Annotated in this window: 50 protein-coding genes and 1 tRNA gene (2 of these 51 cut by a window edge); 30 read left to right on the top strand and 21 right to left on the bottom strand. The window is 70.3% G+C overall.

Going from position 1 to position 57,051, the window contains the following annotated elements; all coding sequences use genetic code 11:
• A protein-coding gene (locus AB0I51_RS00525) for a sodium:solute symporter (RefSeq protein ID WP_362969902.1) crosses the window boundary here: on the bottom strand, positions 1-1,010 show its 5' portion. The gene continues 457 nt to the left of window position 1, outside the view; only the first 1,010 of its 1,467 coding nucleotides appear in the window; it begins with the start codon at positions 1,008-1,010; its stop codon lies off the left edge, out of view.
• Between the two features lie 144 nt (positions 1,011-1,154).
• On the opposite strand from AB0I51_RS00525, the gene AB0I51_RS00520 reads away from it, so the two are divergent.
• Both AB0I51_RS00520 and AB0I51_RS00515 read left to right on the top strand, forming a co-directional pair.
• Entirely contained in the window at positions 1,155-2,639 is a 1,485-nt protein-coding gene (locus tag AB0I51_RS00520) for a PucR family transcriptional regulator (RefSeq protein ID WP_362969900.1), read from the top strand.
• An 80-nt stretch (positions 2,640-2,719) separates the two neighbouring features.
• Positions 2,720-3,508, top strand: a complete 789-nt coding sequence (locus tag AB0I51_RS00515) for a phosphatase (RefSeq protein ID WP_362969898.1) — start codon at positions 2,720-2,722, stop codon at positions 3,506-3,508.
• A gap of 66 nt (positions 3,509-3,574) precedes the next feature.
• On the opposite strand, the gene AB0I51_RS00510 is transcribed toward AB0I51_RS00515, so the two are convergent.
• The 4 genes from AB0I51_RS00510 to AB0I51_RS00495 all read right to left on the bottom strand — a co-directional run bounded on the left by AB0I51_RS00510 (position 3,575) and on the right by AB0I51_RS00495 (position 7,713).
• Positions 3,575-4,546, bottom strand: coding sequence for a cation diffusion facilitator family transporter (locus tag AB0I51_RS00510; RefSeq protein WP_362969896.1), 972 nt, complete (start codon positions 4,544-4,546; stop codon positions 3,575-3,577).
• Positions 4,547-4,551: 5 nt separating this feature from the next.
• Positions 4,552-5,424: an acyl-CoA thioesterase II gene (locus AB0I51_RS00505; RefSeq protein WP_019065758.1), complete on the bottom strand. Its 873-nt coding sequence runs from the start codon at positions 5,422-5,424 to the stop codon at positions 4,552-4,554.
• 35 nt (positions 5,425-5,459) lie between these two features.
• Positions 5,460-6,617 (bottom strand): acyl-CoA dehydrogenase family protein, encoded by a 1,158-nt coding sequence (locus tag AB0I51_RS00500; protein WP_093627016.1) that lies wholly within the window; start codon positions 6,615-6,617, stop codon positions 5,460-5,462.
• Positions 6,618-7,110: 493 nt separating this feature from the next.
• A complete protein-coding gene (locus AB0I51_RS00495; RefSeq protein ID WP_362969894.1) occupies positions 7,111-7,713 on the bottom strand; it encodes a TetR/AcrR family transcriptional regulator in 603 nt (200 codons plus the stop codon).
• 95 nt (positions 7,714-7,808) lie between these two features.
• Between AB0I51_RS00495 and AB0I51_RS00490 the strand changes: the two genes are divergently transcribed.
• From AB0I51_RS00490 to AB0I51_RS00475, 4 genes are read left to right on the top strand one after another with little or no spacing between them, the layout of a single operon-like run.
• A complete protein-coding gene (locus AB0I51_RS00490) occupies positions 7,809-9,425 on the top strand; it encodes a carboxyl transferase domain-containing protein (RefSeq protein WP_362969892.1) in 1,617 nt (538 codons plus the stop codon).
• A gap of 23 nt (positions 9,426-9,448) precedes the next feature.
• Positions 9,449-11,377 carry a biotin carboxylase N-terminal domain-containing protein gene (locus AB0I51_RS00485; protein WP_362971093.1) on the top strand — a complete coding sequence of 643 codons (1,929 nt, stop codon included), beginning with the start codon at positions 9,449-9,451 and terminating at the stop codon, positions 11,375-11,377.
• An 8-nt stretch (positions 11,378-11,385) separates the two neighbouring features.
• The gene (locus AB0I51_RS00480) at positions 11,386-12,309 is read left to right on the top strand and encodes a hydroxymethylglutaryl-CoA lyase (protein WP_362971091.1); all 924 of its coding nucleotides are present in this window, start codon (positions 11,386-11,388) and stop codon (positions 12,307-12,309) included.
• A gap of 5 nt (positions 12,310-12,314) precedes the next feature.
• Complete coding sequence (locus AB0I51_RS00475; RefSeq protein ID WP_362969890.1) at positions 12,315-13,475, top strand: acyl-CoA dehydrogenase family protein; 1,161 nt, start codon at positions 12,315-12,317, stop codon at positions 13,473-13,475.
• Between the two features lie 7 nt (positions 13,476-13,482).
• Here the strand turns inward: AB0I51_RS00475 and AB0I51_RS00470 are convergent, their stop codons facing one another.
• Both AB0I51_RS00470 and AB0I51_RS00465 read right to left on the bottom strand, forming a co-directional pair.
• On the bottom strand, positions 13,483-14,118 hold the full coding sequence (locus AB0I51_RS00470; protein WP_362969888.1) for a biliverdin-producing heme oxygenase: 636 nt from the start codon (positions 14,116-14,118) through the stop codon (positions 13,483-13,485).
• Positions 14,115-15,236 carry a class 1 isoprenoid biosynthesis enzyme gene (locus tag AB0I51_RS00465; RefSeq protein ID WP_362969886.1) on the bottom strand — a complete coding sequence of 374 codons (1,122 nt, stop codon included), beginning with the start codon at positions 15,234-15,236 and terminating at the stop codon, positions 14,115-14,117. The genes AB0I51_RS00470 and AB0I51_RS00465 overlap by 4 nt, the downstream gene beginning before the upstream one ends.
• Before the next feature lie 209 nt (positions 15,237-15,445).
• Here AB0I51_RS00465 and AB0I51_RS00460 point away from each other — a divergent pair, with 209 nt between their 5' ends.
• The 6 genes from AB0I51_RS00460 to AB0I51_RS00435 all read left to right on the top strand — a co-directional run bounded on the left by AB0I51_RS00460 (position 15,446) and on the right by AB0I51_RS00435 (position 22,540).
• The gene (locus AB0I51_RS00460; RefSeq protein WP_362969884.1) at positions 15,446-16,495 is read left to right on the top strand and encodes an ABC transporter substrate-binding protein; all 1,050 of its coding nucleotides are present in this window, start codon (positions 15,446-15,448) and stop codon (positions 16,493-16,495) included.
• Between the two features lie 108 nt (positions 16,496-16,603).
• Entirely contained in the window at positions 16,604-17,425 is an 822-nt protein-coding gene (locus tag AB0I51_RS00455; RefSeq protein ID WP_362969882.1) for a siderophore-interacting protein, read from the top strand.
• Between the two features lie 100 nt (positions 17,426-17,525).
• A complete protein-coding gene (gene desA, locus AB0I51_RS00450) occupies positions 17,526-18,968 on the top strand; it encodes a lysine decarboxylase DesA (RefSeq protein WP_362969880.1) in 1,443 nt (480 codons plus the stop codon).
• Positions 18,952-20,229 carry a SidA/IucD/PvdA family monooxygenase gene (locus AB0I51_RS00445; RefSeq protein WP_362969878.1) on the top strand — a complete coding sequence of 426 codons (1,278 nt, stop codon included), beginning with the start codon at positions 18,952-18,954 and terminating at the stop codon, positions 20,227-20,229. Before desA ends, AB0I51_RS00445 begins: the two co-directional genes overlap by 17 nt.
• The gene (locus AB0I51_RS00440) at positions 20,226-20,765 is read left to right on the top strand and encodes a GNAT family N-acetyltransferase (RefSeq protein WP_362969876.1); all 540 of its coding nucleotides are present in this window, start codon (positions 20,226-20,228) and stop codon (positions 20,763-20,765) included. Before AB0I51_RS00445 ends, AB0I51_RS00440 begins: the two co-directional genes overlap by 4 nt.
• Complete coding sequence (locus AB0I51_RS00435) at positions 20,762-22,540, top strand: IucA/IucC family siderophore biosynthesis protein (RefSeq protein WP_362969874.1); 1,779 nt, start codon at positions 20,762-20,764, stop codon at positions 22,538-22,540. The genes AB0I51_RS00440 and AB0I51_RS00435 overlap by 4 nt, the downstream gene beginning before the upstream one ends.
• 71 nt (positions 22,541-22,611) lie before the next feature.
• Here the strand turns inward: AB0I51_RS00435 and AB0I51_RS00430 are convergent, their stop codons facing one another.
• Complete coding sequence (locus tag AB0I51_RS00430; protein WP_362969872.1) at positions 22,612-24,201, bottom strand: beta-N-acetylhexosaminidase; 1,590 nt, start codon at positions 24,199-24,201, stop codon at positions 22,612-22,614.
• 83 nt (positions 24,202-24,284) lie between these two features.
• Between AB0I51_RS00430 and AB0I51_RS00425 the strand changes: the two genes are divergently transcribed.
• Positions 24,285-25,163 carry a DUF4429 domain-containing protein gene (locus AB0I51_RS00425; RefSeq protein ID WP_362969870.1) on the top strand — a complete coding sequence of 293 codons (879 nt, stop codon included), beginning with the start codon at positions 24,285-24,287 and terminating at the stop codon, positions 25,161-25,163.
• A 60-nt stretch (positions 25,164-25,223) separates the two neighbouring features.
• Here AB0I51_RS00425 and AB0I51_RS00420 read toward each other — a convergent pair whose 3' ends face one another.
• Positions 25,224-26,801, bottom strand: coding sequence for a metallophosphoesterase family protein (locus AB0I51_RS00420; protein ID WP_362969868.1), 1,578 nt, complete (start codon positions 26,799-26,801; stop codon positions 25,224-25,226).
• 165 nt (positions 26,802-26,966) lie between these two features.
• Here AB0I51_RS00420 and AB0I51_RS00415 point away from each other — a divergent pair, with 165 nt between their 5' ends.
• Together AB0I51_RS00415 and glmS are read left to right on the top strand one after the other, a co-directional pair.
• Positions 26,967-27,224 carry a hypothetical protein gene (locus tag AB0I51_RS00415; protein ID WP_317882618.1) on the top strand — a complete coding sequence of 86 codons (258 nt, stop codon included), beginning with the start codon at positions 26,967-26,969 and terminating at the stop codon, positions 27,222-27,224.
• A 12-nt stretch (positions 27,225-27,236) separates the two neighbouring features.
• On the top strand, positions 27,237-29,054 hold the full coding sequence (glmS, locus tag AB0I51_RS00410) for a glutamine--fructose-6-phosphate transaminase (isomerizing) (RefSeq protein WP_362969866.1): 1,818 nt from the start codon (positions 27,237-27,239) through the stop codon (positions 29,052-29,054).
• A gap of 156 nt (positions 29,055-29,210) precedes the next feature.
• Here glmS and AB0I51_RS00405 read toward each other — a convergent pair whose 3' ends face one another.
• Positions 29,211-29,774, bottom strand: a complete 564-nt coding sequence (locus AB0I51_RS00405; RefSeq protein ID WP_362969864.1) for a GPR1/FUN34/YaaH family transporter — start codon at positions 29,772-29,774, stop codon at positions 29,211-29,213.
• A 120-nt stretch (positions 29,775-29,894) separates the two neighbouring features.
• Complete coding sequence (locus AB0I51_RS00400) at positions 29,895-30,422, bottom strand: universal stress protein (RefSeq protein ID WP_019065779.1); 528 nt, start codon at positions 30,420-30,422, stop codon at positions 29,895-29,897.
• 313 nt (positions 30,423-30,735) lie between these two features.
• Between AB0I51_RS00400 and AB0I51_RS00395 the strand changes: the two genes are divergently transcribed.
• From AB0I51_RS00395 to AB0I51_RS00350, 10 genes are all read left to right on the top strand, one after another.
• Complete coding sequence (locus AB0I51_RS00395) at positions 30,736-31,056, top strand: hypothetical protein (RefSeq protein WP_362969862.1); 321 nt, start codon at positions 30,736-30,738, stop codon at positions 31,054-31,056.
• Positions 31,057-31,433: 377 nt separating this feature from the next.
• Positions 31,434-32,705: a helix-turn-helix domain-containing protein gene (locus tag AB0I51_RS00390; protein WP_362969860.1), complete on the top strand. Its 1,272-nt coding sequence runs from the start codon at positions 31,434-31,436 to the stop codon at positions 32,703-32,705.
• Between the two features lie 159 nt (positions 32,706-32,864).
• Positions 32,865-33,467, top strand: a complete 603-nt coding sequence (gene orn, locus AB0I51_RS00385) for an oligoribonuclease (RefSeq protein ID WP_362969858.1) — start codon at positions 32,865-32,867, stop codon at positions 33,465-33,467.
• Positions 33,468-33,549: 82 nt separating this feature from the next.
• Positions 33,550-33,622, top strand: a tRNA-His gene (locus AB0I51_RS00380).
• A 249-nt stretch (positions 33,623-33,871) separates the two neighbouring features.
• Positions 33,872-34,681 carry an alpha/beta fold hydrolase gene (locus tag AB0I51_RS00375; RefSeq protein ID WP_362969856.1) on the top strand — a complete coding sequence of 270 codons (810 nt, stop codon included), beginning with the start codon at positions 33,872-33,874 and terminating at the stop codon, positions 34,679-34,681.
• On the top strand, positions 34,678-35,505 hold the full coding sequence (locus tag AB0I51_RS00370; RefSeq protein WP_362969854.1) for an SDR family NAD(P)-dependent oxidoreductase: 828 nt from the start codon (positions 34,678-34,680) through the stop codon (positions 35,503-35,505). Before AB0I51_RS00375 ends, AB0I51_RS00370 begins: the two co-directional genes overlap by 4 nt.
• A gap of 66 nt (positions 35,506-35,571) precedes the next feature.
• Positions 35,572-36,561 carry an alpha/beta hydrolase gene (locus AB0I51_RS00365; RefSeq protein ID WP_362969852.1) on the top strand — a complete coding sequence of 330 codons (990 nt, stop codon included), beginning with the start codon at positions 35,572-35,574 and terminating at the stop codon, positions 36,559-36,561.
• A gap of 14 nt (positions 36,562-36,575) precedes the next feature.
• Complete coding sequence (locus tag AB0I51_RS00360; protein WP_362969850.1) at positions 36,576-37,055, top strand: cupin domain-containing protein; 480 nt, start codon at positions 36,576-36,578, stop codon at positions 37,053-37,055.
• Between the two features lie 32 nt (positions 37,056-37,087).
• A complete protein-coding gene (locus AB0I51_RS00355) occupies positions 37,088-37,921 on the top strand; it encodes an alpha/beta hydrolase (RefSeq protein WP_362969848.1) in 834 nt (277 codons plus the stop codon).
• 160 nt (positions 37,922-38,081) lie between these two features.
• Positions 38,082-38,981: an alpha/beta hydrolase gene (locus AB0I51_RS00350; protein ID WP_362969846.1), complete on the top strand. Its 900-nt coding sequence runs from the start codon at positions 38,082-38,084 to the stop codon at positions 38,979-38,981.
• A gap of 24 nt (positions 38,982-39,005) precedes the next feature.
• Here AB0I51_RS00350 and AB0I51_RS00345 read toward each other — a convergent pair whose 3' ends face one another.
• The 8 genes from AB0I51_RS00345 to AB0I51_RS00310 all read right to left on the bottom strand — a co-directional run bounded on the left by AB0I51_RS00345 (position 39,006) and on the right by AB0I51_RS00310 (position 51,932).
• Entirely contained in the window at positions 39,006-41,789 is a 2,784-nt protein-coding gene (locus AB0I51_RS00345) for an AAA family ATPase (RefSeq protein WP_362969844.1), read from the bottom strand.
• A gap of 94 nt (positions 41,790-41,883) precedes the next feature.
• Positions 41,884-44,598, bottom strand: a complete 2,715-nt coding sequence (locus tag AB0I51_RS00340; RefSeq protein ID WP_362969842.1) for an AAA family ATPase — start codon at positions 44,596-44,598, stop codon at positions 41,884-41,886.
• A 149-nt stretch (positions 44,599-44,747) separates the two neighbouring features.
• A complete protein-coding gene (locus tag AB0I51_RS00335) occupies positions 44,748-45,521 on the bottom strand; it encodes a serine/threonine protein kinase (protein WP_362969840.1) in 774 nt (257 codons plus the stop codon).
• Between the two features lie 30 nt (positions 45,522-45,551).
• Entirely contained in the window at positions 45,552-46,607 is a 1,056-nt protein-coding gene (locus AB0I51_RS00330) for a LacI family DNA-binding transcriptional regulator (RefSeq protein ID WP_362969838.1), read from the bottom strand.
• Positions 46,608-46,779: 172 nt separating this feature from the next.
• On the bottom strand, positions 46,780-48,234 hold the full coding sequence (locus tag AB0I51_RS00325; protein WP_362969836.1) for a GH1 family beta-glucosidase: 1,455 nt from the start codon (positions 48,232-48,234) through the stop codon (positions 46,780-46,782).
• A 161-nt stretch (positions 48,235-48,395) separates the two neighbouring features.
• A complete protein-coding gene (locus tag AB0I51_RS00320; RefSeq protein WP_362969834.1) occupies positions 48,396-49,316 on the bottom strand; it encodes a carbohydrate ABC transporter permease in 921 nt (306 codons plus the stop codon).
• A 14-nt stretch (positions 49,317-49,330) separates the two neighbouring features.
• Positions 49,331-50,323, bottom strand: a complete 993-nt coding sequence (locus AB0I51_RS00315; protein ID WP_362969832.1) for a sugar ABC transporter permease — start codon at positions 50,321-50,323, stop codon at positions 49,331-49,333.
• Between the two features lie 289 nt (positions 50,324-50,612).
• The gene (locus AB0I51_RS00310; protein ID WP_362969830.1) at positions 50,613-51,932 is read right to left on the bottom strand and encodes an extracellular solute-binding protein; all 1,320 of its coding nucleotides are present in this window, start codon (positions 51,930-51,932) and stop codon (positions 50,613-50,615) included.
• Between the two features lie 493 nt (positions 51,933-52,425).
• Between AB0I51_RS00310 and AB0I51_RS00305 the strand changes: the two genes are divergently transcribed.
• Complete coding sequence (locus AB0I51_RS00305) at positions 52,426-53,469, top strand: LacI family DNA-binding transcriptional regulator (protein ID WP_362969828.1); 1,044 nt, start codon at positions 52,426-52,428, stop codon at positions 53,467-53,469.
• 115 nt (positions 53,470-53,584) lie between these two features.
• On the top strand, positions 53,585-55,009 hold the full coding sequence (locus tag AB0I51_RS00300) for a GH1 family beta-glucosidase (protein ID WP_362969826.1): 1,425 nt from the start codon (positions 53,585-53,587) through the stop codon (positions 55,007-55,009).
• Positions 55,010-55,073: 64 nt separating this feature from the next.
• On the opposite strand, the gene AB0I51_RS00295 is transcribed toward AB0I51_RS00300, so the two are convergent.
• Positions 55,074-55,253 carry a hypothetical protein gene (locus tag AB0I51_RS00295; protein WP_362969824.1) on the bottom strand — a complete coding sequence of 60 codons (180 nt, stop codon included), beginning with the start codon at positions 55,251-55,253 and terminating at the stop codon, positions 55,074-55,076.
• 1 nt (position 55,254) lies between these two features.
• Entirely contained in the window at positions 55,255-55,671 is a 417-nt protein-coding gene (locus tag AB0I51_RS00290) for an ATP-binding protein (RefSeq protein WP_362969822.1), read from the bottom strand.
• 155 nt (positions 55,672-55,826) lie between these two features.
• Between AB0I51_RS00290 and AB0I51_RS00285 the strand changes: the two genes are divergently transcribed.
• The 3 genes in view from AB0I51_RS00285 to AB0I51_RS00275 are tightly spaced (at most 56 nt apart) and all read left to right on the top strand, a layout consistent with a single transcriptional unit that may run on beyond the window.
• A complete protein-coding gene (locus AB0I51_RS00285; RefSeq protein WP_362969820.1) occupies positions 55,827-56,708 on the top strand; it encodes a Scr1 family TA system antitoxin-like transcriptional regulator in 882 nt (293 codons plus the stop codon).
• 11 nt (positions 56,709-56,719) lie between these two features.
• Entirely contained in the window at positions 56,720-56,923 is a 204-nt protein-coding gene (locus AB0I51_RS00280) for a DUF397 domain-containing protein (protein WP_362969818.1), read from the top strand.
• 56 nt (positions 56,924-56,979) lie between these two features.
• Positions 56,980-57,051: the 5' end (the start) of a histidine ammonia-lyase gene (locus tag AB0I51_RS00275; protein ID WP_362969816.1), read on the top strand. The gene runs 1,455 nt beyond the window's last position; only the first 72 of its 1,527 coding nucleotides appear in the window; the start codon lies at positions 56,980-56,982; its stop codon lies off the right edge, out of view.

The following is a 57,051-nucleotide window of genomic DNA, read 5'->3' as shown; positions in this document are numbered from 1 at the left end:
CAGATGTCGTTGTTTGCGACCGTGGCGCAGGCGATCAGCGCGCCGGACGATGTGGACATCACGGCGGCGAGGGCTGCGGCGAGCACCAATCCCCTTACACCGACCGGGAGTTCGTCCTTGACGATGGTCGCGAAGGCGTCGTCCGCGCTGCCGAGGTCGGGGTACAGGACCTTCGCCGCCGTGCCGATGACGGCGCCGGCGAGGGCATAGACGAGACAGTAGGTGCCGGCGACCGTGCCGCCCCACTTGGCGGTCCTGTCGCTGCCGGCCGTGAACACGCGCTGCCAGATGTCCTGGCCGATGAGCATGCCGAACGTGTAGATCAGGGCGTACGTGAAGATCGTCTCGCCGCCGATGCCCAGCGGGTCGAAGTAGCCGGTGGGCAGCTTCGCCTTCATCTCGCTGAAGCCGCCCGCCTTGACGACCGCGATCGGCAGGAGCAGGAGCAGTACGCCGATCGTCTTCACCACGAACTGCACCATGTCGGTGAGGGTGATCGACCACATGCCGCCCAGCGTCGAGTACGCGACGACGATCGAGCCGCCGAGGACGATCGCGACCGTGCGGTTCATGTCGAAGAGGACGTCGAAGATCGTGGCGTAGGCGATGGTCGAGGTGACGGCGAGCATGAGGGTGTAGGCCCACATGACCACGCCGGAGATCACGCCCGCGCGGCCCCCGTACCTGAGATCGAGCATCTCGGAGACGGTGTACACCTTCAGGCGGGCGATGCGGGCGGAGAAGAAGACGGAGAGGGCGAGCAGGCCGAGGCCGATGGTGAAGACCATCCACGCCCCGGACAACCCGTACTGGTAGCCGAGGCCGACGCCGCCGATGGTGGACGCGCCGCCGAGGACGATGGCGGCCATGGTGCCGGAGTACATGACCGGGCCCAGTCGGCGGCCCGCGACCAGGAAGTCGCTCTTGGACCTGGCGCGGCGCATGCCCCACCAGCCCATGGCCAGCATGCCGGCCAGGTAGACGACGATGACGGTGTAGTCGACGGCCATACGGGGGCCTCCTTCGCGCGCTCTCGGGATCTCGGGGTTTCCCGGGGGTGGCTTGCGTCGCGACTGACCCTAGGTGGCCGGAAAGCGGCTGCGAAGTGTACGTTTCATCCATTCGAGCACGAGGCGATGGAGGAAACGTCCACCATGCCGGACCTCACAATTCCCTCTACTCCCCCTACACCTCCGGTACCACTCGCCGCCCTCCTGGCCCGCGAGGACCTGAGGCTGCGGCAGATCGCGGGCCCCGCCGACCCCGACACCGTCATCCACTGGGCGCACACGTCGGAGATGCCGGACCCGTATCCGTATCTGCTGGGCGGTGAGCTGCTGCTGACGGCGGGTGTCCACATCCCGGAGGCGGCGGGCTCCGGCACGTACTTCGCCGACTACGTCTCCCGGATCGTCGAGGCGGGCGGTGTGGCCCTCGGCTTCGGCGTCGCGCCGGTCCACGACACCGTGCCGAGGGCCCTGGTCGCGGCCTGCGACCACTACGACCTGCCGCTCCTGGAGGTCCCGCCCCCCACCCCCTTCTCCCGCGTGGCCCGCGCGGTCTGGCAACTGATGGCACAGGCCCGCCTCGCCGAACTCCGCCGCGTCACCGAGGCCCAGCAGAGCCTGGCGGCAGCGGCCTCCCGCCCCGATCCGGTCCCTTCGGTGCTACGTCAGCTCGCCCAGCGGGTGAGCGGCCGCGCCGTGCTGTACGGGCCCGACGGCACGGAGATCGCGGCGGCGGGGCGGAACGCGACGGGAGCGGACGAGCTGGCGGGGCTGGCACGGGTGGTGCGCCCCGCGGAAACACCCGCCTCCACGTCCCCCGCCTCCGCCACCGACACCGTTCCCGGCGCCCATCTCGCGGCCTACGCCCTGGGTACCGGTCAGGGTTTCGTTCTGGGGGTCGCCGCCCCGCACCGCGTCCCCGGCGATCACACCATCGCCTCCGTCGCCGCCGTACTGCTCTCCCTCCTCACCGGCGAACACCAGAGCCGCACAGGAGCGAACCGTTCGTCGGCGCTCGTACGACTGCTGCTGGGCGCCCCGCCGGAGGACGTGGCGCCGCTGCTCGGCGGGGACCGGTGGACCGTCGTGCACGCGGCGCCCGGACTCGACACCGCCCCCGACCCCGTCGCCGCGTCCGCGCTCGGCGCCGCCCTCGGTTCCGCGCTGATCGACCTGACGCCGGAGGTAGTACGGGTACTGGTCCCAGCGGATCGTGAACCCGCCCCGCAAGCCGGCTGGACCCTCGGGGTCAGTACCTCCGCAGCTCCCCAGGACTGGTCCGCCGCGGACACCCAGGCGGCCCGTGCCCTCGCCCGGGCCCGCGCGACCCGCGCCCCGCTGGTCCGGCACGGCGCCTCCGGCCGCCCCGGCCTCGCCGAACTGGTCCCCCACGGAGAAGCCGAGGCACACGCCCGTACCCTTCTCGCCCCGCTCGCCGCGAGCCCCGCGCTCACCGAGACCCTGCGCACCTGGCTCTCCCTGCACGGGAGTTGGGACCGTACGGCGGTCGCGCTGGCCGTGCACCGCAACACCGTGCGGCAGCGGATCGCCCGGTGCGCGGCGCTGCTGGACACGGACCTGGACGATCCGGACGTACGGATGGAGCTGTGGTTCGGCCTGCGTCACCTGTGAGCGGCCGCCCGTAAGTGATCCACATCCCAGCGTTCGGGACGTCGGGCAGCGGCACAGCCCGCTGCTCCACAATGGGAACCATGCCGATACCCGGGACCCCAAGCCGCGCCGAACTCGTCGATCACCTTGTGAAGACCCGTATCGCGGGCGACGTAGCCACCCCCCGCGAGAACAACCTCTCGCACTACCGCAAGCTGGCCAACGGCGACCGCCACTACTGGTTCGGCCTGGAGCTCGGCGACCGCTGGTCCGACGAGCAGGACGTGCTCGCGGTGATGGCGGAGCGGGTGGGGGTGAACGACGATCCCGAGTACCGCTACGGCCAGGACACCATCGACCCGGAGCTGACGGTCGCGGCGCTCGACCGCCTCGCCGCGCGACTGCGCAAGGCGGCGGACGGTCAGCAGCGGGTGCTCTTCGCCACCGGCCACCCGGGCGGCCTGCTCGAAGTGCACCACTCCACGGCCGCCGCCCTGCGCACGGCCGGCTGCGAGATCGTGGTGATCCCGGAGGGGCTGCAGACGGAGGAGGGGTACGTCATGCAGTTCGCGGACGTGGCCGTCCTGGAGCACGGCGCCACGCTGTGGCACACGCACTCCGGTGAGCCGATGAAGGCGATCCTGACCGCCCTGGAGCGCGAGGGCCGTCCACTGCCCGACCTGGTCGTCGCCGACCACGGCTGGGCGGGCTACGCGGCCCGGCACGGCGTCGACTCCGTCGGCTACGCGGACTGCAACGACCCCGCGCTCTTCCTCGCCGAGTCCGAGGGCACCCTCCAGGTGGCCGTCCCGCTCGACGACCATGTGATCAGCCCCAGGTACTACGACCCGCTGACGGCGTATCTGCTGGCGGAGGCGGGGCTTTCCTGACCGCCGGCCGTCCGGCTCGACGCGGCTCAACTTCCTTGTCACGGGCCGGAGTTCACGGCCAGAGGTTCACGGCCAGGGGTTGAGCCCCTCCGCCCGCCGCTGCGCATAGCCCGGCGTCGGATCCAGGTAGACCCGGTTCACCGACGGGAACGCCTCCCGCAGTCGCTGTTCGGCCTGTTCGCAGGCCCACTCGATCTGCGCGGCACTCGACCGGTCCCGGAAGTCGATCTTCGCGGCGACCAGCGCCTCGCGCGGGCCCTGCACAAGGGTCGTCAACTCCAGTACGGCTTCGATGTGTTCGACCCCCAGCAGCTCCTCCCGGATGCGGTCCCGCATGGGCTTGGGCAGGGGGCGGCCGATGAGGAGTTCCGCGTTGGAGCGGCCGAGCACCCAGGCGACGTAGAGCAGCAGGAGGCCGATGCAGAGGGACGCGAGGCCGTCCCAGACGCCGGAGCCGGTGAGCTGTCCGCCGAGCAGGCCGCCGGCCGCGAGGACCAGGCCGACGAGGGCGGCGGAGTCCTCCAGTACTACGGCCTTCACCGCGGTGTCGGGGGTGTAGCGGAGGTAGCGCTTGAAGGATGCGTCGAAGCGGGCCGCCTCGCCGCGCGCCTGGCGTACGCCCGTCCGCAGGGAGTAGCCCTCCAGGAGGAAGGCGACACCGAGCACGATGTAGGAGATGAGCGGGTCGCCCAACTCCTCGCCGGCGACCAGGGTGTGGATGCCGTCGTAGATCGAGAAGACGGCGCCGCCGACGAAGGTGGCGACGGCGGCGAGCATCGCCCAGATGTAGCGCTCGGGGCCGTAGCCGAGGGGGTGTTCCTCGTCGGCGGGTTTCTCGCTGCGCTTCAGGGCGGTGAGAAGGAGGAGTTCGGTGACCGTGTCGGCGACGGAGTGCGCGGCCTCGGAGAGCATCGCGCTGGAGCCGCTGATGACGCCCGCGACCGCCTTGGCCAGCGCGATCCCCAGGTTGGCGACGGCCGCGACGATCACCGTGAGGGTGGACTCGCCGCCGCCCTCGGTTTCCTCTGCTTCTGCCATGCCCCTCAGTGTTCCCGAGGAACCCGGACGACACCCTCCTGGATGACGGAAACGGCCAGCCGACCGTCCTGGGTGTAGATCCGGGCCTGCCCGAGCCCGCGCCCGCCGTACGCCGAAGGCGACTCCTGGTCGTAGAGCAGCCACTCGTCCGCACGGAACGGCCGGTGGAACCACATCGCGTGGTCGAGCGACGCTCCTACGACATCCCCCACGGCCCAGCCGCCGCGGCCGTGCGCGAGGAGGATCGAGTCGAGGAGCGTCATGTCGGAGACGTAGGTCGCGAGGACCACGTGGAGCAGGGGGTCGTCCACCAGCTTGCCGTTGGTGCGGAACCAGACCTGGGAGTGCGGTTCGCGCGGCTCGCCGAACCTTCCGTACGGCGGGTCGTCGACGTACCGGAGGTCGATCGCCTCACGGGCCTCCAGGAATCGTTCAACGATCCTCTGGTCAAGGTGGTCGTAGCCGAGCAGCCGCTCGCGGCCCGTGGGGACCGTCTCCGGGTCGGGCGCGGGCGGCATGGGGGCCTGGTGGTCGAGACCTTCCTCGTACGCCTGGAAGGACGCCGACAGCGCGAAGATCGGCCGGCCGTGCTGGACGGCGAGCACGCGGCGGGTGGTGAAGGAACGGCCGTCGCGGATCCGCTCGACGGTGTAGACGATGGGCGCGCCCGGGTCGCCCGTGCGCAGGAAGTACGCGTGCAGGGAGTGCGCGTACCGGTCGGCGGGGACCGTCCGTCCGGCGGCGACCAGGGCCTGGGCCGCCACCTGGCCCCCGAAGACGCGGGGGACGACGGCGGAACGGGACTCGCCGCGGAAGATGTTCTCCTCGATCTGCTCGAGGTCGAGCAGATCGAGGAGATCCTGTAGTGCCTGGTTCATGGGGTTAGTTGTACCGGGCAGTAATTGCCGGGACCTTACAGGCCCATGTCCTTGGCGATGATCGTCTTCATGATCTCGCTGGTGCCGCCGTAGATGCGGTTCACGCGGTTGTCCGCGTACAGGCGGGCGATCGGGTACTCGTTCATGAAGCCGTAGCCGCCGTGCAGCTGGAGGCAGCGGTCGATCACGCGGTGCGCGACCTCGGTGGTGAACAGCTTGGCGCTGGCCGCCTCGGCGGGGGTCAGCTCACCGGCGTCCAGGGCCTCGGTCGCGCGGTCGACGACGGCCTCGGCGGCGTCCACCTCGGCCTGGCAGGCGGCCAGTTCGAACTTGGTGTTCTGGAACGCGGCGACCGGCTGGCCGAAGACCACACGGTCCTGGACGTACTGCTTGGCGAACCGGACGGCGGCCTTGGCCTGCGCGTAGGCGCCGAAGGCGATGCCCCAGCGCTCGGAGGCGAGGTTGTGGCCGAGGTAGTAGAAGCCCTTGTTCTCCTCGCCGAGGAGGTCCTCGACGGGCACCTTGACGTCGACGAACGCCAGCTCGGCGGTGTCGGAGGTCTTCAGGCCGAGCTTGTCGAGCTTGCGGCCGACCGAGTAGCCCTCGGCCTTGGTGTCCACCACGAAGAGGGAGATGCCGTGGCGGCGGTCCTCCTTGGTGGACGGGGAGGTACGGGCACAGACGATCATGCGGTCGGCGTGCACGCCGCCGGTGATGAAGGTCTTGGCGCCGTTGAGGACGTAGTGCGTGCCGTCCTCGGAGAGCTTGGCGGTGGTCTTCATGCCCGCGAGGTCGGAACCGGTGCCCGGCTCCGTCATCGCGATGGCCCACATCTCCTCGCCGGAGACGAACTTCGGGAGGTACTTCTTCTTCTGCTCCTCGTTGGCGAGCAGCTTGATGTAGGGCAGGCCGAGCAGCACGTGCACACCGGAGCCGCCGAAGGAGACACCCGCGCGCGCGGTCTCCTCGTAGAGGACGGCCTCGAACTTGTACGAGTCGATGCCCGCGCCGCCGTACTCCTCGTCCACGCGGATGCCGAAGACGCCGAGCTCGGCGAGCTTGTAGTAGAACTCGCGCGGCGCCTGGCCGGCGGCGAACCACTCGTCGTAGACGGGGACGACCTCGGCCTCGATGAAGGCCCGCAGGGTCTCCCGGAACGCCTCGTGGTCCTCGTTGAACACAGTACGGCGCACCGCCGCCACCTCCGCATGGATACCTGACGCATGTCTAAGCGCTTGCTCAGAACATCACGGTACCGGCGAGTAAGGGGAGCGTCCAGCGGAAGGAGCACGTAACGCTCGTCACGCCCTTTGCCCACCCACCCGCCCGACTCGGTAGGCCGAGAGGCCCCGACACGGGGCTCCGCCCGGACCCCGGGGGGCGACTCGACCGCGCCCGCGTCGTCAGCCTCGCCCCCGTCGGCAGCCGCGCCCGCGTCCGCCGACCGCACCCGGTCCGCGGCTTGGCCGCCTTTGCCCGAAGGGCTTCCGGTCTCCGGCCCTTGGCCCTTGGCTTCCGGTCTCCGGCCTTTGGCTTCCGGTTGTCGGCCCTTGGCTTCCGGCTGGCGGCCCTTGGCTTCCGGTTGTCGGCTTCGCGCCTCCAGCCTTCGGCTCCGGCTCCGGCTCCGGCTTCCCTCTCTCGTCCGGCGGCCTTCTGTTCGCAACTCCCGGCCCGGATCCGCCCCCGTCACCCCGCCGAGGCCGCCGCCCCCAGTGCCCCTCTCGCCATCCGATGCAGCAGCTCCGCCGTAGCCCCCCGCCCGGGCAGCGACCCCGGTCGGCCCAGATGCGGAGTCGAGTTGAGCAGGCCGAACACCGAGTGGACCGCCGACCGCGCGCTGGGTTCGGCCAGGTCCGGGTACACGTCCCGGACGACCTCCACCCACAGTTCGACGTACTGGCGCTGGAGCTGGCGGACCAGCTTGCGGTCGGTGTCGCGGAGGCGGTCCAGCTCGCGGTCATGGAGGGTGATCAGGGGGCGGTCGTCGAGGGCGAAGTCGATGTGGCCCTCGATGAGGGAGTCGAGGAGTGCCTCCGCCGAGGTCACTCCCTCCGCCTCCGCCAGTCGGCGCTTCGCGCCCGTCAGCAGCTGGCCGCTGATGCCGACCAGGAGCTCCGCGAGCATCGCGTCCTTGCCCGGGAAGTGGCGGTAGAGGCCGGGGCCGCTGATGCCGACCGCGGCGCCTATCTCGTCCACGCCGACGCCGTGGAATCCCCGCTCGGCGAAGAGCCGCGCGGCCTCCTTGAGGATCTGCTCGCGGCGGGTGGGGGCGTCGGTTCTCGTGGTCATGAAAGCAATTCTAGACAGGGAGGTTAGCGGTCGTTAACCTGAAGGAAATGGTTAACGCTCATTAACAGTCGATCGCTGTGCGAGGGGACCGCAGAATGCAAGAGGCACCGGAGCTGACGAGCGCGGCCGATCCCGCGTCGGAGGCGTGGCGGGCCAACGAGGCGGCGCACCGTGCGCTGGGCGAGGAGCTGCGGCAGAAGCTGGCCGCGGCCCGGCTCGGCGGCGGTGAGCGGGCCCGGGACCGGCACACCGCGCGCGGCAAGCTGCTCCCCCGCGACCGCGTGGACACCCTGCTCGACCCGGGCTCACCCTTCCTGGAGCTCGCTCCCCTCGCGGCCGACGGGATGTACGACGGGGCCGCCCCCGCCGCCGGTGTGATCGCCGGGATCGGGCGGGTGAGCGGGCGCGAGTGCGTGATCGTCGCGAACGACGCCACGGTCAAGGGCGGGACGTACTACCCGATGACCGTGAAGAAGCATCTGCGCGCCCAGGAGATCGCCCTGGAGAACCGGCTTCCGTGCATCTATCTCGTCGACTCCGGGGGCGCGTTCCTGCCCATGCAGGACGAGGTGTTCCCGGACCGCGAGCACTTCGGGCGGATCTTCTACAACCAGGCCCGGATGTCGGGGGCGGGGATTCCGCAGATCGCGGCCGTGCTCGGGTCGTGCACGGCCGGTGGGGCGTATGTCCCGGCAATGAGCGACGAGGCCGTCATCGTCCGGAATCAGGGGACGATCTTCCTGGGCGGGCCTCCCCTGGTGAAGGCCGCCACCGGTGAGGTCGTCACCGCCGAGGAGCTGGGCGGCGGTGAGGTGCACGCACGCGTGTCGGGTGTCACCGACCACCTCGCGGAGGACGACGCGCACGCCCTGCGGATCGTGCGGAACATCGCCGCCACACTCCCCGCGCGCGGGCCGCTGCCCTGGGAGGTCACGGAGGCGGTCGAGCCGAAGGTCGACCCCTACGGGATCTACGGCGCGGTCCCGGTCGACTCCCGTACCCCCTACGACGTACGGGAGATCATCGCGCGCGTGGTGGACGGCTCGCGGTTCGCCGAGTTCAAGGCCGAGTTCGGGCAGACCCTGGTCGCCGGCTTCGCCCGCATCCACGGCCACCCGGTCGGCATCGTCGCAAACAACGGCATCCTGTTCTCCGAGTCCGCCCAGAAGGGCGCCCACTTCATCGAGCTGTGCGACCAGCGCGGCATCCCGCTCGTGTTCCTCCAGAACATCTCCGGCTTCATGGTGGGACGGGACTACGAGGCGGGCGGCATCGCCAAGCACGGCGCCAAGATGGTCACCGCCGTCGCCTGCGCGCGCGTGCCCAAGCTGACCGTGGTGGTCGGCGGCTCGTACGGCGCGGGCAACTACTCGATGTGCGGCCGGGCGTACTCGCCCCGCTTCCTGTGGATGTGGCCCGGCGCCAAGATCTCCGTCATGGGCGGCGAGCAGGCCGCGTCGGTCCTCGCGACCGTGAAGCGCGACCAGCTGGAGGCGCGCGGGGAGTCCTGGCCCGCCGAGGACGAAGAGATCTTCAAGGACCCGATCCGGCAGCAGTACGAGCGCCAGGGCAACGCCTACTACGCGACTGCCCGCCTCTGGGACGACGGGGTCATCGACCCTCTGGAGACCCGCCAGGTCCTCGGCCTCGCTTTGACCGCCTGTGCCAACGCGCCCCTGGGAGACCCCCAGTTCGGCGTCTTCCGGATGTGATGAGGGTGCCCGAGATGGTCGACATGTTCGAGACGGTCCTGGTGGCCAACCGGGGCGAGATCGCGGTCCGCGTGATCCGCACCCTCCGCTTGCTCGGTGTGCGCTCGGTGGCCGTCTTCTCCGACGCCGACGCGGACGCCCGGCACGTCCGGGAGGCCGACACGGCGGTACGGATCGGTCCCTCCCCGGCCGCCGAGAGCTATCTGTCGGTCGAACGGCTCCTGGAGGCGGCGGCCCGCACCGGCGCGCAGGCCGTGCACCCGGGCTACGGCTTCCTCGCCGAGAACGCGGCCTTCGCGCGCGCGTGCGCCGACGCCGGGCTGGTCTTCATCGGTCCTCCGGCGGACGCGATCGCCCTCATGGGCGACAAGATCCGCGCCAAGGAGACGGTGGAGGCGGCCGGTGTCCCGGTCGTCCCCGGCGGCCGTGACCCCGAACTCGCCGAGGCGGCCCACAAGTTGGGGGCCCCGGTCCTCCTCAAGCCGTCGGCCGGCGGTGGCGGCAAGGGCATGCGCCTGGTCCGCGATCTCACCCTCCTGGACGACGAGATCGCCGCCGCCCGCCGCGAGGCCCGCGCCTCCTTCGGCGACGACACCCTCCTGGTGGAGCGCTGGGTCGACCGCCCCCGGCACATCGAGATCCAGGTCCTGGCCGACGGCCACGGCAATGTCGTCCACCTCGGCGAGCGCGAGTGCTCCCTGCAGCGCCGGCACCAGAAGGTCGTCGAGGAGGCGCCGAGCGTGCTCCTCGACGAGGCCACGCGCGCGGCGATGGGTGCGGCGGCGGTCCAGGCGGCCCGCTCGTGCGGGTACGCGGGCGCGGGCACGGTGGAGTTCATCGTGCCGGGCAACGACCCGTCGTCGTACTACTTCATGGAGATGAACACCCGCCTCCAGGTGGAGCACCCCGTAACGGAGTTGGTCACCGGGCTCGACCTGGTGGAGTGGCAGCTGCGGGTAGCGGCCGGAGAGCGGCTGCCCTTCGCGCAGGAGGACATCACGCTCACCGGACACGCGGTGGAGGCGCGGATCTGCGCGGAAGACCCCGCGCGCGGGTTCCTCCCCTCCGGTGGCACCGTCCTGAAGCTGAACGAACCCTCCGGCGACGGCGTCCGCACCGACTCCGGGCTCTCCGAGGGGACCGAGGTCGGCAGCCTCTACGACCCGATGCTCTCCAAGGTCATCGCCTACGGCCCCGACCGCGCGACCGCGCTCCGGAAACTCCGGGCCGCCCTCGCGGACACGGTCACCCTGGGCGTGCCGACCAACGCCGGGTTCCTACGACGGCTCCTTGCCCATCCGGCCGTCGTGGCGGGCGAGTTGGACACCGGGCTCGTCGAGCGCGAGGCGGACTCCCTCATCGCGGACGAGGTGCCCGAGGAGGTCTACGAGGCGGCAGCCGCCGTACGGCTGGATGCGCTGCGGCCGAAGGGCGAGGGCTGGACCGACCCGTTCTCGGTGCCGAGTGGCTGGCGGCTGGGCGGTACTCCGAAGCCGGTCGGGTTCCACCTGAAGGTGACCGAGCCCGTGGAGTACGTCCCGCGCGACAGCCACACCGTCACCGTGGACCAGGTCGCCGTCACCCTCGACGGAGTCCGGCACACCTTCCGTCGCGCCGGTGACTGGCTGGGCCGGGACGGGGACGCCTGGCAGGTGCGGGACCACGACCCGGTGGCCGCCTCGCTCAGCGGGGCCGACCGGTCCGGAGCTGGTTCACTGACCGCGCCGATGCCCGGGACGGTGACCGTGGTGAAGGTCGCCGTGGGGGACCAAGTGGCCGCCGGGCAGAGCCTGTTGGTGGTCGAGGCGATGAAGATGGAGCACGTCGTCTCCGCGCCGCACGCCGGCACCGTCGCCGAACTCGACGTGACCCCCGGCGCGACGGTCGCCATGGACCAAGTCCTGGCGGTCGTCACACCCATGGTCGTCACACCTGCGGAGGAGGACCAGTGACACTCCCGATGGTCGTACCGGCCCCCGACCTGCCCGCCCGGGTGCGCATCCACGAGGTCGGGGCCCGTGACGGACTCCAGAACGAGAAGTCGACCGTGTCCACCGAGGTCAAGGCCGAGTTCATCCGGCGGCTGGCCGACGCGGGCCTGACCACCGTCGAGGCCACCAGCTTCGTCCACCCCAGATGGGTCCCCCAACTGGCCGACGCCGAGCAGCTGTTCCCGCTCGTGCGGGACCTGCCGGGGGTGCACCTCCCCGTCCTCGTGCCGAACGGCCGCGGCCTGGACCGGGCCCTGGCCCTGGACGCGACCCGCGTCGCCGTCTTCGCCAGCGCCACCGAGTCCTTCGCCAAGGCCAACCTCAACCGCACGGTGGACGAGTCGCTGGCCGTGTTCGCCCCGGTCGTGGCCCGCGCCAAGGACGAGGGCGCCCATGTGCGCGGCTACCTCTCCATGTGCTTCGGCGACCCCTGGGAAGGCGAGGTCCCCCTCCACCAGGTCGTCCGGGTCTGCCGAGCACTCATGGACATGGGCTGCGACGAACTGAGCCTCGGCGACACCATCGGCGTCGCCACCCCGGGCCATGTGCTCGAACTGCTCTCGCTGCTCAACGAGGAAGGCGTGCGCACCGACGTCATCGGCGTGCACTTCCACGACACCTACGGCCAGGCCCTCGCCAACACCCTGGCCGCCCTCCAGCACGGCGTCACCACCGTGGACGCCTCCGCGGGCGGCCTCGGCGGCTGCCCGTTCGCCAAGTCCGCCACCGGCAACCTCGCCACCGAGGACCTGGTGTGGATGCTCCAGGGTCTCGGCATCGACTCCGGAGTCGACCTCGGCTCTCTCACCGCCACCAGCGTGTGGATGGCCGAACAACTGGGCCGACCCAGCCCGTCCCGCACCGTCCGCGCCCTCTCCCACAAGGACCAGTGACCGCCATGGACCACCGTCTCTCCCCCGAGCTGGAAGAACTCCGCCGTACGGTCGAGGAGTTCGCGCACGACGTGGTGGCGCCGAAGATCGGCGACTTCTACGAGCGGCACGAGTTCCCGTACGAGATCGTCCGCGAGATGGGCCGCATGGGCCTGTTCGGGCTGCCGTTCCCCGAGGAGCACGGCGGGATGGGCGGCGATTATCTGGCGCTCGGTCTCGTCCTGGAGGAGCTGGCCCGCGTCGACTCGTCGGTCGCGATCACCCTGGAGGCCGGCGTCTCGCTCGGCGCGATGCCGATCCATCTCTTCGGCACCGACGCCCAGAAGGCCGAGTGGCTGCCCCGGCTGTGCTCCGGCGAGATCCTCGGAGCCTTCGGGCTGACCGAGCCGGACGGCGGCTCCGACGCGGGCGCGACCCGGACGACGGCCCGCCTGGACCCGGACACCGACGAGTGGGTGATCAACGGTTCCAAGTGCTTCATCACCAACTCCGGTACGGACATCACGGGTCTGGTGACGGTCACCGCGGTCACCGGCCGCAAGCCCGACGGCAAGCCGCTGATCTCGGCGATCATCGTGCCGTCCGGGACGCCCGGCTTCACGGTCGCGGCGCCGTACTCGAAGGTCGGCTGGAACGCCTCGGACACCCGCGAGCTGTCCTTCGCGGACGTCCGGGTCCCGGCGGCGAACCTTCTCGGTGAACAGGGCCGCGGCTACGCCCAGTTCCTGCGCATCCTCGACGAGGGCCGGATCGCCATCGCGGCCCTCGCCACCGGCCTCGCGCAGGGCTGTGTGGACGAGTCGGTGAAGTACGCCAGGGAGCGGCACGCGTTCGGGCGGCCGATCGGCGCCAACCAGGCCATCCAGTTCAAGATCGCCGACATGGAGATGAAGGCCCACACCGCCCGCCTCGCCTGGCGCGACGCGGCCTCCCGCCTGGTGGCGGGCGAGCCCTTCAAGAAGGAGGCGGCGCTCGCCAAGCTGTACTCCTCCACGATCGCCGTCGACAACGCCCGTGACGCGACGCAGGTGCACGGCGGCTACGGCTTCATGAACGAGTACCCGGTGGCCCGGATGTGGCGCGACTCCAAGATCCTGGAGATCGGCGAGGGCACCAGCGAGGTCCAGCGGATGCTGATCGCCCGCGAGTTGGGCCTCACGGGCTGACGGGCGGCTACACCGGTTCGGGGGCCGGGCTGCCCAGCCCCACCGACAACTCCGCGGACATCAGGGCGACATGCCGGTAGGCACGCTCGGCGGCGGCCAACACCCTTTCCTGTACGGCGGGTTCGCCGAGCGCGCGGTCGAGGCGCTCGGTGAGGGCCGTCCAGCGGGCGCGGTCGCCGCTGCCGTAGTACGACGCGCCGTTCCCGTCCGTGAGCCCGTACGCCTCGGTGACGTACCGGAGCAGGAAGCGGGCGCCGAGGGTGGAGCCCTCCAACACGTAGAGGAAGCCGAGGAGTTCCGGGGGATCAGTGGCGGCGGTGCGCCGGATCTCGTCGGCGAACTCCATGGCGGCCGGGCAGGGTCCGGGGGTCGCGCCCAGGCTGGCGAAGTGGCGGAGGTCGCGTTCGAGGAGCGGGACCTTGCTCAGGTCCGGCGACCAGACCGCGCCGACGGACGAGCAGGTGGCCCCGCCGAGTTCGGCCTCCAGCGCCCGCAACACCAGGCCGTAGGCGGCCAGTTGGCGGACGTAGCGGTCGAGGGGAAGGGTGCCGGCGAGCATCGCGGTGGCGAATCCGGTGCGCTCCAGGGCTTCGTGCCGGGTACGGGTGCCGTTCCTCAGCCGTTGGGTCGCACTGTCCGTCATAAGCCGCTCCGCTGCCGGACCGTCGCGCGCAGGCGGTCGATGAGGTGGCCCTTGCGTTCGATCGTCACGTCGAAGTAGGCGGCGCTGCGCTCGGAGCGGCACACCCCGTGGACGGTGTCCTTCGCGGCCCGCTTCAGGGCCACGGCCTCCTCGGCGAGCGCGAGAAGCGTCCGCTCCAGTCGCGGGTGACCGAGAACGTACGGTTTGAATTCCGCTTCCGGCGGTGCGCCGTCGAGGAGTTCCAGGAGGACCCGGTTGCCGAGGCCGTCGAAGTCCTCGTGGGTGTTGGCGCCGCCGAGTTCCGGCACGAAGTCGGTCAGGTCGTTGAACAGCTGGCTGGCGAGACCGAGTTGGCGCATCGCGCCGTCCAGGGCGAGCCGGTCGTCCTCGACCACCCGCAGTCCCGCGACCGCCGCGTCGAGCGGCATCCGGAACAGGGTGCCGGTCTTGAGTGCGGCCGTCTCCTCCCAGAAGCCGACCCGGACGGCACGCGGCGCGGCCAGCAGTTCGGCGCGGGTGAGCGCCGTACGCGAGGACATGTCGACGGCCTGCCCGGTGAAGCCGTCGCCGACCGAGCGCACCAGGCTGTCCACGACGGCCGGGTCGGCCGCGTGCCGCAGCGCGGACATGATCAGCCAGGCGCCGGCGTTGAGGGCGAGCGGTATGCCGTGGACGGTGTGGAGGGCGGGTTCGCCGTAGCGGACGTCGCTGCCGTCCTGGATGTCGTCGAGGGCGACGGCGGCCTTCAGCAGAATCCTTACGGCAACTGCCGTGCGGCGGACGACGGCCAGTTCGGCGGCTGTTTCGTCTCCTGCGGTCAACTCACCGGGAAAACCCCGGTAGTTGCGGTAGGCCCAGTAGACCATCGAGGGGCGCAGCGGAGCCCGGCCGCCGGGTGTCGCGGCGGTGGGGGGCAGTGCCTGCTGGCCGATCCTGGAGCCGACGGCGTCGGCGACCGGTTCGTACAGGGAGCGCCGCAGTGCCGTGTCGTAGACGGAGGCCGCCGCCCGCGCCGGGGCGGTCAGTGAGCCGAGGAACTCGGCGAGGTCGTCCTCCAGCAGTGCCGCGTCGCCGCGCACCACCGCGTCCACATCCGTCGCTTCCACCGTGGTAGCCACTCCACCTCCGCGGGTCGCCGAGCGCCGGTGCACAGAGCTCGCTACGGACGAGCATGATCACAACGGACGTACAGGACAAGGTGGTTGAAAGCCAATGTACGCGGGGCGTGGGCGGCGGCCACCCCACCCACTGGACATTCAGTGAGGTTAGGCTAACCTACCTTCGAATTGTCCGGCGGGTGCTCCGCCCTGTTCGAAAGCAGCCACACATGTCCAACGCCCGTGCCACTCACCTCTCCCGCCGCGGCATCCTCGCCGCGGGCGGCGCCCTCGGCCTCGGCGCCGTGCTCGCAGCCTGCGGCGACGACGACGCGAAAAGCGGTGGCTCGGACAAGGAGACGACGGCCGCGAAGTCCGGGCCGTGGAGCTTCAAGGACGACCGCGGCCAGACCGCGAAGACCGACAGGACCCCGGCGAACATCGTCTCCTTCATCGGTGTCGCCGCCGCGCTGCACGACTACGGCATCGAGTCCAAGGGCGTCTTCGGGCCGACCAGACTGAAGGACGGCAAGGCCGACGTGCAGGCCGGTGACCTCGACATCGGCAAGGTCACGATCATCGGCAACGAGTGGGGCCAGTTCAACATCGAGAAGTACGCGGCCCTCTCCCCCGACGTCCTCATCACCACGATGTTCGACGCGACCGGCACGCTCTGGTACGTCCCGGAGGAGTCGAAGAAGAAGATCCTCGCCGTGGGCGCGCCGACCGTCGGCATCTCGGTGTACGACGTCCAGCTGCCGACGCCGCTCGCGCGCATGCTGGAGCTCGCCAGGTCCCTCGGCGCGGACACCACTTCTTCCACGATCACCGCGGCCAAGAAGCGGTTCGAGGAGGCCGCCGCACGGCTGCGCGCCGCCGCCAAGGCCAAGCCGGACATCAAGGTCCTCGCGGGGTCCGCGAGCCAGGACATCTTCTACGTCTCCGGGTCGGACCTCTCCGTCGACCTGGAGTACTACAAGGCTCTCGGCGTGAACTTCGTCGAGCCCTCGGCTGCCGCACTGAAGGCGAGCGGTGGCTGGTACGAGAACCTGAGCTGGGAGAACGTCGACAAGTACGGGGCGGACATCATCATGATGGACAACCGGACGTCGGCGATCCAGCCCGCGGACATCACTGAGGGCACGTGGAAGAAGCTGCCCGCGGTGAAGGCGAACCAGGTGATCGCCCGCAATCCCGAGCCGATTCTGTCGTACGCCAAGTGTGCGCCGTTGCTCGAGGATCTGGCGAAGGCGATCGAGAACGCGAAGAAGGTCAGCTGAATCTGGGGTGGTCTCGCTTTCGTGGGGAGCTGCGGGCCGGTTGCGGCCGGTCGCGCAGTTCCCCGCGCCCCTTTGGGGCGCCCCCTCCCGCTTCTTTGAAGGAACCCCATGACCGGTCCGTTCCGCTTCTTCTCACTCCACGTCTTGCGGGCGGAGCGGCTCGGGCCGTCTCTCGTCCGCGTCACCTTTGCCGGGGACGACCTGGCGCACTTCTTCTCCGACGGGTGCGATCAGTCCCTGTCGCTCTTCCTGCCGCAACCGGGTCAGCCGAAGCCCGCCGTGCCCTACGAGCTCGGTGACGGGTGGTGGCAGGCCTGGCGCGAACTGCCCGATGACGTACGGGCCGTGATGCGCTCGTACACACTCCGCGCGCTGCGCCGCGATCCCGACGAGATCGACATCGACTTCGTGCTGCACGAACCTGCCGGACCCGCCTCCCGGTGGGCGTCTCGCGCCTCCGCCGGGGACCGGGTCGTGGTGCTCGGTCCGGCCGTCGCGGACAACCGGGCGATTCGGTTCCGGCCGCCGGAGGACGCCGATCTCGTGGTCGTCTGGGGCGACTGGACCGCCGTGCCGGCCGTGTCCGCCATCCTCGAAGCGTTGCCCGCGGGCATGCGTGCCCGGGTGTGGCTGGAGGTCCAACATGCGGGTGACATCCAGGACTTGGTGACCGGGGCCGACGCCGAAGTCACCTGGCTGGTGCACGAGAACCAGGGCGCCGAGGGGTCCCCCATGGCCCTCGGCGCCCTGCGCGCGACCCAACTCCCCTACGCCGAGCGGCCGTACGTCTGGATCGCGGGCGAGTCCGGTCAAGTGAAGTCGTTGCGGCGGCACTTCGTGGGTGAGCGCGGGTTCGACCGGCGGCGGGTGACCTTCGTGGGGTACTGGCGGCAGGGGCTCAGCGAGGAGCAGTTGCGCGAAGCCGGGTGAGGCGCGAGTGACGGCAGTCACGGGAGGGGCAGGTTCCGAAAGATCTAAATTAGGTTAGCCTTACCTAAGTTCAAGCCCGTCCCCACCGGAGGACCCCCACATGCGCTCGCACCTGCTCAATGACACGACTGCGGAGCACTACCGCCGCTCCGTGACTCAAGGCGTGGAGCGGGTGGCGGCCAAACTCGCCACCACCGAACGACCGTTCACCGGCGTCACGGCCGACGCCCTCTCCCCCCTCATCGACCGGATCGACCTCGACCGACCGCTCCACGACACCGGCGCCGTGCTCGACGAGCTGGACGAGGTCTACCTGCGGGACGCGATCTACTTCCACCACCCCCGCTACCTCGCCCACCTCAACTGCCCGGTCGTCATCCCCGCGGTGCTCGGCGAGGCGGTGCTCTCCGCCGTCAACTCCTCCCTGGACACCTGGGACCAGTCGGCCGGCGGCACCCTCATCGAGCGCAAGCTGATCGACTGGACGAACGAACGGATCGGCCTCGGGCCGCACGCCGACGGGGTGTTCACCTCCGGCGGCAGCCAGTCCAACCTCCAGGCGCTGCTGCTGGCCCGCGAGGAGTCGAAGACCGACAGCCTGGCCAAACTGCGTGTCTTCGCCTCCGAGGTCAGCCACTTCAGCGTGAAGAAGTCCGCGAAACTGCTGGGACTCGGGCAGGACGCCGTCGTGTCGATACCCGTCGGCGCCGACAAGCGGATGCAGACGGTCGCGCTCGCCCGGGAGTTGGAGCGCTGCAAGAACGCCGGTCTTGTCCCCATGGCCGTCGTCGCCACCGCAGGCACCACCGACTTCGGCTCCATCGACCCGCTGCCCGAAGTCGCCGAGCTGTGCGAGCAGTTCGGGGTGTGGATGCACATCGACGCGGCCTACGGCTGCGGGCTGCTCGCCTCCCTCAAGCACCGGAGCCGCATCGACGGCATCGAACGCGCCGACTCGGTCACCGTGGACTACCACAAGTCCTTCTTCCAGCCGGTGAGTTCGTCCGCCCTGCTGGTCCGCGACGCCGACACCCTGCGCCACGCGACCTACCACGCGGACTACCTCAACCCGCGCCGCATGGTGCAGGAGCGCATCCCCAACCAGGTCGACAAGTCCCTGCAGACCACCCGCCGCTTCGACGCGCTCAAGCTGTGGATGACGCTGCGCGTGATGGGCGCCGACGGTATCGGCCAACTCTTCGACGAGGTCTGCGACCTGGCCGAGGAGGGGTGGCGACTCCTTGCCGCCGATCCGCGGTTCGACGTGGTCGTCGAGCCCTCGCTCTCCACCCTCGTCTACCGCTACATCCCGGCCGCCGTCACCGACCCGGCCGAGATCGACCGCGCCAACCTGTACGCACGCAAGGCCCTGTTCGCCTCCGGTGACGCGGTGGTCGCGGGCACAAAGGTCGCCGGCCGCCACTACCTGAAGTTCACCCTGCTCAACCCCGAGACGACGGCCGACGACATCGCCGCCGTCCTCGACCTGATCGCCGGCCACGCCGAGCAGTACCTGGGAGAGTCCCTTGACCGCGCTTCCTGAACCCGCCGGCAGGACCTACGACTTCGTGGGGATCGGGCTCGGGCCCTTCAACCTCGGCCTCGCCTGCCTCACCGAGCCGATCGCCGAACTCGACGGGATCTTCCTGGACTCGAAGCCCGACTTCGAGTGGCACGCCGGCATGTTCCTCGACGGCGCCCACCTCCAGACCCCGTTCATGTCGGACCTGGTCACCCTCGCCGACCCGACCTCGCCGTACTCCTTCCTCAACTACCTGAAGGAGAAGGGGCGTCTGTACCCCTTCTACATCCGCGAGAACTTCTATCCGCTGCGGGTCGAGTACGACGACTACTGCCGGTGGGCCGCCAACAGGCTCACCAACGTGCGCTTCGGCACGACTGTCACCGAGGTGACGTACGAGGACGAGGTCTACGTCGTCCGGACCGAGGCCGGTGACCTCTACCGCGCCCGGCACCTGGTCCTGGGCACCGGCACCCCTCCCTACCTCCCCGAGGCCGTCGCCGGTCTGGGCGGCGACTTCATCCACAACTCCCGCTATGTGCAGCACAGAGCGGAGTTGCAGGCCAAGGAGTCGATCACGCTGGTGGGCAGCGGGCAGTCCGCCGCCGAGATCTACTACGACCTGCTCAGTGAGATCGACGTCCACGGCTACGAGTTGAACTGGGTCACACGCTCGCCGCGCTTCTTCCCACTGGAGTACACGAAGCTCACGCTGGAGATGACCTCCCCTGAGTACATCGACTACTTCCACGCGCTGCCCGAGCAGACCCGCTACCGCCTCACGGCCGAGCAGAAGGGCCTCTTCAAGGGCATCGACGGCGACCTCGTCAACGAGATCTTCGACCTGCTGTACCAGAAGAAGGTCGGCGGACCCGTTCCCACCCGGCTGCTCACCAACTCCTCGCTGAACGACGTCACCTACCGCGACGGCGTCTACGAACTCGGGCTGCGCCAGGAGGAGCAGGGGAAGGACTACACCCTGCGCTCGCAGGGACTGATCCTCGCCACCGGCTACAAGTACGCCGAGCCGGAGTTCCTCAAGCCCGTGCACGAGCGGCTGCGCTACGACTCGCGTGGCAACTTCGACATCGCGCGCAACTACTCGATCGACACCACGGGCCGGGGCGTCTTCCTGCAGAACGCGGGCGTCCACGCGCACAGCATCACCTCCCCTGACCTGGGCATGGGCGCGTACCGCAACTCGTACATCATCCGTGAGCTGCTCGGCACCGAGTACTACCCGGTCGAACAGACCATCGCGTTCCAGGAGTTCGCCGTATGACCTTCACCTTCCGCCCCCTGGACCCGCTGCGGGACGCCGAGTTGCTGCACCGGTGGGTCACCCATCCCAAGTCCGCGTACTGGATGATGCAGGACGCGAGACTGGAGGACGTCGAGCGCGCCTACGTGGAGATCGCGGCCGACGAGCACCAGCACGCGCTGCTCGGGCTCCAGGACGGGGTGCCCGTCTTCCTGATGGAGCACTACGACCCGGGGTATCGCGAACTGGTCGGGCTGTACGAGCCGTTGGCCGGTGATGTCGGCATGCACTTCCTGACGCCGGCCACCGGGACGCCCGTCCACGGCTTCACCCGTGCGGTGATCACCGCGGTGATGGCCCGGCTCTTCGAGGACCCGGCCGTCGCACGGGTCGTCGTGGAACCGGACGTGTCCAACACCGCCGTGCACGCCCTGAACGAGGCGGTCGGGTTCGTGCCCGAGCGCGAGATCCAGAAGCCGGAGAAGAAGGCCTTGTTGAGCTTCTGCACACGGGAACAGTTCCTGACCGCAACGGCCGCCGCGGCGGTGACCGCATGACTCTCGCCGACGCCGTGGCCCATCTCTCCCCCGAACGCTGGGAGAAGGCCAACCGCCAGCTGATCCGCAAGGCCCTCGCCGAGTTCGCGCACGAGCGGCTGATCACTCCCGAACCGGCCGCGCAGGACCGCGACTTGTACGTCGTCCGCAGCGACGACGGCCTGACCCGCTACCGGTTCACCGCCACCCGGCACGCCCTCGACCACTGGCAGATCGACGCCGACTCCATCACCCGGCACCGTGACGGCACCGAACTCCCACTCGCCGCCCTGGAGTTCTTCATCGAGCTGCAGGAGTCGCTCGGACTGAGCGAGGCGATCCTGCCGGTCTATCTGGAGGAGATCTCCTCCACCCTCTCCGGCACCTGCTACAAGCTCACCAAGCCGCAGATCCCGGTCGCCGAGCTGGTGACGAGCGACTTCCAGGCCATAGAGACGGGGATGACCGAGGGCCACCCCTGCTTCGTCGCCAACAACGGGCGGCTCGGCTTCGGCATCCACGACTACCTCTCGTACGCCCCCGAGACCGCGAGCCCGGTCCGGCTGCTCTGGCTGGCCGCGCACCGCTCACGGGCGGCGTTCACGGCGGGCGTGGGCATCGAGTACGAGTCGTTCGTCAAGGGCGAGTTGGGCAGCGCCACACTCGACCGCTTCGGCGCCACCCTCACGGACCGGGGTCTCCACCCCGACGACTACCTCCTCATCCCCGTCCACCCCTGGCAGTGGTGGAACAAGCTCACAGTCACCTTCGCCGCCGAGGTCGCCCGCGGCCACCTCGTCTGCCTCGGCGAGGGCGACGACGAGTACCTCGCCCAGCAGTCCATCCGGACCTTCTTCAACAGGTCGAACCCCGAGAAGCACTACGTGAAGACGGCCCTGTCCGTCATCAACATGGGCTTCATGCGCGGACTCTCGGCCGCCTACATGGAGGCGACCCCGGCGATCAACGACTGGCTCGCCCAACTCATCGAGAACGACCCGGTGTTGAAGTCCACCGGCCTGACGATCATCCGCGAGCGGGCCGCCGTCGGCTACCGGCACCTGGAGTACGAGGCGGCGACCGACCGCTACTCGCCGTACCGCAAGATGCTCGCCGCCCTGTGGCGCGAGAGCCCGGTGCCGTCGCTCCGGGACGGCGAGTCCCTGGCGACGATGGCCTCGCTGGTGCACCTGGACCACGAGGGCGCGTCCTTCGCCGGCGCGCTGGTCGAGCGCTCGGGGCTGGCCCCGGTGGAGTGGCTGCGGCGCTATCTGCGGGCGTACTTCACCCCGCTGCTGCACAGCTTCTACGCCTACGACCTGGTGTTCATGCCGCACGGCGAGAACGTGATCCTCGTCCTGAAGGACGGTGTCGTCCAGCGCGCGATCTACAAGGACATCGCCGAGGAGATCGCTGTCATGGACCCGGACGCGGTGCTGCCGCCGACGGTGGAGCGGCTGCGGGTCGAGGTCCCCGAGGACAAGAAGCTCCTGTCCATCTTCACCGACGTCTTCGACTGCTTCTTCCGCTTCCTCGCCGCCAACCTGGCCGCCGAAGGCGTCCTGGAGGAGGCCGACTTCTGGCGAACGGTCGCGGAGGTCACCCGCGAGTACCAGGACTCGGCGCCCGAACTCGCCGACAAGTTCCGGCAGTACGACATGTTCGCCCCCGAGTTCTCGCTGTCCTGCCTCAACCGGCTCCAGCTGCGCAACAACGAGCAGATGGTGGACCTGGCTGACCCGTCCGGCGCGCTCCAGCTCGTCGGCACCCTGAAGAACCCGATCGCCGGGTTCTGACCCCACAAACAGGCGGGCACCCCGGAGTACGGTCCTCCGGGGTGCCCGCCTCATGCCCGAATGCAGCTCGACTAACTTGCGGGCCAGGGCACTTGGGGCGACCGGTAGTAGTCGATCCCGAGGGCGTCCCAGCGCGGGGCCTGCGCCGCGAGCCGCACCTTGTAGGTGTCCCAGTCGTGCGTCGAGGCCGGCGACCAGCCCAGCTCGGCCACGCCCGGCAGCCGCGGGAAGGCCATGTAGTCGATGTTCGCGCCGGTCACGATGGTCTCCGACCACAGCGGTGCCTCGACGCCCCGGATCGCCGAACTCGGCACCCCGGCAAGGTAGTTGCCCGGGTCCCAGTCGTAGGACCGCTTCACCTCGACCAGACCCGCCCAGTCCTGGCCGAGCGGGGTGTCCTCGGTGTACTTCATGTCGAGGTAGACCCGGTCGGCGGGCGAGAGGATCAGCCCGGTGCCGTTCTTCGCGGCCTCGGCGACCTGGGCCTTCTCGGCTGCGTCGGTGTCGTCGAGTCCCCAGTACTGGGCGAGGGCACCCTTGATCGGATGCGCTCCGGTGATCTGGTGCCAGGCGATCACCGTCTTGCCGTACTTGGCGACGATCGGCTGGACCCGGTCCATGAACTTGACGTAGTCCTCATGGCTGGTGGAGTGCGCCTCGTCGCCGCCGATGTGCAGATAGCGGCCCGGGGTGAGCGCGGCGAGCTCGCGGATCACGTCGTCCACGAAGCTGTAGGTGACGTCCTTGCCGACGCACAGCGAGCTGAAGCCGACGTCCGTGCCCGTGTAGAGCGGGGGCGCCACGCCGTCGCAGTTCAGGTCGGCGTAGGAGGCGAGGGCCGCGTTGGTGTGCCCGGGCATGTCGATCTCCGGGACGACCTCCAGGAAACGCGAAGCGGCGTAGCGGACGATCTCCTTGTAGTCGTCCTTGGTGTAGTAGCCGCCCGCGCCGCCGCCGACCTCGGTCGAGCCGCCGTAGGTCGCCAGGCGCGGCCAGGAGTTGACGGCGATGCGCCAGCCCTGGTCGTCACTGAGGTGCAGATGCAGTTCGTTGATCTTGTAGAGGGCCAACTCGTCGATGTAGCGCTTGACTTGGTCGACGGTGAAGAAGTGCCGGGAGACGTCGAGCATCGCGCCGCGGTAGGCGTAGCGCGGGGAGTCCTCGATGGTGCCGCCCGCGATCTGCCAGGGGCCGCGCTGCACGGAGTTCTTCTCGACGGCGGCGGGCAGGAGTTGGCGCAGGGTCTGGACGCCGTGGAAGAGTCCGGCGGGCCTGCCCGCGGTGATGGTGACACCGGAGGTCCCGCTGACCAGCCGGTAGCCCTCGGCGCCGAACGTGCCCTTGGACAGTCGGAGTTGGATGCCGCCCTTGCCCCGCGAGGTGACGGGCAGGCGGTAGCCGGTGGAGGGGCGCAGGATGCCCGCGAGGTACTCGCCGATCCGGCGCGACTCACGTGTGTCGTCGACGCGGATCCGGGTGCCGCTCGTGATCCGGTACGGGTGTCCCGCCGGGGTGACCTTGGCGGGCGCCGGGACCACCCGGCCCAGCGGGGTGACGGCGGCGGGCCCGGCGGAGGGCGCGGCGCCGACGACGGACACGCTCGCGGCGGCGACGAGCAGCAGCGAACCGAGGAGGCGGGTCGTTCTGTGGCGCTGTCTCACAAGGTGTCTCACAAGCGGTCCCTTCCATGCAGCCGGACAGGTACAGACCATTCTGTCGCCAAGGCGATGGAACAATCCCCCCTATGGCGGAAATCATCCAGAAGGACGGCACCTGGATCTTCGACGGCGACGCCCTGCGGCTTACTCCCGGACGGGACAGGAACGTCGGTCTGTTCCGCAGGACGCTGGGCGAACTCGTCGTCCCCCTGGGCGCGTTGGCGGGCGTCTCGTTCGAGCAGGGCCGGAAGTCGGGGCGGCTGCGACTGCGGCTGCGCGACGGCGCCGACCCGCTGCTGCACGCCACCGGCGGCAGGCTCGCCGAGGGCGACGACCCCTATCAGCTCGCCGTCGAGTCGGACCGTTACGGCGTCGCCGAGTACTTCGTGGACGAGGTGCGGGGCGCCCTGCTGCTCGACGAGGTCCCGGCGGACCCGGTGGCCGAATACCTGCTGCCGGGCCCGGCCGTGCCGCTCTCCGTGTCGGCCGGGGACGGCACCGCGAGCTTCGACGGCGAGCATGTACGGCTGGAGTGGAACTGGAAGACCGAGGACGCCAAGTCCGCCGCCGGTGCCCGCGCCCTCGCCGTCACGGACCTCGTCGGCGTGGAGTGGCGCCCGTCGGCCGGGCTGGAGAACGGCTACATCCGCTTCGCGGTGCGCCACGCGCCGACCAAGGCGCCGCCCAAGTACGACCCCAACTCCGTGGAGCTGTGGGGCTTCAAGAAGGACCCGTTGATGGCCCTGATCGCCGCGGCCGTACAGGCCCGGCTCCCGCACCCCGCCGCCGAACCGGACGTACGGACCGAACGGCCCGAACCTGCCCGGCAGTTGACGGCCGCGACGGAGGACGGCCACGACGCGCTGCTGCGGCGGCTGCGGGAACTCGGCGAGCTGCACCGGGACGGGGTGCTCACGGACGAGGAGTTCTCGATGGCCAAACAGGCGGTCCTCAAACGCATGTGAGGACCGCCCGATCGCTGAACTGCGCCCTGCCTTCCGGGCGTAACTCTGTTGTTTCCGTGCTTACTTGGCCTTGCGGGCGACCGTGAAGCGGTCGATCTCGGCGCCGGTCTCGGCGATGCCGCGGACCGTCAGGGTGGCCGTACGGCCCTTGTGCGCGGGCTGGACGTCCACGCGCAGGAACGAGTAGTTGAGGTAGCGCACGCGCGACCAGGCGACCGTCTCGTTGACCTTGCCGTCCTTCGTGTTGATGAAGGCGGCGACCGAGTCGAGGTCGTTGACGTGACCCTCGTAGGAGTCGGGGGCGGAGAACGCGTACAGACTGCGGCCGGCCGCACCCGCCGTCACGTAGACGACACCCTCGGTCTCCGGGTACGCCGTGCCGCCGATCGGCAGCTTCTTGACGACGGCGTTCTTCTTGATGACGTCGGTGCGCTCGTACTGGTGGTTGTGGCCGTTGATGACCAGATCCACCGTGTACTTCTCGAACAGCGGCACCCACTCGTTGCGCACTCCCCCCTCCGAGGAGTGCGCGGTGGAGGTGCAGTACGCGCAGTGGTGGAAGAAGATCACCACGAAGTCGATGTCCTTGGACGCGCGGAACTTCTTGAGCTGCGCCTCCAGCCACGTGGTCTGGGTGCCGCCGGAGATGCCGAGGTTGGCCGGGATCTCGAAGGACACGTCGTTGGCGTCCAGCGAGATGACCGCCGTGTTGCCGTAGACGAAGGAGTAGACGCCCGGGAGGTGCTCCTTGTCCGGGCCGTTGTCCGGCAGGGTCCAGCGGGCGTCCTCGCCGCCGTAGCCGTTGGGCGAGTACCAGGCCTCCATGTCGTGGTTGCCGTAGGCGGGCATCCACGGCACGGACTTGGCGACCGACTCGGTCTGGGCGAGGAACTGGTCCCAGATCCGCGAGTCGAAGCCGGTGTCGGCGGTCTTGCCCTGGCCGGCCGGGTCGGCGTAGGCGATGTCGCCGGCGTGCAGGTGGAAGGCCGGGTTCTGGGCGAGCAGCAGGCTGTCGTTGGCGAGCCCGTGGTAGCCGACGCCCTCGTCGCCGAAGGCCGTGAAGGTGAACGGCTTCTTGTGGTCGGGGGCGGTGGTGAAGGTGCCCAGCGTGCCGAGCAGATGGGGCTCGGCCGGGTCGAAGCCCGCGTGGCCCACGCCGTAGTAGTAGGTCCGGCCCGGACGCAGGTGGGTCAGCTTGGCGTGCAGGTAGTACTGGGTGTGGTCACCGCTCGCGCCGACGCCCGCCGGGGTGTAGAGGGTGCGCACCTCGGCCTCGATCTTGCGGGAGAGGTCCCAGGGGTGCGCGCCGATCCGGACGAACGGCTTCTTGACGTCGGCCGGGACCTGCCAGGAGACCGTGACCTCGCTGCTCGGGTCGTTGCCGAACGCGAGGTGCCGGCCGAACGGGGAGACGAGGGCCCCGTCGATCGACTCGCCGGAGATGGAGGCATAGGTGGCGGAGGCCTGGCTGGGGACGGCCGCCTGGGCGACCGCGCCCGGCACGAACACGCCACCGGCGACGGCGCCGAGGGTCACGGCGCCGCCTCTGATCATGGTGCGCCGGGAGAATTTCGAGCGTAGGTACTCGTGCTGCTCGGCCATGCTCATGCGCTCGGCGAGCTCCGCGGGTACTCCCATACGAGGAATGTCCATGGCGACTGAAACTCGTCCATATGAGCAACGAGGCGCAAGACACAGGATGGACAGCTTACGAACAGAGCCCCATAAGAATTTCAACAGCCGATTGCCCGATATCGGGCAGGATTCTTGCAAACCCTCCTTCGGTACTCCAGGATCAACCGGGTGCACGACGAACTCGTTGATCATCTGACGCGCTCCACGCCCCTCAACCGGGGCGAGGCACTGCGGGTGATCCAGGACGTGCTCGCCTACTTCGACGAGACGACCGAGGACTACGTCCGTCGCCGCCACCGCGAGCTCCAGGCCCAGGGCCTGGTGAACGCGACGATCTTCGACCGGATCGAGGCGGACCTGAAATACCGGGCGGTCGCACCGCCGGAGCTCACGCTCCGGCAGCTGCGCCGCATCGTCTACGGCTAGGAACACGTATATATGTGCGGAATCGTCGGTTACATCGGCAAGCGTGACGTTGCTCCGCTTCTGCTGGAGGGCCTGCAGCGGCTGGAGTACCGCGGCTACGACTCGGCGGGCATCGCCGTCACGACCCCGAAGACGGCCGGCCTGAAGATGGTCAAGGCCAAGGGCCGGGTCCGTGACCTGGAGGCCAAGGTCCCGGCGCGCTTCAAGGGAACCACCGGCATCGCCCACACCCGCTGGGCCACGCACGGCGCCCCGTCCGATGTGAACGCCCACCCGCACCTGTCGGCCGACAGCAAGGTCGCCGTCGTCCACAACGGCATCATCGACAACGCCTCCGACCTCCGGAAGAAGCTGGAGGCCGACGGCGTCGAGTTCCTCTCCGAGACCGACACCGAGGTCCTCACCCACCTCATCGCCCGCTCCCAGGCGGAGACCCTGGAGGAGAAGGTCCGCCAGGCACTCCGGGTGATCGAGGGGACGTACGGCATCGCCGTCCTGCACGCCGACTTCCCCGACCGCATCGTGGTGGCCCGAAACGGCTCCCCGGTGGTCCTCGGCATCGGCGAGAAGGAGATGTTCGTCGCCTCGGACATCGCCGCACTCGTCACCCACACGCGCCAGATAGTGACCCTCGACGACGGCGAGATGGCGACCCTCAAGGCCGACGACTTCCGGACATACACCACCGAGGGCACCCGCACCACGTCCGAGCCCACCACCGTCGAGTGGGAGGCCGCCTCCTACGACATGGGCGGCCACGAGACCTACATGCACAAGGAGATCTTCGAGCAGGCCGAGGCCGTGGACCGCGTGCTGCGCGGCCGTATCGACGACCGCTTCTCCACCGTGCACCTCGGCGGCCTCAACCTGGACGCCCGCGAGGCCCGGCAGATCCGCCGCGTGAAGATCCTCGGCTGCGGCACCTCGTACCACGCGGGCATGATCGGCGCCCAGATGATCGAGGAGCTGGCCCGCATCCCCGCGGACGCCGAGCCCGCCTCCGAGTTCCGCTACCGCAACGCGGTCGTCGACCCGGACACGCTCTACATCGCGGTCTCCCAGTCCGGCGAGACGTACGACGTCCTCGCCGCGGTCCAGGAGCTGAAGCGCAAGGGCGCCCGGGTGCTGGGCGTGGTGAACGTCGTCGGCTCGGCGATCGCCCGCGAGGCGGACGGCGGCATGTACGTGCACGCCGGCCCCGAGGTCTGTGTCGTCTCGACCAAGTGCTTCACCAACACCACAGTGGCGTTCGCCCTGTTGGCGCTCCACCTCGGCCGCACCCGTGACCTCTCGGTCCGCGACGGCAAGCGCATCATCGAGGGCCTGCGCAGGCTGCCGGCCCAGATCTCCGAGATCCTGGAGCGGGAGGAGGAGATCAAGAAGCTGGCCGCCGAGTACGCCGAGGCCCGCTCGATGCTCTTCATCGGCCGCGTCCGCGGCTACCCGGTGGCACGCGAGGCCTCCCTGAAGCTCAAGGAGGTCTCGTACATCCACGCCGAGGCCTACCCCGCCTCGGAGTTGAAGCACGGCCCCCTCGCCCTGATCGAGCCCGCCCTCCCCACGGTCGCGATCGTCCCCGACGACGATCTCCTGGAGAAGAACCGCGCCGCCCTGGAGGAGATCAAGGCCCGCAGCGGCCGCATTCTCGCGGTGGCCCACCAGCACCAGGAGAAGGCCGACCAGACGATCGTCGTCCCGAAGAACGAGGACGAGCTGGACCCGATCCTGATGGGCATTCCGCTCCAACTCCTCGCCTATCACACGGCGTTGGTGCTCGGGCGGGACATCGACAAGCCGAGGAACCTCGCGAAGTCGGTGACGGTGGAGTAGGGCTTTCGTCTTTTGTTTTTTTGGGGGCGCGGGGCTGCATCGATCTGCGGCTCCGCCGCGTGGGCGCGAGCAACCCCCACCGGCCGGTAGCGGCCGACGAACGGAAAAGCCCCCCACGTGTGCCTCATACACGTGGGGGGCCTTTCCAACTGCCGGTCAACTGGTAGCCGTCACGCCCCGACCCGCAGTCCGACGAGGAAGAACCGTCGGCCAGTGCGCAAGAGCCGCCGTCGCCGAATACCAGGCAACAGCCCCCGCAGCGACACCGAACCACCCCCCGACCTTGCTCAGCCCGTCGTTGCCGGCGAACTGCGCGATGGCGAGAAGCACGAGGGAGACGAAGAACAACCCGTATGCCCCCTGGGTGAGTTGATCCCCACCCGCGAGGGTCACCGAGAGAGCGACCAGGGCGAACAGGACCAGGAACAGCCCCGCCGCGTTGTCCGAGGCGGAGCCACCCGCGCTGACGGCCCAGGTGAACCAGAGCGCGCCGAACGCCGAGAAGGCCGTACCAGTGGTGGTGTCGCCGTCGCGGAACGCGAACAGTCCGGCGACGAAGAGGGCAACTCCGCCCACATAGTGGGCCAGTGACACGGCGTCAGCGGCCGAGACCCCGTTGATGACATCCGTGTACCCGAGCCCGAAGGCCAACAGGGTGATTCCCAGGGCGAGTCGGCCGACGATCGAGGTGGTGCTTCCCGCGGAGACGTCATTGTCCACGGCGGGCTCCCTTCATGCATGTGCGGTTGTGCGGTGTGACCGATATATGCCCTTCACAAGGGCACAAACACCTCTGCACAGCAGTGAATTCGGAGCCGACCGACGAGTTGGACCTACGAGTTACGGGATGACGACGACGGGCCGCTGCGCCCGCTTCGCGAGCCGCCCCGCGACGGAGCCGAAGATGCGTCCGACGATGCCGTGGGTCGAGCCCACGACGATCGCGTCCGCCTCGTACTCCCGCCCCACCTCTTCGAGTTCGTGGCAGATGTCGCCACCGCGCTCGACCAGGATCCAGGGGACTTCGGCGAGGTATTCCGCACACGCCAGCTCAAGACCCAGCACCTCGGTGCGGTGATCCGGCACATCGACGAAGACCGGTGGTTCGCAGCCCGCCCACACCGTGGTGGGCAGCCGGTTGGCGACATGCACGATGACCAGGCCCGAGCCCGAGCGGTGTGCCATGCCGATGGCGTACGCGAGGGCACGCTCACTGGACGTGGAGCCGTCGAAACCGACGACGACGCCGTGCTTGAAGGCGGGATCGCAGGAATGGCGTGGCTGTTCCGCCGCCAGGGGCTCGGCCGCCGTGGGATCGGCGACGGGCCGCTTGCGGTCCGCGGGTTCAAAAGATTCGTGACCGGCCATGGGTGTCTCGGCTTTTTGATCCTCTTGGGAGGGGACAACAGTGTGCGGCGGAGCTGTGTCCGGGAATCATCTTCCCAACCCCATACCCCCAAGGGTACGGCGCCAGTCCTCCTTAGCCCATATCCCGCACATGCTCCGGCGGAGTTCCCCGGAGCATGCACGAGGGGGCGCCCGTAACGCAATGGTTGCTGCCCCGTACAGGCGGTTTGCACAGGATTCACTTATCCCCGCGTCCACCCATGAGCTGCCCTACAGTGACCGACGCATCGAACAAGCGTTGAACCCGGCGAACCACCGCCCCAGGGAGCACGCCATGTCCGGACACCGCACGACCTCCGAGGCACACACCGGCCCGGACACCGCCACCGATGTGGTCCGCTGGGCGGTCTTCAGCTGCGTCCTCGTCTCCCTGGTCCTCCTCTGGTACGGCGCCTCGCTCGCCGGCGCCACCGGCACGGCCCTCGGTCTCGCGGCCGTCACCGCCGCCTGCCGGGTGCTGCTGCGCCGCTCGGAGCGGGGCGCGGCCCGGCTGCTGGACGAGGAGGAGTCCCCGCACCGCGGCCACCGGCACCGGGCGGCGGCGGGGGCGCACCGGGGCGGCCGGCACGCCGGAGGAAGTACACCGGTCGACTGACCGGTTTCCGCGCACGCGCCCGACGCTTTTCAGCCAACTTCCGGCCACCGCGCATCTGTTGTCCGAACCACCCCCCAACCCCCGTTCCACCTGCACCGAAAGGGCCTGGGAGGCCCTGCGCACCCTACGGGGATTGGCCACTACGGGGAGGCGCACTTCCCTGCACGGCCCACGAGTGCAACGCTTCGTGATCGAATGCTTCACGCCAAGTTGCCATGTCGACAATGTGCCGGTTGCCGAACTGGTCACCCCGGCACCACTGGACACAGTAGATTCGATCTTGACGTCTTACGGCGGGGGACTCGTGCAGGACCGAGGGGAAACGTGCAGGAGCGACACAACCGAGGAGCCGCGACCACCGAGGGGGGCTTAGCAGTATGAGCCACGACTCCACTGCCGCGCCGGAAGCCGCGGCCCGGAAGCTTTCCGGGCGACGCCGCAAGGAGATCGTCGCGGTGCTGCTGTTCAGCGGCGGCCCCATCTTCGAGAGTTCCATACCGCTGTCGGTGTTCGGCATCGACCGGCAGGACGCCGGAGTTCCGCGCTACCGCCTTCTTGTGTGCGGCGGCGAGGACGGTCCGCTGCGCACCACCGGCGGGCTGGAACTCACCACACCGCACGGCCTGGAGGCGATCTCGCGGGCGGGCACCGTCGTCGTGCCTGCCTGGCGGTCGATCACCGCGCCGCCGCCGGAGGAGGCGCTCGACGCACTGCGCCGGGCGCACGAAGAAGGGGCCCGCATAGTGGGCCTGTGCACCGGCGCCTTCGTGCTGGCTGCGGCGGGCCTGCTGGACGGCCGTCCCGCGACCACCCACTGGATGTACGCGCCGACGCTGGCCAAGCGCTATCCGTCGGTGCACGTGGATCCACGGGAACTCTTCGTCGACGACGGAGACGTACTGACGTCCGCCGGTACGGCGGCCGGAATCGATCTCTGTCTCCACATCGTGCGGACGGACCACGGCAACGAGGCGGCCGGCGCGCTCGCCCGGCGCCTGGTGGTCCCCCCGCGCCGAAGCGGCGGTCAGGAGCGCTATCTCGATCGGTCTTTACCAGAGGAGATCGGCGCCGACCCGCTCGCGGAGGTCGTCGCCTGGGCGCTGGAGCACCTCCACGAACAGTTCGACGTGGAGACGCTGGCGGCACGCGCGTACATGAGCAGGCGTACGTTCGACCGCCGCTTCCGCTCGCTCACCGGGAGCGCTCCCCTGCAGCGGCTGATCACGCAGCGGGTGCTCCAGGCGCAGCGCCTGCTGGAGACGTCGGACTACTCGGTGGACGAGGTCGCGGGCCGCTGCGGCTTCCGCTCGCCGGTGGCGCTGCGCGGTCACTTCCGCCGCCAGCTGGGCTCGTCGCCCGCCGCCTACCGGGCCGCGTACCGCGCCCGCAGGCCCCAGGGCGACAAGCAGGTGGACGGCGACGGCGCCCCGGGCCAGCCCGGCGGTCCGTCGTCCCTGGGCCCGGCGGGTCCGCCGCCCTCGCTCCACCCGGAGGGCCCGGTCCCGATGCAGACCCGTCGTACAGCGGCGAGCGCGCTGTCGGCGGCGACCGCGGCGGCCTCCTCCGCTTCGGCGGCGGAGAACGGCCGTGAGGCCTACGCCACGAGCCGCGCGGCGGCGAGCCTGCCCGGCCAGCGCAGCGCGACGTAGCGACAGCATTGCCCCCGGGGGTCTCCGACTGGAGATCTCCGGGGGCTTTCGCGCGCTCCGGGGCTTTTCGAGAGCTCCAGGGGTTTTCGCGAGCCCCCGCACCACAAGGTCACCGCACAGTCGGTCCAGCCGGGCGGCACGCACCTTAGGGTTAGACACATGAACGATCGCATGGTGTGGATCGACTGCGAGATGACCGGCCTCTCGCTGTCAGACGACGCTCTCATCGAGGTGGCCGCCCTCGTCACGGACTCCGAGCTGAACGTGCTCGGGGAAGGGGTGGACATCGTCGTCCGCCCGCCGGACCAGGCGCTGGAGACGATGCCGGACGTAGTACGCCAGATGCACACCGCGTCCGGCCTGCTCGACGAGCTGGCCGGCGGCACCACCCTGGCCGACGCCGAGGAGCTGGTCCTCGCGTACATCCGGGAGCACGTCAAGGAGCCGGGCAAGGCCCCGCTGTGCGGGAACTCGGTCGGCACCGACCGCGGTTTCCTCCTGCGTGACATGCCGACCCTGGAGGAGTACCTGCACTACCGCATCGTGGACGTCTCCTCGGTGAAGGAGCTGGCCCGCCGCTGGTACCCGCGGGCGTACTTCAACAGCCCCGAGAAGAAGGGCAACCACCGCGCCCTCGCCGACATCCGCGAGTCCATCGCGGAGCTGCGCTACTACCGCGAGGCGATCTTCGTCCCGCAGCCCGGCCCCGACTCCGACACCGCCCGCACGATCGCCGCGAAGCACGTCCTGCCCACCCCGTAAAAGCCGGGCGCGAGCACCCCTTCGGACCCTGTACACTTTTTCTCGGCCGGTCGGAAACTCGCAGAGTGAACGACCGGGCATGGTGGGTGTAGCTCAGCTGGTAGAGCACCTGGTTGTGGTCCAGGAAGTCGCGGGTTCAAGTCCCGTCACTCACCCTCGAATAAAGGCCCCTGGCCCGCGGAAACGCGGGCCAGGGGCCTTTTTCGGTTGTCTGCGGAGTGACAGGAGTGTCTCAACTCCCGCCCGCACCATGCGAGTACATGGCCGACTGGATCAAGGCCTGGATCAAGGCCCAGCGCATCGTCCCTGAACCACTGGGGTGCATCCCCAGTGCGATGACACCGGGATTCCCGGTTTCGTGTGCACATGCCGGGTCAGGACACCCGCAGAAAAGAGGCCCAGCCATGACCGTCCCCCTTCCCGTGGTCTTCATCCACGGGCTCTGGCTGCACAGCACCTCCTGGCAGCCGTGGATCGATCTGTTCCGCGCGGAGGGCTACGACCCCTCCGCGCCCGGATGGCCCGGCGACCCCGCCACCGTCGAGGAGGCGCGCCAGAACCCCGAGAGCATCGCCGGCTACGGCATCGACGACGTCGTCGAGCACTACGCGACCCTGATCGAGGCGCTGCCCGCGCGGCCCCTCCTGATCGGCCACTCGTTCGGCGGGATGATCGCGCAGAAGCTGCTCGGCCAGGACCGCGCGGCCGCGGCGGTCGCGATCGACGCGGCGCAGATCAAGGGCGTTCTGCCTCTTCCGCTGTCCGCGCTGAAGGCGACGCTCCCGGTCTTCAAGAACCCGGCCAACAAGCGCCGGGCGGTCTCCCTGACCGCGGAGCAGTTCCGGTTCGCGTTCGGCAACGCCGTCGCGGAGGAGGAATCGGCGGCCCTGTACGAGCGCTGGACCATCCCCGCACCGGGCAAGCCGCTGTACGAGGCCGCCTCCGCCAACTTCAACCCCCACTCGCCGGCGAAGGTCGACACGGACAACAGCGGACGCGGCCCGCTGCTGCTCGTCTCCGGCGGCAAGGACCACACGGTGCCCGAGGTCGTCACCCGGGCCACCCTCAAGCAGTACCGGCACTCCGAGGCGGTCACCGACATCATCAACTTCCCCGACCGCGGGCACTCGTTGACGATCGACGGCGGCTGGCGCGAGGTCGCGGACACCGTACTCACCTGGCTGCGGCAACAGGGTCAGGAGACCGGGCGATGACCTCCCCTGCGTCCCGGACCGCGACGTCCGATGCCGACGCGGGCCTGGCCGGGCGGACCGTCGTGGTCACCGGCGCCGGGCGGGGCATCGGGCTGGCCGTCGTCGAGGCCTTCCTCGCGGCCGGTTCCCGCGTCGTCGCGGGTTCGAGGGAACGCACCGACGCCCTCGACCGGCATGTGAAGCAGGGGGCCGAGCTCACCGTCGTGGAACTCGACCTCGCGACACCGGACGGTCCGGCCGCGCTGGTCGCCGAGGCCGTGGCGCTCCATGGCGGTGTCGACGTCCTGGTGAACAACGTCGGGGCGGTACGGCCGCGGGTCGACGGCTTCCTCGGCGTGACGGACGAGGACTGGGAGTGGACCTTCACGGTCAACTTCATGGCCGCCGTCCGCGCCACCCGGGCCGCGCTGCCGCACCTGCTCGCCACCGGCGCGGGCCGTATCGTCACCGTCTCCTCGGTCAACGCCCGGCTGCCCGACCCGCTGGTCATCGACTACGGCGCGGCGAAGGCGGCGCTGACCAACTTCTGCAAGGCCCTGTCCAAGGAGGTGGGGCCGCGCGGTGTGCGGGTGAACACCATCGGTCCCGGACCGGTGGAGACGGCGCTGTGGCAGGGCGCCGACGGGGTCGCCGCCACGGTCGGCCAGTCGCGGGGCGTCGACCCCGGGGAGGTGGCCCGCGGCGCGGCGGACCAGTCGGTGACCGGCCGCTTCACCCGGCCGTCGGAGGTGGCCGATCTCGTGCTCTACCTCGCCGGTCCCCGGGCGGCGAACATCACCGGCGCCGACTTCGTCATCGACGGCGGCCTCGTCGAATCCCTCTGAGCGGCCGTCACGGAACGGCGGGCGCCGAGCCCGCCTCGCCTTCCCTCTCATCCCCTGGAGAGACCAGTGAGATTCCGCCTGCCCAGATCCCGCCGCCTGGTGGCCGCGGTCTTCGCCCTGGCCGTCGGCCTCGGGTCGACCACCCTCACGGCCGCGGCCTCCGCCGGACCCGCGGCCCCGGCCGGCGAGCAGGTACCCGCCGGCTTCAGCGAACACAGGACCCGGGTCGCCGGGACCGGCATCGACTACGTGATCGGCGGCCACGGCCCGACCCTGGTCCTGATCCACGGCTACCCCCAGACCTGGTACGAGTGGCACGCGATCATGCCCGCGCTCGCCGAGCACTACACCGTCGTCGCACCGGACCTGCCCGGCGCGGGCCGGAGCGACGCCCCGGCGTCCGGCTACGACAAGAAGACCATGGCCGCCACGCTGCACGCGCTCCTGGTCTCGCTCGGCAGGGACCAGGACGTGAACGTCGTCGGCCACGACATCGGCACGATGGTCGCCTACGCCTACGCGGCGCAGTACCCGCACAGCGTCAGGAAGCTCGTACTCAGCGAGGCCCCCATCCCCGACCCGGGCATCTACGAGTTCCCCTCCCTGACGGCCCAGGGTCCCGGAGCGTGGCACTTCGGCTTCTTCTCCCTGCGGACCGGCCTCCCGGAGAGTCTGATCCGGGGCCGCGAGCTGACCTGGACGACCGGCTTCATGCGGGGCATCGCCGTACACAAGGACGCCCTGACCCCGGAGGACCTGCGGGTCTTCGCCTCCTACCTGCGCGACTACGCGCACCTGGAAGCGAGCTTCGAGTGGTTCAGGACGTTCCCGCAGGACATCGCCGACAACGCGCGGTTCCAGAAGACACCCCTGACCATGCCGGTGCTCGCGATCGGCGCCTCCGGCAGCCTCGGTTCGTCGGTCGCGGAGCAGGTGCGCCACTACGCCACCCATGTCACTCCGGCGGTCGTGGCCGACTCCGGCCACTGGATCTACGAAGAGCAGCCGAAAGAGACGACCGACATGCTGCTGCGTTTCCTGAGCAGCCACCGATGACGTCAGGAGCGGACATGACCAGGTTCTTCCCCACCTTCGGCCCGACGGCCGAGCGCGAACCCTTCTGGTTCCTCGGCGGCCAGGCCAGGATCCTGCTGCCCGGCACCGCGACCGACAACCGGCTCAGCCTGATGGAGTTCGCCGACCCGGCCGGCCACGCGCCCCCGCACCACGTCCACGAGGACGAGGAGGAGGTCTGGTTCGTCCTCGACGGCGAGGTGACGTTCTTCGTCGGCGACCAGCGCCACGACCTGGTGCCCGGACAGGTCGCGTACGGGCCGCGCGGGGTTCCGCACAGCTATCTGGTGCGCTCGCCCGAGGGGGCGCGGATGGCGGTGCTGTTCAGCCCGGCCTGCATAGAGGAGTACTTCCGGGCCAACGGCACCCCGGTGGCCGAGACCGGGGACCTGCCGCCGGAGTTCGACCTCGCGGCGGTCGTGGCCTCCGCCGAGGCCTTCCACCTGCGCGTCACCGGACCGCCGCCGTCCTTGTGAGCCGGTCCACCAGAGTCACGAAGGGAACCGACATGCCGTACATCACCGTCGGCCGGGAGAACTCCGCCGACATCGAGCTGTACTACGAGGACCACGGGAGCGGGCAGCCCGTCGTGCTGATCCACGGCTACCCGCTGGATGGCCACTCCTGGGAGAAGCAGCTCCCGGCCCTGCTCGACGCGGGCCACCGGGTCATCACCTACGACCGGCGCGGTTTCGGCCGGTCCTCGCAGCCGACCACGGGCTACGACTACGACACCTTCGCCGCCGATCTCGACGCGGTGCTGACCGGGCTGGACCTCACCGACGTGGTACTCGTCGGGTTCTCCATGGGGACCGGGGAAGTCGGCCGCTATCTGGGCACCTACGGCTCGCAGCGGATCGCCAAGGCGGCCTTCCTCGCCTCCCTCGAACCCTTCCTGGTCAGGACCGACGACAACCCGGACGGCGTCGACCAGTCCGTCTTCGACGGCATCCTGGAGGCGGTCACGAAGGACCGCTACGCCTACTTCACCGGCTTCTACGAGGCGTTCTACAACCTCGACGAGACGCTCGGCAGCCGGATCAGCGAAGAGGCCGTGCGGGCGAGCTGGAACGTGGCGGCGGGCGCGTCGGCGTACGCGTCGGTGGCCTGCGTGCCGACCTGGATCACCGACTTCCGCGCCGACGTCGCCAGGATCGACGTACCGACGCTGATCCTGCACGGCACAGCCGACCGGATTCTGCCGGTCGACTCCACCGGGCGGCCCTTCCACGCGCTGCTGCCCTCGGCCCAGTACATCGAGATCGAGGGTGCCCCGCACGGCCTGCTGTGGACGCATGCCGAAGAGGTCAACGCCGCGCTGCTGGCCTTCCTGGCCAAGTAGTCGCGCGGGGCGGCCGGGCGGTGTACGCGTCGGCGCAACCCCTTGCGTCACTTCACGGTCACCGCCACCGTCATCACGCCGGCCGCCCGGCGTCCGTGGCCGGTGTGGAACACGACCGGTCGGCGGCCCCGCCGCCGGGACGGATGACGAGGAGACGGTGATGACGAGGTCCGGAGCACCGGGGCTGACGGATCACGCCGGCGTCCCGCTCACCCACGGCCGGCCACGGGTCAACGGGGTCGATCTGCACTGTGCGACGGGCGGCAGCGGTGATCCGGTGGTCCTGATCCACGGCGTGCCGAAGACCATGTTCTTCTGGCGCCACGTCGTCCCACTGCTCACACCGCACTACTCGGTCGTCGTTGTGGACCTGCGCGGGTTCGGCGGCTCGGGACGTCCGAGCACCGGGTACGACACCCGGACCCTGGCCGCCGACATCGCCGCGCTCATGGCAACGCTGGGACACGACCGCTACCGCGTGGTGGGCGAGGACTGGGGTGCGGCCGTCGCCTACGCCGTGGCGGCCTTCCACCGCCCGGAGGTCGTCCAGCTCGTCTTCCAGGAGACCAGGCTGCCCGGCCTCCCGGTTCCGGGCCCCGGGCCGCTCGACGCCGAGGATCCCCGCACCGGTTGGCATCGCTCGTTCTTCGGCCTGCCGCACTACCCCGAACTGCTGATCACCGGCCGGGAGCGCGCCTTCTGGACGTACTTCATGCGGCGGATCATGTGGGACCCGAGCGCGTACACGGACGCCGACGAGGACGAGTACACCCGAGGGCTCGAAGAGCCGGGCGGCAACCACGCGGTGTTCGAGCTGTACCGGGCGACCGAGACCGACGCCGCCCAGAACCGGCCGCAGTTCGCCGTCCCGCTGGAATGCCCGGTGCTGGCCGTCGGGGGACGGGCCTACCTCGCCGCGGAGCCCGGGGAGCAGATGGCCCGCGTCGCGGTGGACGTCACGCCTGTGGTGATCGAGCGGGCGGGGCACAACATCCCGTTGGAGGCACCTGCCGAACTCGGGCGCCACTACCTCGACTTCTTCGCGACGGCGCGGGAATGACGGTCCGACGAGGGCGGCCGGTGCTCAGTCCCCGGCCACCGGTTCCGGTTCGCCGATCGCGCGGGGGATCTGCTTCCGGGAGGTTATGCCGAGCTTGCGGAACACCTTGTTCAGATGGAACTCGACGGTCGAGGCGGTGACGAACAACCGCGTCGCGATCTCTCCGTTGGTCAGCCCCGAGGCGGCCATGGAGGCCACCTGCCGTTCCCGCGGTGTGAGGTCGAACCGGGTGTCGACCGTGCGCCTGCGTGCCGTCTCCCCGGTGGCCAGCAGCTCGATCCGGGCCCGCTCCGCGTACGGCACCGCGCCGAAGGCGTCGAAGCTCTCGTAGGCGGCGCGCAACTGTTTCCTGGCATCGGAACGCCGCTTGCGGCGGCGCAGCCACTCGCCGAACAGCAGCCGGGCCCGGGCCTGTTCCAGGGCCAGCGGTGCCTGCCCCAGCAGGTCGACCGACTCCTGGTAGAGCTTCTCGGCCTCGTCGCCGTCCGCCGTCAGTGCCCGGCCGAGGGCCAGCGCGCCCAGGGCCCAGGGCGTACCGGCGAGCGGGGCGCGTTCCTCCAGCCGGGACAGTGCCGCGAGGGTGACGGCCCGGTCGCCGGTGCGCACTCCGGCCTCGATGAGCAACGGGAGAACGAGGTTGCCACAGGCTGGGGGGTCGCCTTCGAAGACGGCCCACGCGTGCCGCAGCGCCTGCCGGTAGCGGCCCTGTCCCAGTTCGAACAGGGACAGCGCGTGCTGTGCCAGCAGCTGGAGCACGCCGTGGCCCATGATCTTCATCTCCGCGGTCTGCCGCACCGCTTCCCGCAGCTCGGGCTCCCGGCCGGCCAGGGCGAACAGGTGGAGCCGGTTGATGGCTCCGCCGCCGCGGAAGCCGGTGTCGGCCGCGATGTCGTCGAACTCGGCGTAGCGGACCTCCGCCTCCGTGAACCGTCCGTCCCAGAGGTCGCAGCGGGCCGCGACGAGCAGCGTCATGCTCAGCGCGTACAGTGCGCCGGCGTCGCGGTCCGCCGCCGCGAGACGGTCGGTGAGTTCACGCTCGGCCCGGACGTCCCAGAGATCGTCGCAGGCCATGGAGAGCACCACCGCGAAGGGGCTGTTCGCGTCCCCGATCTCCGCACCGTCCCGCAGCCGGTCCAGGGCGGTACGCAACACGGACGCGCCGTGCTCGTAGCCCTCGGCCACGCGCCGGGCCAGACCCTCCATCAGTACGTCACGGCCGTACGCGGCGGTGTCCGGGGCGTGCCGGGCGGCGACGACCGCCACCGCGACCTCGGTCAACGACGTGCCCTGCGGACAGCCGTCGGCGACCAGCGCCGCGTGCAGCGCCTCCCGGAGCAGTTCCCAGGTCAGCCGGGGGTCTCGCGGGCCGAGCCTGCTCACGGCGTCCATCAGCATCGCCGGGACGTCGGCGACGGCGATCTGGAACATCTGCGCGGTCGCCCGCATCCGCAGCTCGCGCGTGCGCATCACCGGGCCGCGGATGCCGGCGCCGGCCAGGTCCAGCGCGATCCGCGCCGCTGCCGCGTCGCCGGACGCCAGATGGGCCTGCGCGGCGTCGAGCAGCCGCTCGGCCCGCTTGTCCGGGTCGCCGGTGAAATCGGCGGCGCGCGACAGGAAGCGGGCCTGCTGGGAGTAGCCGCCGCGGGAGCGGGCCCGCTCGGAGGCGGCCGCCAGGTCGTCGGCGACGTCGTCGTCCACGCCCTCGGCGGCCTCGGCCCGGTGCCAGGCGCGGCGGTCGGCGTCCCGTACGGGGTCGCAGGCTGCGGCCAGGGCCGCGTGCGCCCGGCGGCGCTCTCCGGGTTCGGCCGCGGCGTAGACCGTCGAGCGGATCAGGGGGTGCCGGAAGGCCGCCGGCATGTCCCGGCCGAGGATTCCCGCGGCGACCGCCGGCTGGGCGGCCCGGGCGGACAGTCCGAGCCGCCCGGCGGCCCGCCACATCAGTCCCGTGTCGTCCGAGGGGGCCGCCGCGAGCAGCAGCAACAGGGTCCCGGTCTCGGGCGGCAGGGTTCGGACCAGGTGCTGGAAGTGGCTCTCCAGGAGCCGGCCCACCGGCAGCGGATCGGGCAGTGGGGCGATACCGGACAGTTGCTCGGCGGTCAGGGCGTCGGCCAGTTCCAGCAGCGCGAGCGGATTGCCGCCGGTTCCGGCGACGATGCGGTCGGCCACACCCGCGTCCACCCGCCGGGGCACGGAGAGGAGCAGGTTCCTGGCCTCCGGCTCCGGCAGACCGGTCACGGAGTGCACGCTCAGCGCGTCGAACAGGCCGTCGTCCGCGAGCCCGTCGCGGACGGCGATGATCAGGCCCAGGGAGTCGGCGTGCAGCCGGCGGGCGACGAACGCGAGTGTCTCGGCCGACTCCCGGTCCAGCCACTGCGCATCGTCCAGCAGGAACAGGAGCGGCTGGTCGGCGGCGGCCTCGGACAGCAGTGTCAGCGTCGCGAGGCCGACCAGACAGCGGTCGGCCGGCGGCCCCGGCACCAGGCCCAGGGCCGCGTCCAGCGCGGCCCGCTGAGGCCCGGGCAACCGGTCCGTCCGGTTCAGGAAGGGCCGCAGCAACCGGTGCAGCGCGCCGAAGCCGAGACCCGTCTCGGGCTCGGCCGCGGTCAGCCGGACCACGCGGAGTTCGAAGGCCCGGGCCGCGGCGTACTCAAGGAGCCGGGTCTTGCCTATCCCCGGTTCGCCGGTGAGGACCAGGACTCCGCTGAGGCCGTCGCGCACCGCGTCGAGCAGCCGCCCGACGGCTTCGCGTTCGGCGTGGCGTCCGACCATCCGCGGCCCGGACGCGTGCCGGCCGCCGTTCCACACCATGGGACCGCTCCCCCGCTTGTCGATGCTCTGACATGGGGAACGGTAGGAACGCCGTGCCGGCGGAAGCGAGCGTCATGTGACGGTGGTGTGCCGGTCAACGCAGTGCGCTGACCACCGTCCGCAGCTCGGCACGCGAGGCCACGCCCAGCTTGGGGAAGATCCGGTGGAGATGCGAGCTGACGGTACGGTGCGACAAATAGAGCCGCTGGCCTATCTCGCGGTTGGTCAGCCCGTCGGCGGCGAGCTGGACGATCTGCAGCTCGTGGGCGGTCAGCTGGTCCCGGGCGTCCGGGGCCCGGCGTCGGCTGGTCTCGCCCGCGGCGCGCAGTTCCCGGCGGGCCCGCTCCCCCCAGGGAATCACGCCGAGCGCGTCGAACATGTCGCGGGCGGCACGGAGGTGGTCGCGGGACTCGACGCTGCGCCGCCTGCGCCGCAGCCATTCGCCGTAGGCCAGATGGGTGCGGGCCCTGATCAGCGGCCAGGCGCCGAGGTCGGCACGCAGCGCGTCCGCGAAGAGCGGGTCGGCGTCCTCGTCGGCGGCCAGCAGCGCCCGGACCAGCCGCAGATCGGCGTGCAGCACCGGCGCGGAGGTCACCGTGGCGATCTCCTCCAGCTCCGCCACGACGGGGAGCACGAGCTCCAGCCGCCCGCAGTGCACCGCCGCGTCGACCAGGTCGACCACGGTCGTCAGTCGCAGGGCGACCTGGAACGCGGGATCCGCCGGATCGTGCAGTCGGCGGAAATGCCCGAAGGCCTCCTCGAACCGCCCCGTGCCCAGCGCGGCCAGCCCGCGGGCCATCGACGCGGTGGCCAGCACCGGACGTGCCCCGGCGGGCAGCCCGATCTCCTCCGCCTCCTCGGCCAGCCCCAGGGCGGAATCCACCTCACCGCGCAGCGCGGCCAGCTTGGCCGCGGTGGCGGTCATCAACGCGTACATCATCGTCTGGCTGGTTTCGCGCGCCAGTCTTCGCGACTCCTCGGTCGTGGCGATCGCCGCGCCGAGATCGCCGACCACGAGCGCGCTCCACGCGTCCGCGCCGACCGTGCGCGCCAACAGCCCCAGGCGCCCCTGGGCACGCAGCGGCTCGGCGCCGGCCGCCGAGAACGCCCGCGCCAGGTCGAAGCCGCCGACGAGGAGCGAGGCGGTGCTGAGCATGCGGTAGGCGCGGCCGTCGTCGCCCTCTTTCAGGGCGACGCGCCGGGCCCGCTCCAGGACGAAGGTGCCGCGGTCGACCGGCGCGGCGTAGGCGCAGATGGCCAGCCGCCACGGATCGAGTTCGTCGAGTTCCAGCCGCTCCACGGCTGCCAGGACCGTACGGCGGCCCTCCGGGCCCGGGTCGGACCAGAAGCACAACTGCGCGGCGCTCCACAGGATCCGCAGCGCCAGCGCGCGGTCCTCCGCTGCGATCTCCTCGGCGAGGGCGGTCAGGGAGTTGGCGCCCGAGGCATGGCTGTGCAGTCCTTCGTCGAAGCTGCCGCGGAGCCAGACGACCGTCGCGTGCTGCCGTCTCGACAGCGGGCCGGTGAGGGCCTGGTCCAGCAGCCGGGTCACGGTCTCGGGCCGGCCGAGCTCTACGGCGAAGTCGGCGGCGCGCAGCAGCCGTTCGACTCGGCGATCGGCGTCCTCGCTGAGCGCGGCGGCCTGTTCGAGGGCCGTGACGGCCGCCGCGATGCCACCACGGCGGGCGGCCCGGTGCGCGGCTTCCTCCAACGCGGCGGCGACCGTCTCCTCCGGTTCGTCGGCCGCGGCGGCCCGGTGCCGCAGCTGCCGGTCCGGGTGTTCCCAGAGCACGGCGGCGAGCGCCGCGTGCGCGGCGTGACGGACGCCGGTGGGCGTGGTCTGGTGGATCGCCGACCGCATCAGCGGATGCCCGAACCGCAGTTCGCCGCCGACGACATGGACGAGGCGGGCGCGCACGGCCGGGTCGAGTTCCGGGGCTCCGGCCGTCGCGCCGGTGAACAGCCGGGTCGCGCGGTAGATCTCGGGGAGCGACGGGCTGTCGTTGAGGGCCGCGATCCGCAGCAGGCTCCGGGTGATGTCGGGCAGGGTCTCCAAGCGGTCGGTGAAGGCCTGTTCGAGCCGCTCGGTGAGCGGCAGTTGGGACATGTACGGATCGGCCGACGCTCCGAGGGAACGGGAGAGCTCGGTCAGGGCCAGGGGGTTGCCGGCGGCCTCGGCCAGCAGCCGGCGGTGCGCGGTCGGCCGCAGGTCAGGGGCCTGGTCCGCCAGGATCTCCGCGGCCTGGCCGTCCGTGAGCGGGCCCAGGGTCACGGAGGTGAGTTCGTCGGAGCTCAGGCGCGAGCGGTAGCCGTCGCGTGCGGCCCCCACGATGACCACCGGCTCCGTGCCCACTCGGCGTGCAACGAAGGCCAGGACGCTGGCGGTGGCGTCGTCGAGCCACTGGACGTCGTCGACCAGGACCAGTACCGGCGCGACGGCGGCCGCGTCGGCCAGGAGGTTGAGGACCGCCAGACCGACCAGGAAGACGTCGGGGACACCGGCCCCGGCGAGTCCGAGAGCGGTGTCGAGGGCCTGCCGGTGCGGGGTGGCGAGCTCGGCGGCTCCCGCGGCCAGGGGGCGCAGGACGAGTTGCAGACCGGCATAGGGGATGTCGCTCTCGGCCTCCACACCGCTGGTGCGCAGGACCCGGTGGCCGAGCCTCTCGGCGAGGGCGGCGGTCTCGGCGAGCAACGCCGTCTTCCCGATGCCGGGGGCCCCGCGGACCAGCACCGCGCTCCCGTGGCTCCGCGGCTCGGCCAGCAGCCGGCGCAACAGATCCAGCTGATCGTCCCGACCGATGAGCTCCACATTCCCCCCATCAGCCGGGTCTCCGGACTCGGTCTGCCTGGAAGGTCAGGGTACTGTGCCACGGCCGACGACCTGTAGCGGAAGACCGGGGTGCGACGGACTCCCGCTTCGCCTCGGCACCGCGCCGGGACCGGGCGTTGCCCGCGAGATCAGGTGGCAGCGCGCCAAGCGTCCGTGAACTCCCGTACGCCCGCGAACCGTTCGGCGGGATCGGCACGGGTCGCGCTTTCCAGTACGGCGAGTTGACCCGCCGTACCGCGCCAGGCCCGCCGTTCACCGCCGTCGAGGAGGACATGCGCACTACGGCCGAGGGCGTAGACCGTCGTACGGATGTCGATGACGGAACCCCGGTCCCACTCCTCGGGGGCCATGAAGCGGGCCGAACCCGGGAGGCGGTCCTCGTCGAGGGCGAAGGGGCCGGGGCGGTACTCGTCGAGGTCGACGAGGTGGAGCGTGTCGCCGCCGAAGTCGTACAGGAACGCGCCGTCGTAGAGATCGACCGCCACCATGCCCGCCGCCTCCACCGCGAGATGCGCGTCCAGGACCCGGTCGACCGCGCGCAGGACCGAGGCGAGGGGCAGGGCGCGGAAACGGGCACGGGCGGGGCCGTACAGGGACTCCCCGTGGCGCCAGGGCATGACCGCCGCCGTACGCCCGCCCGCCATGGTGATCCGGTGCAGTTGCGGGACGATCGCCGGGTGCCGCACGGCCTGGTGGAATGCCCAGGCGCGGTCGAGTGAGGTCTGGGCGGGGTCTGTTGTCGCTTCCTTCACGAACCAGCGCTCGCCGTCGGGGAGTTGGACGCCGTACGAGACGCAGCCGGAGTCCTGGTCCCGGAAGGCGCGGAACACGTCGCCCACCGTTCGGAGGAAGGGCTCGGTCGCGGGGATCTCGTCGACGGCCAGCAGCGGATGCGGAGTCATGGGGATCATCCTGGCCGAGCGACCACCGCCTCATGAAGACGCGCGCGTCACCAACTCCGTTGCCAGTACCGCGTGTTGCCGCTCCAGGTCGCGGGGCGCCGTTGGACGGCGGTCCGCGATCTCGGCGAGCAGCAGGTCGATCATCGCACGGCCCATCTCCTCGATGGGCTGACGGACGCTGGTCAGGGGCGGGTCCATGTGGCGGGCGATGGCCGAGTCGTCGTAACCGACGAGGGCCACGTCCTCCGGAATGCGCAGGCCCTCCTCGCGGAGCACCTGGCGGGCACCGGCCGCCATGACGTCCGAGCCGGCGAAGACCGCGTCGACGTCGGGACGGCGGGCCAGCAATTCCTTCATCGCGCGTCGGCCGCCCTCCTCGGTGAAGTCGCCCGGCTGGATGAGGTGTTCGTCCACCTCGTGGCCCGCGTCGAGCAGCGCCTCGCGGTAGCCGTCGACGCGACGCTGGGCGCCGTAGACGTCGAGGCGGCCGGTGATGTGCGCGATGCGGGTGCGGCCGCGGGACAGCAGGTGCTCCACGGCCGAGCGCCCGCCACCGTAGTTGTCGGAGTCGACCGAGGTCAGGGGCTCGCCGGCCGACCGGGGGCCGCTGATCACCGCCGGGATCTCCAGCTCGGCCAGCAGGTCAGGCAGCGGGTCGTCCGCGTGGACCGAGACGAGCAGGACGCCGTCCACGCGGTGCGCGGCCAGGTACTGGGCGAGGCGCTGCCGCTCCCGGTCACTGCCTGCGAAGATGAGCAGGAGCTGCATCTCCGTGTCCGACAGCTGGGTGCCGACGCCCTTGAGCATGTCGGAGAAGTACGGTTCCGCGAAGAAGCGGGTCTCCGGCTCGGGGACGACGAGGGCGATCGCGTCCGTGCGGTTGGCGGCCAGCGCCCGGGCCGCCGTGTTCGGGACGTAGTCGAGTTCCGCGACCGCCGCCTCGACGGCGGCGCGGGTCGCGTCGCTGACCCTGGGCGAGCCGTTGATCACCCGGGAGACCGTGCCGCGGCCCACACCGGCACGGGCGGCGACCTCCTCCAGGGTCGGCCGTCTGCCGCCCCGGTTCCGCCCACCGCTGACCGCCATGGTCGCCGCCTTCCGTTCGCAGCTTTCAGGCCAGGAATGTAACAGCCCAGGCCCGGACGCCCCGCCTCCATCGTCCCTCGTCTGCCGGGGGCCTCGCCCGCCGAGCCGCGGAACGGTGGGGCGGAACACGGCCGTCGTCCGGGCGGCGCCCCTCAGACCGGGTGGCCGGGCCTCACCCGTCCTCCCCGACGGTCGGCAGCGCGTTCCCCCGGATCACCTCGGCGTACCAGTGGGCGCTCGCCTTGGGGATGCGGCGCTGCGTGGAGTAGTCGACGTAGACGGCGCCGAAACGCTTCGAATAGCCGTAGGACCATTCGAAGTTGTCGAGGAGGGACCAGAGGAAGTAGCCGCGGACATCCGCTCCGTCGGCGACCGCCCGGCGAACAGCGCCCAGGTGGGCGTGGAGGTAGGCGATCCGCTGCGGGTCGTTCACCAGGCCCTCGGGGGAGACGTAGTCGTCGAACGCCGCGCCGTTCTCCGTGACCATCAGCGGCAGCCCGGGGTGCGACGCGGCCAGGTCGGTCAGGAGGGTGTGCAGGCCGCTCGGGTCGATCGCCCAGTTCATCGCCGTCAGCTGGTCGTTGGCGAGGTGGAAGTCCACGTTCTCGGAGCCGGTCCACGGAGAGTGGTCGCTCGCGCCGTGGCCGTCGTTCTTGGTGACACCGGAGCCGTCGCCCGCCGAGACGACGGTCGGCGCGTAGTAGTTGACGCCGAGCACATCGATGGGCCGGGAGATCTCGGCGAGGTCGCCGTCCCGCACCAGCTCCGTCCAGTCGACGAGGTGCGCGGTGTCGGCGAGCAGGTCCTCGGGGTAGGCGCCGTCCAGGACCGGCCCGGTGAAGATCCTGTTGCCGACCGCGTCGATCCGGCGGGCGGCCTCCGTGTCCTCGGCGCTGCCGGTGAGCGGGCGCACCTGGTGCAGGTTGAGGGTGAGGGAGGTCTGCGCGGACGTCGGCAGGACCTCGCGCAGCGCCCCGACCGCCTGGCCGTGGCCCAGGTTGAGGTGGTGGGCGGCGCGCAGGGTGGCCGCCGGGTCGGTGCGACCGGGAGCGTGCACACCGGAGCCGTAGCCCAGGAAGGCGCTGCACCAGGGTTCGTTGAGGGTGGTCCACAGGCCGACGCGGTCCCCGAGGGCCCGGCCCATGATCTCGGCGTAGTCGGCGAAGCGGTGCGCGGTGTCGCGCTGCGGCCAGCCTCCCGCGTCCTCCAACTCCTGTGGCAGGTCCCAGTGGTAGAGGGTGGCGACGGGGGTGATGCCCGCCGCGAGCAGTTCGTCGGTGAGTTTGCGGTAGAAGTCGAGACCCCGCTCCACGGCCGGTCCGCGGCCGGTGGGCTGCACCCGGGACCAGGAGATCGAGAACCGGTACGCCTTCAGGCCGAGGTCCTTCATCAGCGCCACGTCGTCGCGGTACCGGTGGTAGTGGTCGGCGGCGATGTCGCCGGTGTCGCCGTTGCGCACCTTCCCTGGCGTGTGACTGAAGGTGTCCCAGATGGAGGGGGTCCGGCCGTCCTCGGCGGCGGCGCCCTCCACCTGGTAGGCGGCGGTCGCGGCACCCCAGACGAAGCCCGGGGGGAAGGATATGGCGGAGGCCGACGCGGCCTTGGTCTCATGTCGTACGGCAGTCATGTGAGCGCTCCCGGAGCTGAGTGAGGAAACGCCGGACGGCGATCCGGCGGTGAGGGGAAGCGGACGGGGGCACGACGACGGGCGCCCGGCCGGGTACGGCCCGCAGCGGGCCGTACAGGACGGTGAACGGAGATTGCGCGACCGGCGGTCGGCGGTCGGCGTCAGCCCTTGACGGCGCCCGCCATGATGCCTCCGATGATCTGCTTGCCGAAGATCACGAACACCAGCAGCAGCGGCAGGGTGCTGATCAGCGCTCCGGCCATGACAATGCTCTGGTCGGGGGTGTAGGAGGCGCTGAGCTGGCCGAGCGCGACCTGGATGGTGGGGTTGTCCTGGTTCAGGGCGAGGAAGGGCCAGAAGAAGTCGTTCCACGCCTGCACGAAGGTGAGCATCCCGAGCACCATCATCGCGGGCCTCGCGGCGGGCAGGACCACGTTCCAGACGATGCGGATGTTGCTCGCCCCGTCCACCTTGGCGGCCTCGATGAGTTCGTAGGGCAGGGCCTCCGACAGGTACTGGCGCATGAAGAAGACACCGAAGGCGCCGACGAGGGTCGGGAAGATCACCGACTCCAGCTTTCCGCCCCAGCCGATGTCCGCCATCATCATGAACAGCGGTACGACGCTGAGTTGGGGCGGGATCGTCAGGGTGGCGATGACCGCGGTCATCAGGACGCTACGGCCGCGGAAACGCATCTTGGAGAAGGCGTAGCCGGCGAGGGTGCAGAAGAACAGCGTGGCGGCGGTGATGCAGCCCGCCACGATCACGGTGTTGACGATCGCCTTCCCCAAGTGGGCCTGTTCCCAGGCCGACTGGAGGTTGCTCCACAGCCGGCCGCCCGGCAGCAGTGGCGGCGGGCTGTCGAGGACCCGCTGCTGGTCGTGCGAGGCGGCCACCAGCGTCCAGTACAGCGGGAAGATCGAAAGCAGGCCTACGACGGTCAGGGTGGCGTAGGTGAAAGGGCCGCCCTTGAGCTGCTGGCCGGCGCCGATCTTGAAGCGTCGGCGGCCCCTGCCCGGGGTGACGGAAAGGGGTGCCGGGTCGAGGTCCGGCGCGGTCTTGGTGGGGCTGGTCGTGGTCATCGATATCGCTCCCGTCAGGCCGCGCTGTTGCGCACGAACCGGCCGACGATCCAGTTGATCAGGGCAATGAGCAGAAGCAGGACGAGCATGGCCCAGGCCACGGCCGCCGCCGGGCCCAAGTGCCCCAGCTTCCAGCCGTAGTTGAAGAGATAGATACTGAGCGTCTCGTACTGGTGCTCGCTGCCCCCGGTGGAGCCGAGCGTGCCGCCCTGCAGCAGCAGCGGCTCACCGAACAGCTGCATGGAACCGATGGTCGAGATGACGATGGTGAACAGGATCGTCGGCCGCAGCGAGGGAACAGTCACCTTGCGGAACTGCTGCCAGCGCGTCGCTCCGTCGATCGAGGCCGCTTCGTACAGGTCGGCGGGCACGGCCTGCATGGCCGCCAGGTAGATCAGGGTGTTGTAGCCGGTCCAGCGCCAGATCACGATGACCGAGATGGCGATCTTGGACGTCCACTCCCCGTTGCCCCAGTCGGTGTTGCCGATGCCGACGAAGTGCAGCACCCAGTTGAGCAGACCTCCGTCGGCCCGGAAGACCAGGGCGAAGACGAGGGCCGCGGTCGCCACCGAGGTGGCGTACGGGGTGAGGATCACCGTCCGCCAGACCGTGCTGGCGCGCAGCTTGTAGTTGAGCAGGTGGGCCATGCCCAGTGCCATCAGGAGCTGCGGAACGGTCGAAATGACGCCGATGACAAAGGTGTTGGTGACGGCGGTCCAGAACTCGGAGTCCTGGAGGATCGTGGCGAAGTTGTGCCAGCCGACCCACTCGGACTGGTTCAGGCTCGTCATCTCCACCCGGTGCAGGGCTATCCAGCCCGTGTACAGCATCGGGTAGAGGCCGAAGGCACCGAAGATGAGGAAGAAGGGGGCGATGTACGCGTACGGCGACGCCTTGTCGTCGAAGCGCCACAGCCGGGTGCGCCACACGCTGGGCGGGTTCGACACGGTGCCGGGGCCGCCGGGTGGCGGGGCGGGGGCACCCCGTGTGGGGGTCGTGGTTGCCACGGAGGAAGTCCTTCCCTGGATCTCGGCCGGGGTACGGGCGGGGCGGAGGCCGGAGATCCGGCCTGGGGGCACGTCGTCGAACTCGGGTCGCCGGTCCCGGCGGACACGGTGCGGCGGTGTCCGGTGAGTGCGCGCCGAACACCGCTGAAAGGACCGGCACTTGACGACCGGCGCGGGTGCGGGGCACCGAGGCCGTCCGGGCCCCGCGCCTACGGCAGGAGCCGCCGCACGGTCCCACGCACGTGACGCGGTGCGGGCGCCCGCCGGGTCGCCCGCACCGCGGCCTGTGTCAGCCGATCACCTTGTCGATCGACTCGGTCGCGGCCTTCCACGCCTTGGCGGGCGCGGTGCCCCGCTGCTCCATGTTGTTGATCTGCGTGGAGATCGTGTCCTTGATCGTGCCGTCCTTCGCGCCGAGCACGGCCTCGGGGATGGCCTTCGCCTCGTCGGCGTAGATCTGGCCGATCGGGGCGTTGTTGAAGTACGGCAGGGTCGCGTTCTTCACGCTGGCGAGTTCGTAGGCGCCCTTGTTCGACGGGAAGACACCGATCGCCTTGAACACGGAGGCCTGCTGCTCGGGAGCGGTCAGCCACTTGACCAGGTCGGTGGCTTCCTTGACGTGCTTGCCGCTCTTGGGCACGGCCAGGAAGGAGCCGCCCCAGTTGCCCGCGCTGGTGCCGGGGGCACGGGCGATGTCCCACTTGCCCTTGTAGGCGTCACCGGAGTTGATGGAGATCTGGCCGGCCATCCAGGCGGGGCACGCCACGGTGGCCACGGTGCCCTTGCGCAGCGCCGCAGTCCAGGCGTCGGTGAACTGGGGCAGACCCTCGGTCAGTTTCTTGGACGCGGCTTCCGCGGCCAGGTTCCAGCCCTGCTGCACGGCGGGGCTGTTCTTGTAGATCGCCTTGCCGGAAGCGTCGTAGTACTGCTCCGCGGAGGAACTGACGACCGCGTTGTACATGGCGCTCGCGGAGTCCATGAAGTACGTGCCCTTGGGGGCCTTCGCCTTGAACTTCTCGCCGAGCTTGAGGTAGTCCTCCCAGCCGCCCGCGACGGCCTTGGCGACGGAGTCACGGTCGCTCGGCAGGCCCGCCGCCTTGAAGAGGTCCGAGCGGTAGCACAGGGACATCGGGCCGATGTCGGTGCCGGCGCCGATGACCGAACCGTCCGACGCGGTGGCCTGCTTCTCCTTCCAGGAGACCCAGTCGCTCACGTTGATCGTCTTGCTCAGGTCGGCGAACTTGGCCGCCTGGGTGTCGACGACCTCCTTGATGCGGCCGACCTCGATGCCCGTGACATCGCCCAGGCCACTGCCCGTGTTCAGCTGCTGAAGAAGCTTCGGGTAGTAGTCCTGCTCGTTGGCGGTGGTGTTCTCCTTGACCGTGATGTTCGGGTGCAGCTTGTGGTACTGGGCGAACAGGCCGGCTTCCTTGTAGCCGAACTGCCCGAAGTCGTCCACCGTGAGAGTGATGTTCCCGTTCGAGTCCTTGGCGTCCGAGGAGCTGTCGCTACTGCAGCCGGTCAACAGCAGGGCAGAGGCCGTCAGGACCGTCGTGGTCACGGCCGCCACTCTGCGGCCGTGGCCGCCGCCGGTACGGGTGATGCGCATTCCACTACTCCTTGTTCCAGTGGGGAACGGGGTCTCAGGAATCGGACCGCCGAGGCTCGGCGATCCGGACCTGCCCTCTCGTTTCGAGCAGCGGCCAGCCCACAGCACAGGGCGTGCGGTGAAAAGGTGCTGGTCAACGGTGTGTCATGCGAGATAGAGGGACGGGCCGTTGGTGGTTCGGTCCACACGGGAGGGAGTCCCCGAGGTTCCGTGGGACCGCTCCCACGCGGCATGCCGGAAGACTCCTTCGTGCTGGGCCGGGTGTCAAGACTTGAAAACGGCGTTGTTGCGCAAGCGTGTTCAGCACGTCACGGGAACGTGTCGCTCCACGAGCCGTCATCGGCCGGACACGGAGCGGTCCCACACAGAATTCCCGCAGGTCGCTCAAGGGTCCGTCACGCGGACGGGGAGCCAGGGACGTCCGTCCGGGTCGTCGCGCAAATTTCTGGGCCAGAATGAGGCCAGCCCCCCACTGATCGCCGGAAGGTGAACGATGAGCCCTGCCGAGCAGCCGCCTCCGCGCGCGGAGGTCCGGCGCCCGACCCTCAACGCCGTGGCCGCCCTCGCCGGCGTCGGCCGCGGCACGGTCTCCCGGGTCATCAACGGCTCCCCGAAAGTGAGCGCCCCCACCCGAGCGGCCGTGGAGCAGGCGATCGCCGAACTTGGCTACGTCCCCAACCCGGCCGCCCGTTCGCTGGCCAGCCGCCGCACCGACTCGGTCGCCGTGGTCGTTCCCGAGGGCGAGGCCCGGCTCTTCTCCGAGCCCTACTTCTCGGAGATCATCCGCGGCGTCTCCGCCGAACTCTCGGCCGCCGGGATGCAGTTGCTGCTGGTCCTGGTGCCGGACGAGAAGGAGTACGCACGGCTCGCCACGTACCTGTCCGCGCATCGGGTGGACGGCGTGCTGATGCTCTCGGTCCACAGCGGCGACACGCTCCCCGACCGTCTTCACGAACTCGCCGTACCGACCGTGCTCGCCGGCCGGCGCGGCCCCGGGGAGCCGCTCGGGCATGTCCGCGCGGACAACAGCGGCGGCGCCAGAGTCGCGGTCGAGCACCTGCTGGCCAAAGGACGCCGGACCATCGGCACCATCACGGGTCCGCTGGACATGGACGCCGCCCGGGCCCGACTCGACGGCTACCGCGAGGCGTTGGAGCACGTGGGCATGACCGTCGACGAGGACCTGATCGCGTACGGCGACTTCCGGGAGGAGGGCGGACGCGCGGCCATGCGGGAGTTGCTGCGCCGACGGCCCGGTCTCGACGCGGTCTTCGCCGCCTCCGACGTGATGGCGTCGGGCGCCATGCTGGAACTGCGCGCATCGGGCCTGCGGGTGCCCCGCGACGTCGCCGTCGCCGGTTTCGACGACTCGATCGTGGCCCGGCACACAGATCCCCCGCTGACCAGCGTCCGCCAGCCGCTGGAGGAGATGGGCCGGACCATGGCGCACCTCCTGCTGCACGAGATCGCCCACCGCGACGGCGATCGCCGCGGAGTGGTCCTGCCGACGCGGCTGGTGGTGCGGGAGTCCGCGTGAGCGGAGTACCGGCAGCTCCCGAGTGGGTCGAATTGCGGAAAGGGCCGGACACCCTTTGTGCATGGGAGCGCTCCCATGCATAATGGTCGCCACCCGACCCCATGGGAGCGATTCCATGTCCGACCTGACGACCGTGACCTTTCCTCCCGCCTTCCTCTGGGGCGCCGCGACCTCCGCGTACCAGATCGAGGGGGCGGTGCGGGAGGACGGCCGTACGCCCTCGATCTGGGACACCTTCAGTCATACGCCGGGCCGTACGGCCGGTGGTGAGCACGGTGACATCGCTGTCGACCACTACCACCGCTACCGCGACGACGTGGCGCTGATGGCGGACCTGGGCCTCACGGCGTACCGCTTCTCGGTCTCCTGGTCACGGGTGCAGCCGACCGGCCGGGGCCCGGCGGTCCAGGTGGGCCTGGACTTCTACCGCCGCCTGGCGGACGAGCTGCTGGCGGTAGGCATCAAGCCGGCGTTGACCCTCTACCACTGGGACCTGCCACAGGAGTTGGAGGACGCGGGCGGCTGGCCGGAGCGCGACACGGCGTACCGCTTCGCCGAGTACGCGCAGATCGTGGGCGAGGCGCTGGGCGACCAGGTGGAGCAGTGGATCACGCTGAACGAGCCGTGGTGCAGCGCGTTCCTGGGCTACGGCTCGGGGGTCCACGCGCCGGGCCGTACGGACGCGGCCGCTTCACTGAAGGCGGCCCACCACTTGAACTTGGCGCACGGGCTTGCCACTTCGGCGCTCCGGTCCGCGGTCCCGGCCCGCAACTCGATCGCGGTGAGCCTCAACTCGTCGGTGGTCAGGCCCGCTTCGCAGTCGCCGGCGGACCTGGCGGCGGCCCGGAAGATCGACGACCTGGCCAACGGGGTGTTCCACGGCCCGATGCTGCACGGGGCATATCCGCAGTCGCTGTTCGACGCGACGCGATCGATCACGGACTGGTCGTACGTCCTCGACAACGACCTGACACTGATTCACCAGCCGCTGGACGCACTGGGGTTGAACTACTACACGCCGACGCTGGTGGAGGCGGCGGCCTCCGCTTCGGCGGGCCCGCGCGCCGACGGCCACGGCGCGAGCGCGTACTCCCCCTGGCCTGGCGCGGACGACGTGGCGTTCCTCCAGACCCCGGGCGAGCGCACGGAGATGGGCTGGACGATCGACCCGACGGGCCTGTACGACCTGATCACGCGGTACACGAGGGAGGCCCCGGGCCTGCCGCTGTACGTGACCGAGAACGGCGCGGCGTACGACGACAAGCCGGACCCGGATGGACGGGTGCACGATCCCGAGCGCATCGCGTATCTGCACGGCCACTTGTCGGCGGTGCGGCGTGCGATCGCGGACGGCGCGGACGTGCGGGGTTATTACCTGTGGTCGCTCATGGACAACTTCGAGTGGGCGTACGGCTACGAGAAGCGGTTCGGGGCGGTGTACGTGGACTACGCGACGCTGGCCCGGACCCCGAAGTCGAGCGCGCTGTGGTACGGGAAGGCGGCGCGGACGGGCGTACTGCCGACGGTGGGCGAAGCCTGACCGACGGGGGACACCGGGGGACGGGGCGCGGCACGCCTAGGGGACATGCCGCGCCCCGACGGGGTTATGGCGAGGGGTGACTCGCGCTCGCGCCGGGGTGTGGCCGCCGCCGGTGCTCCTCGCCCGGCAACAGGTCGAAGTCGCCGCAGTCCGCGCGGGCCGCGAGACGGGCCAGGGCGCGCTTCCTGCGTTCGGCGGCTTCATCAGGCGTGGCGGTTGTCCCGAGCGACAGTTCCTCGCCCATGTCATCGGTTCCCCAGCTCGAACCAGGTCGCCTTCCCCCGGCCGGGCCCGTGCGCGCACACGCCCCAGGCGTCGGCGCCGTATGCGATGAGATGCATGCCGCGGCCGTCCTCGTCGGTGGTGGCGGGGGTACGGCAGGTGGGGAGGCCCGGGGCCTCGTCGTGGACGAGGACGCGGAAGCTGTGGGGGTTGGACCAACCTGCGTAGAGGGTTACGGGGGTCGGGTTGCCCTCCAGCTTGCAGGCGTTGATGGCGTTGGTGACGGCTTCCGAGGTCAACAACAGGGCTGTGTCGGTGAGTTCGGGGCGGTGGGAGGTGACGAGGAGCGTGCGGACCGTTTCACGAGCGGTGCGGACCCAGGCGGGGTGGGGCGGGAAGACGAGGGAGACGTCGGTGGGGGGTGGGGGGTCGTCGGACATGGGGTTCCTTCCCTGGTGTGGTGGTCTCCGACGGTAGGGAACCCGTTTCGGTAGTTGCAACCGTTTACGGGTCGCGTCACCCTTGTGAGTGACTGCCGAACTACCTTGTGACCCGTGGGAGTTCGGCTGTGCAGACTGCCCGGAGGAGGTCACTCATGCCACCCAGGAACAACCCCAGCGAGCGTCAGCGGCGACTCGGCCTGGAACTCCGCAAACTGCGCAACCGCGCCGGGTTGTCCGGCGACCGGGCCGGCGAACTGCTCGACGCCGACCGCACCCGGATCAGCAACATCGAGGCGGGCCGCATCGACGTATCGCGCAACCGCCTCTACAAGCTGCTGCACGAGTACGGCTGCCCGCCCGGCCCCCTGTTCGACGGGATCATGGCGATGGCCCAGGAGAGCGGCAAAGGGTGGTGGGACGAGTTCAACGACACGATCGGCCCGGCGGCCCGGAACCTGGCCGAGCTGGAATCCCGGTCGACAGTGCTGCGCACCCACAACCCCCTGGTGATCCCCGGCATGCTGCAGACCGACGAATACGCCCGCGCGGTGCTGACCGCCACCGAGTCTGCCCCTCAACACGCCGACCGGTACGCCGAGTTCCGTCTGGCCCGCCAGCGCGTACTGACCGGCGACCCACCAGTCACATACCGCGCCGTCATCCACGAATCCGCACTCCACACACGAGTGGGCGGCCCGGCGGTCATGCGCAGGCAACTGGTGAGGCTGATGGAGGTCTCCAGACTGCCCAACGTGATCGTCCAGGTCTACCCGTTCGAAGCCGGCGTCTACTCCGCGCACACCCGCTCCTTCGTCCTCTTCGGCGGCGGGGCCCCCGAACTGGACACCGTCTACCTGGAGCATCCGACGAACTCGCTCTTCCTGCGGGATGGAGAGCAACTCGACGAGTACGCGAAGATGTTCGAGCGACTCTCGGAGCTGGCGCTGGCGCCGGTCGACCCGGAATCGGCGCCGGAGTCGCACGAGTCACGCGACTCGCTGAGCCTGATCCAGCACGTCATGTACGCCCTTTGAGAGGACCCGCCATGTCCCACCTCGTCTGGCAGAAGTCGTCTTTCAGCACCGGCGGCGAGGGCGAGTGCGTGGAGTTGGCGGCAGCGACAACCGGCACCCACATCCACCTCCGCGAGAGCGACCACCCCCACCACATCGCCACGCTCGCACCCCACACCCTCGCGGCCCTCCTCCACGCGGTGAAGTCCCTCCCTCCCTTGCCAAGCGCTAAATAAAGTGATTCATTCGCCACGCAAGTGAATGGATGTACACCAAGCACGGGGAGCTGTCCGTGGCCGCTGTCACCTTGGGCGAGGAGCCGATCACCGTCGAGCAGTTCGTCGCGGTCGCCCGCCACGGCGCG

The organism is Streptomyces sp. NPDC050549 (assembly GCF_040655035.1).
Classification (GTDB): Bacteria; Actinomycetota; Actinomycetes; order Streptomycetales; family Streptomycetaceae; genus Streptomyces.
Note: the sequence above shows the minus strand (reverse complement) of the source record. Positions and strands in the feature narration are given on the sequence as shown.

Bases quoted from the DNA above. Each gene is read 5' to 3' on its own strand.
- glmS (WP_362969866.1), top strand. From the start codon at position 27,237: ATGTGCGGAATCGTCGGTTACATCGGCAAGCGTGACGTTGCTCCGCTT.
- AB0I51_RS00375 (WP_362969856.1), top strand. From the start codon at position 33,872: ATGACCGTCCCCCTTCCCGTGGTCTTCATCCACGGGCTCTGGCTGCAC.
- AB0I51_RS00300 (WP_362969826.1), top strand. From the start codon at position 53,585: ATGTCCGACCTGACGACCGTGACCTTTCCTCCCGCCTTCCTCTGGGGC.
- AB0I51_RS00400 (WP_019065779.1), bottom strand. From the start codon at position 30,422: ATGGCCGGTCACGAATCTTTTGAACCCGCGGACCGCAAGCGGCCCGTC.
- AB0I51_RS00515 (WP_362969898.1), top strand. From the start codon at position 2,720: ATGCCGATACCCGGGACCCCAAGCCGCGCCGAACTCGTCGATCACCTT.
- AB0I51_RS00455 (WP_362969882.1), top strand. From the start codon at position 16,604: ATGACCGGTCCGTTCCGCTTCTTCTCACTCCACGTCTTGCGGGCGGAG.
- AB0I51_RS00310 (WP_362969830.1), bottom strand. From the start codon at position 51,932: ATGCGCATCACCCGTACCGGCGGCGGCCACGGCCGCAGAGTGGCGGCC.
- AB0I51_RS00330 (WP_362969838.1), bottom strand. From the start codon at position 46,607: ATGGCGGTCAGCGGTGGGCGGAACCGGGGCGGCAGACGGCCGACCCTG.
- AB0I51_RS00290 (WP_362969822.1), bottom strand. From the start codon at position 55,671: ATGTCCGACGACCCCCCACCCCCCACCGACGTCTCCCTCGTCTTCCCG.
- AB0I51_RS00505 (WP_019065758.1), bottom strand. From the start codon at position 5,424: ATGAACCAGGCACTACAGGATCTCCTCGATCTGCTCGACCTCGAGCAG.
- AB0I51_RS00360 (WP_362969850.1), top strand. From the start codon at position 36,576: ATGACCAGGTTCTTCCCCACCTTCGGCCCGACGGCCGAGCGCGAACCC.
- AB0I51_RS00520 (WP_362969900.1), top strand. From the start codon at position 1,155: ATGCCGGACCTCACAATTCCCTCTACTCCCCCTACACCTCCGGTACCA.
- orn (WP_362969858.1), top strand. From the start codon at position 32,865: ATGAACGATCGCATGGTGTGGATCGACTGCGAGATGACCGGCCTCTCG.
- AB0I51_RS00490 (WP_362969892.1), top strand. From the start codon at position 7,809: ATGCAAGAGGCACCGGAGCTGACGAGCGCGGCCGATCCCGCGTCGGAG.
- AB0I51_RS00350 (WP_362969846.1), top strand. From the start codon at position 38,082: ATGACGAGGTCCGGAGCACCGGGGCTGACGGATCACGCCGGCGTCCCG.
- AB0I51_RS00280 (WP_362969818.1), top strand. From the start codon at position 56,720: ATGTCCCACCTCGTCTGGCAGAAGTCGTCTTTCAGCACCGGCGGCGAG.
- AB0I51_RS00320 (WP_362969834.1), bottom strand. From the start codon at position 49,316: ATGACCACGACCAGCCCCACCAAGACCGCGCCGGACCTCGACCCGGCA.
- AB0I51_RS00510 (WP_362969896.1), bottom strand. From the start codon at position 4,546: ATGGCAGAAGCAGAGGAAACCGAGGGCGGCGGCGAGTCCACCCTCACG.
- AB0I51_RS00420 (WP_362969868.1), bottom strand. From the start codon at position 26,801: ATGGGAGTACCCGCGGAGCTCGCCGAGCGCATGAGCATGGCCGAGCAG.
- AB0I51_RS00335 (WP_362969840.1), bottom strand. From the start codon at position 45,521: ATGACTCCGCATCCGCTGCTGGCCGTCGACGAGATCCCCGCGACCGAG.
- AB0I51_RS00295 (WP_362969824.1), bottom strand. From the start codon at position 55,253: ATGGGCGAGGAACTGTCGCTCGGGACAACCGCCACGCCTGATGAAGCC.
- AB0I51_RS00435 (WP_362969874.1), top strand. From the start codon at position 20,762: ATGACTCTCGCCGACGCCGTGGCCCATCTCTCCCCCGAACGCTGGGAG.
- AB0I51_RS00305 (WP_362969828.1), top strand. From the start codon at position 52,426: ATGAGCCCTGCCGAGCAGCCGCCTCCGCGCGCGGAGGTCCGGCGCCCG.
- AB0I51_RS00470 (WP_362969888.1), bottom strand. From the start codon at position 14,118: ATGACGGACAGTGCGACCCAACGGCTGAGGAACGGCACCCGTACCCGG.
- AB0I51_RS00395 (WP_362969862.1), top strand. From the start codon at position 30,736: ATGTCCGGACACCGCACGACCTCCGAGGCACACACCGGCCCGGACACC.
- desA (WP_362969880.1), top strand. From the start codon at position 17,526: ATGCGCTCGCACCTGCTCAATGACACGACTGCGGAGCACTACCGCCGC.
- AB0I51_RS00370 (WP_362969854.1), top strand. From the start codon at position 34,678: ATGACCTCCCCTGCGTCCCGGACCGCGACGTCCGATGCCGACGCGGGC.
- AB0I51_RS00425 (WP_362969870.1), top strand. From the start codon at position 24,285: ATGGCGGAAATCATCCAGAAGGACGGCACCTGGATCTTCGACGGCGAC.
- AB0I51_RS00460 (WP_362969884.1), top strand. From the start codon at position 15,446: ATGTCCAACGCCCGTGCCACTCACCTCTCCCGCCGCGGCATCCTCGCC.
- AB0I51_RS00325 (WP_362969836.1), bottom strand. From the start codon at position 48,234: ATGACTGCCGTACGACATGAGACCAAGGCCGCGTCGGCCTCCGCCATA.
- AB0I51_RS00475 (WP_362969890.1), top strand. From the start codon at position 12,315: ATGGACCACCGTCTCTCCCCCGAGCTGGAAGAACTCCGCCGTACGGTC.
- AB0I51_RS00495 (WP_362969894.1), bottom strand. From the start codon at position 7,713: ATGACCACGAGAACCGACGCCCCCACCCGCCGCGAGCAGATCCTCAAG.
- AB0I51_RS00355 (WP_362969848.1), top strand. From the start codon at position 37,088: ATGCCGTACATCACCGTCGGCCGGGAGAACTCCGCCGACATCGAGCTG.
- AB0I51_RS00345 (WP_362969844.1), bottom strand. From the start codon at position 41,789: ATGGTGTGGAACGGCGGCCGGCACGCGTCCGGGCCGCGGATGGTCGGA.
- AB0I51_RS00285 (WP_362969820.1), top strand. From the start codon at position 55,827: ATGCCACCCAGGAACAACCCCAGCGAGCGTCAGCGGCGACTCGGCCTG.
- AB0I51_RS00440 (WP_362969876.1), top strand. From the start codon at position 20,226: ATGACCTTCACCTTCCGCCCCCTGGACCCGCTGCGGGACGCCGAGTTG.
- AB0I51_RS00485 (WP_362971093.1), top strand. From the start codon at position 9,449: ATGTTCGAGACGGTCCTGGTGGCCAACCGGGGCGAGATCGCGGTCCGC.
- AB0I51_RS00480 (WP_362971091.1), top strand. From the start codon at position 11,386: ATGGTCGTACCGGCCCCCGACCTGCCCGCCCGGGTGCGCATCCACGAG.
- AB0I51_RS00390 (WP_362969860.1), top strand. From the start codon at position 31,434: ATGAGCCACGACTCCACTGCCGCGCCGGAAGCCGCGGCCCGGAAGCTT.